Origin of the sequence: Pseudomonas borbori, from assembly GCF_900115555.1 — a bacterium.
GTDB classification, from domain to species: domain Bacteria; phylum Pseudomonadota; class Gammaproteobacteria; order Pseudomonadales; family Pseudomonadaceae; genus Aquipseudomonas; species Aquipseudomonas borbori.
The window spans coordinates 112,190-159,007 of sequence record NZ_FOWX01000013.1 but is presented as its reverse complement, the minus strand read 5'-3'; the positions used below and the strand labels follow the sequence as shown (position 1 = coordinate 159,007).

The 46,818-nt window shown below is 62.3% G+C and carries 41 protein-coding genes and 2 tRNA genes (1 of these 43 running past the window's edge); 14 read left to right on the top strand and 29 right to left on the bottom strand.

From position 1 onward, the window contains the following. The 20 genes from BM315_RS12130 to BM315_RS12040 all read right to left on the bottom strand — a co-directional run. The coding region (locus BM315_RS12130; RefSeq protein ID WP_141123941.1) for a helix-turn-helix domain-containing protein at nt 1–294 on the bottom strand (294 nt) is incomplete at its 3' end. Nucleotides 295–319: 25 nt separating this feature from the next. After that, a complete protein-coding gene (trfA, locus tag BM315_RS12125) occupies nt 320–1,051 on the bottom strand; it encodes a plasmid replication initiator TrfA (protein ID WP_244527291.1) in 732 nt (243 codons plus the stop codon). A 17-nt stretch (nt 1,052–1,068) separates the two neighbouring features. Further along, nucleotides 1,069–1,272, bottom strand: a complete 204-nt coding sequence (locus BM315_RS12120; protein WP_090501255.1) for a helix-turn-helix transcriptional regulator — start codon at nt 1,270–1,272, stop codon at nt 1,069–1,071. Between the two features lie 119 nt (nt 1,273–1,391). Next, nucleotides 1,392–2,135: a hypothetical protein gene (locus tag BM315_RS24300; RefSeq protein ID WP_141123940.1), complete on the bottom strand. Its 744-nt coding sequence runs from the start codon at nt 2,133–2,135 to the stop codon at nt 1,392–1,394. After that, complete coding sequence (locus BM315_RS12115) at nt 2,132–3,355, bottom strand: tyrosine-type recombinase/integrase (protein ID WP_090501252.1); 1,224 nt, start codon at nt 3,353–3,355, stop codon at nt 2,132–2,134. Before BM315_RS12115 ends, BM315_RS24300 begins: the two co-directional genes overlap by 4 nt. Before the next feature lie 168 nt (nt 3,356–3,523). Next, nucleotides 3,524–3,599, bottom strand: a tRNA-Thr gene (locus BM315_RS12110). A gap of 564 nt (nt 3,600–4,163) precedes the next feature. After that, nucleotides 4,164–5,381 carry a methyltransferase gene (locus tag BM315_RS12105; protein ID WP_090501250.1) on the bottom strand — a complete coding sequence of 406 codons (1,218 nt, stop codon included), beginning with the start codon at nt 5,379–5,381 and terminating at the stop codon, nt 4,164–4,166. Nucleotides 5,382–5,423: 42 nt separating this feature from the next. Beyond that, entirely contained in the window at nt 5,424–6,113 is a 690-nt protein-coding gene (locus tag BM315_RS12100) for an ABC transporter permease (protein ID WP_090501249.1), read from the bottom strand. Continuing rightward, complete coding sequence (locus tag BM315_RS12095; protein WP_090501247.1) at nt 6,110–6,805, bottom strand: ABC transporter permease; 696 nt, start codon at nt 6,803–6,805, stop codon at nt 6,110–6,112. Before BM315_RS12095 ends, BM315_RS12100 begins: the two co-directional genes overlap by 4 nt. A gap of 50 nt (nt 6,806–6,855) precedes the next feature. Next, entirely contained in the window at nt 6,856–7,608 is a 753-nt protein-coding gene (locus BM315_RS12090; protein WP_090501245.1) for an ABC transporter substrate-binding protein, read from the bottom strand. An 18-nt stretch (nt 7,609–7,626) separates the two neighbouring features. After that, entirely contained in the window at nt 7,627–8,400 is a 774-nt protein-coding gene (locus tag BM315_RS12085) for an ABC transporter ATP-binding protein (protein WP_090501243.1), read from the bottom strand. A 393-nt stretch (nt 8,401–8,793) separates the two neighbouring features. Continuing rightward, a complete protein-coding gene (locus BM315_RS12080) occupies nt 8,794–11,898 on the bottom strand; it encodes a type I restriction endonuclease subunit R (protein ID WP_090501240.1) in 3,105 nt (1,034 codons plus the stop codon). Between the two features lie 342 nt (nt 11,899–12,240). After that, nucleotides 12,241–13,167: a DUF5655 domain-containing protein gene (locus tag BM315_RS12075; RefSeq protein WP_090501238.1), complete on the bottom strand. Its 927-nt coding sequence runs from the start codon at nt 13,165–13,167 to the stop codon at nt 12,241–12,243. Beyond that, on the bottom strand, nt 13,164–14,492 hold the full coding sequence (locus BM315_RS12070; protein WP_090501237.1) for a restriction endonuclease subunit S: 1,329 nt from the start codon (nt 14,490–14,492) through the stop codon (nt 13,164–13,166). Before BM315_RS12070 ends, BM315_RS12075 begins: the two co-directional genes overlap by 4 nt. Continuing rightward, complete coding sequence (locus tag BM315_RS12065; RefSeq protein ID WP_090501235.1) at nt 14,489–16,324, bottom strand: type I restriction-modification system subunit M; 1,836 nt, start codon at nt 16,322–16,324, stop codon at nt 14,489–14,491. The genes BM315_RS12070 and BM315_RS12065 overlap by 4 nt, the downstream gene beginning before the upstream one ends. 237 nt (nt 16,325–16,561) lie before the next feature. Beyond that, nucleotides 16,562–16,637: transfer RNA gene (locus BM315_RS12060), tRNA-Phe, on the bottom strand. Between the two features lie 195 nt (nt 16,638–16,832). After that, on the bottom strand, nt 16,833–17,105 hold the full coding sequence (locus tag BM315_RS12055) for an oxidative damage protection protein (protein ID WP_090501233.1): 273 nt from the start codon (nt 17,103–17,105) through the stop codon (nt 16,833–16,835). Beyond that, nucleotides 17,102–18,181, bottom strand: a complete 1,080-nt coding sequence (gene mutY / locus BM315_RS12050) for an A/G-specific adenine glycosylase (RefSeq protein WP_090501230.1) — start codon at nt 18,179–18,181, stop codon at nt 17,102–17,104. The genes BM315_RS12055 and mutY overlap by 4 nt, the downstream gene beginning before the upstream one ends. Next, a complete protein-coding gene (locus BM315_RS12045) occupies nt 18,178–20,409 on the bottom strand; it encodes an AsmA family protein (protein ID WP_090501228.1) in 2,232 nt (743 codons plus the stop codon). The genes mutY and BM315_RS12045 overlap by 4 nt, the downstream gene beginning before the upstream one ends. Nucleotides 20,410–20,517: 108 nt before the next feature. After that, nucleotides 20,518–21,624, bottom strand: coding sequence for an NAD(P)/FAD-dependent oxidoreductase (locus BM315_RS12040; RefSeq protein ID WP_090501226.1), 1,107 nt, complete (start codon nt 21,622–21,624; stop codon nt 20,518–20,520). Between the two features lie 222 nt (nt 21,625–21,846). On the opposite strand from BM315_RS12040, the gene hisB reads away from it, so the two are divergent. The 7 genes from hisB to BM315_RS12005 all read left to right on the top strand — a co-directional run bounded on the left by hisB (nt 21,847) and on the right by BM315_RS12005 (nt 26,745). Then, on the top strand, nt 21,847–22,440 hold the full coding sequence (gene hisB / locus BM315_RS12035) for an imidazoleglycerol-phosphate dehydratase HisB (protein WP_090501224.1): 594 nt from the start codon (nt 21,847–21,849) through the stop codon (nt 22,438–22,440). Then, nucleotides 22,440–23,078, top strand: coding sequence for an imidazole glycerol phosphate synthase subunit HisH (gene hisH / locus BM315_RS12030; RefSeq protein ID WP_090501222.1), 639 nt, complete (start codon nt 22,440–22,442; stop codon nt 23,076–23,078). Before hisB ends, hisH begins: the two co-directional genes overlap by 1 nt. After that, nucleotides 23,079–23,339, top strand: a complete 261-nt coding sequence (locus BM315_RS12025) for a DUF2164 domain-containing protein (protein ID WP_090501220.1) — start codon at nt 23,079–23,081, stop codon at nt 23,337–23,339. Between the two features lie 40 nt (nt 23,340–23,379). After that, the gene (gene hisA, locus BM315_RS12020; protein ID WP_090501218.1) at nt 23,380–24,117 is read left to right on the top strand and encodes a 1-(5-phosphoribosyl)-5-[(5-phosphoribosylamino)methylideneamino]imidazole-4-carboxamide isomerase; all 738 of its coding nucleotides are present in this window, start codon (nt 23,380–23,382) and stop codon (nt 24,115–24,117) included. 69 nt (nt 24,118–24,186) lie between these two features. Then, nucleotides 24,187–24,957: an imidazole glycerol phosphate synthase subunit HisF gene (gene hisF, locus BM315_RS12015; protein WP_090501216.1), complete on the top strand. Its 771-nt coding sequence runs from the start codon at nt 24,187–24,189 to the stop codon at nt 24,955–24,957. Nucleotides 24,958–25,158: 201 nt separating this feature from the next. Further along, the gene (locus BM315_RS12010; RefSeq protein ID WP_090501262.1) at nt 25,159–25,914 is read left to right on the top strand and encodes a substrate-binding periplasmic protein; all 756 of its coding nucleotides are present in this window, start codon (nt 25,159–25,161) and stop codon (nt 25,912–25,914) included. Nucleotides 25,915–25,989: 75 nt separating this feature from the next. Next, on the top strand, nt 25,990–26,745 hold the full coding sequence (locus tag BM315_RS12005; protein WP_090501214.1) for a substrate-binding periplasmic protein: 756 nt from the start codon (nt 25,990–25,992) through the stop codon (nt 26,743–26,745). 188 nt (nt 26,746–26,933) lie between these two features. On the opposite strand, the gene BM315_RS12000 is transcribed toward BM315_RS12005, so the two are convergent. The 3 genes from BM315_RS12000 to gpmI form a co-directional block, all read right to left on the bottom strand. Continuing rightward, nucleotides 26,934–28,241: a S41 family peptidase gene (locus BM315_RS12000; RefSeq protein WP_090501212.1), complete on the bottom strand. Its 1,308-nt coding sequence runs from the start codon at nt 28,239–28,241 to the stop codon at nt 26,934–26,936. A gap of 34 nt (nt 28,242–28,275) precedes the next feature. Further along, nucleotides 28,276–29,526, bottom strand: a complete 1,251-nt coding sequence (locus BM315_RS11995; RefSeq protein ID WP_090501210.1) for a murein hydrolase activator EnvC family protein — start codon at nt 29,524–29,526, stop codon at nt 28,276–28,278. Nucleotides 29,527–29,937: 411 nt separating this feature from the next. After that, a complete protein-coding gene (gpmI, locus tag BM315_RS11990; RefSeq protein ID WP_090501209.1) occupies nt 29,938–31,473 on the bottom strand; it encodes a 2,3-bisphosphoglycerate-independent phosphoglycerate mutase in 1,536 nt (511 codons plus the stop codon). Nucleotides 31,474–31,613: 140 nt separating this feature from the next. Between gpmI and BM315_RS11985 the strand changes: the two genes are divergently transcribed. The 3 genes from BM315_RS11985 to secB are packed head-to-tail and all read left to right on the top strand — an operon-like array spanning nt 31,614 to nt 32,820. After that, nucleotides 31,614–32,027 carry a rhodanese-like domain-containing protein gene (locus BM315_RS11985; RefSeq protein WP_090501207.1) on the top strand — a complete coding sequence of 138 codons (414 nt, stop codon included), beginning with the start codon at nt 31,614–31,616 and terminating at the stop codon, nt 32,025–32,027. A 1-nt stretch (nt 32,028) separates the two neighbouring features. Then, nucleotides 32,029–32,283, top strand: a complete 255-nt coding sequence (gene grxC, locus BM315_RS11980; RefSeq protein WP_090501204.1) for a glutaredoxin 3 — start codon at nt 32,029–32,031, stop codon at nt 32,281–32,283. 45 nt (nt 32,284–32,328) lie between these two features. Further along, on the top strand, nt 32,329–32,820 hold the full coding sequence (gene secB / locus BM315_RS11975; RefSeq protein ID WP_090501203.1) for a protein-export chaperone SecB: 492 nt from the start codon (nt 32,329–32,331) through the stop codon (nt 32,818–32,820). Nucleotides 32,821–33,104: 284 nt separating this feature from the next. Here secB and trmL read toward each other — a convergent pair whose 3' ends face one another. Further along, on the bottom strand, nt 33,105–33,569 hold the full coding sequence (gene trmL, locus BM315_RS11970; RefSeq protein WP_090501201.1) for a tRNA (uridine(34)/cytosine(34)/5-carboxymethylaminomethyluridine(34)-2'-O)-methyltransferase TrmL: 465 nt from the start codon (nt 33,567–33,569) through the stop codon (nt 33,105–33,107). Between trmL and BM315_RS11965 the strand changes: the two genes are divergently transcribed. Further along, on the top strand, nt 33,568–34,008 hold the full coding sequence (locus BM315_RS11965; RefSeq protein ID WP_090501200.1) for a hypothetical protein: 441 nt from the start codon (nt 33,568–33,570) through the stop codon (nt 34,006–34,008). The two genes, trmL and BM315_RS11965, sit on opposite strands and share 2 nt — an antisense overlap. 606 nt (nt 34,009–34,614) lie before the next feature. Here BM315_RS11965 and ntrC read toward each other — a convergent pair. From ntrC to glnA, 5 genes are all read right to left on the bottom strand, one after another. Beyond that, a complete protein-coding gene (gene ntrC, locus BM315_RS11960) occupies nt 34,615–36,054 on the bottom strand; it encodes a nitrogen regulation protein NR(I) (RefSeq protein WP_090501199.1) in 1,440 nt (479 codons plus the stop codon). Then, nucleotides 36,051–37,136, bottom strand: coding sequence for a nitrogen regulation protein NR(II) (gene glnL, locus BM315_RS11955; protein ID WP_090501197.1), 1,086 nt, complete (start codon nt 37,134–37,136; stop codon nt 36,051–36,053). The genes ntrC and glnL overlap by 4 nt, the downstream gene beginning before the upstream one ends. A 276-nt stretch (nt 37,137–37,412) precedes the next feature. Next, nucleotides 37,413–38,027 (bottom strand): DUF4124 domain-containing protein, encoded by a 615-nt coding sequence (locus BM315_RS11950; RefSeq protein WP_090501195.1) that lies wholly within the window; start codon nt 38,025–38,027, stop codon nt 37,413–37,415. A gap of 2 nt (nt 38,028–38,029) precedes the next feature. Next, nucleotides 38,030–38,587, bottom strand: a complete 558-nt coding sequence (locus tag BM315_RS11945; RefSeq protein ID WP_090501193.1) for a DUF4124 domain-containing protein — start codon at nt 38,585–38,587, stop codon at nt 38,030–38,032. A gap of 172 nt (nt 38,588–38,759) precedes the next feature. Further along, nucleotides 38,760–40,166 carry a glutamate--ammonia ligase gene (gene glnA, locus BM315_RS11940; protein ID WP_090501191.1) on the bottom strand — a complete coding sequence of 469 codons (1,407 nt, stop codon included), beginning with the start codon at nt 40,164–40,166 and terminating at the stop codon, nt 38,760–38,762. Nucleotides 40,167–40,494: 328 nt separating this feature from the next. Here glnA and thiI point away from each other — a divergent pair, with 328 nt between their 5' ends. The 3 genes from thiI to BM315_RS11925 all read left to right on the top strand — a co-directional run. After that, a complete protein-coding gene (thiI, locus tag BM315_RS11935) occupies nt 40,495–41,949 on the top strand; it encodes a tRNA uracil 4-sulfurtransferase ThiI (RefSeq protein ID WP_090501189.1) in 1,455 nt (484 codons plus the stop codon). Between the two features lie 161 nt (nt 41,950–42,110). Continuing rightward, entirely contained in the window at nt 42,111–43,931 is a 1,821-nt protein-coding gene (gene typA, locus BM315_RS11930; protein WP_090501186.1) for a translational GTPase TypA, read from the top strand. Nucleotides 43,932–44,188: 257 nt separating this feature from the next. Further along, a protein-coding gene (locus BM315_RS11925; RefSeq protein ID WP_090501184.1) for a DUF2339 domain-containing protein crosses the window boundary here: on the top strand, nt 44,189–46,818 show its 5' portion. Its footprint extends 949 nt past the window's final position; 2,630 of the gene's 3,579 nt are visible here — the first part of the coding sequence; the start codon lies at nt 44,189–44,191; the stop codon falls past the right edge of the window.

Genomic DNA, 46,818 nt, shown 5'->3' with positions numbered 1-46,818 from the left:
TGCTTGTGCCCACTCAGAAAGCGTCGACAGATAGGCCGACAGCTTGCCTGGGGCACCCGAGCGGGGCGCATCAAACAGGCCCGAAAAGCCTTTGCTCAACCACTGTTGTCGACGTTCGTAGACGGTTTGGGTGCAGACCCCAAAAGCTTCGGCCACCGCCTTAGGCGAATCACCGCGCGCAAGTCGCAGCAGCGTTCCTGCCCGATCCCGGCTGCGCCAATCTGTGCCCTTGTGAACGATCTCTTCCAGCTTGAGGATCTCTTCTTCGGTCAACGGTAAGGGCTTGTGCTTCATGGATGGGGGGGGCCAATCATCGGGTCTACGGGGTCATTATTATGACCTTATTTATTGGTGACCGCTTAAAGTCAGCTAAACAGATAGCTCGGCTCCCACACAACTTATGCAAAGTTTCGACCTTTAGATCGAATGGCCTTGCGTGTGTTGCATAGAAGCCGTGCAGCCACTGTGCAAGAGGTTTCCCGCGAAGATTTCGACGAATGGTCCGATCCAAATCAGTGAACTGATCAGCAAGAAACAGAACGCGGAGATTCGGATTCAATCGAATTATATAATTACGAGTTGCATGATCACGATAGATCTCGTGAATCAAGCTGCCTTCGTATGAGTGCTCGCCTATCCGAACCTGCAATGCAGTAGCATTCATTCTGCTTAGTTGTTTTTCTAAGGTTGCTCTGTTTTTGCCAGTGTCGGTTTTATCGAGATACTTCAAAAGTCGGTAGCCGCTTATCTGGCACTCCGACCCTTGTATTAGTGTCAGGTGCAGTAGGGCTTCCCAGACTTCGAGGTCGTCTTGATCAAGTAAGGCTCCCGTGTAAATGATACTGATCCCACCTAGAGCGTTAATATTTGCTCGCTCAAAGTGCGGGCGGTGCCCCTTGCCGACAGCTGCAAACAACGCTGAACGAAGAGCAAAGTTAGGGATGCGCAAAGCTGAATCTGGCCAGTTCGACAATAAACTACGAGAAATCTCGATAATCTCTTGCGGCTTATCACGAGAGCGCTTTCGATTTTTTTCTAGCTTTGCAAGCATGCTATCAAGCGACATCGTTAACGAATGGATGCGTTAATTTTACCGGCAATCCAGGCGTGCACGTGTTCGGCAGGCCATGCAACAGAGTTCGCCCCAAGCGGGATGGCGGCGGGGAACTCGCCGGCCTTAATCAGCCGATAGATTTGAGATTTGCTCAGTCCGACTAGAGCGCAGAGAGCAGGAAGGCGTAGCAGTGCTGGCGAGATAGGTTGAGTAGCCATCTTGGTCGGGACTCCTTAGTACCTGATTGGATGGCTATGGATTCAATGGCATCTCAAGCGAGGAGTCATGGGAATTCCCGAATTCACATGAGGATTCCCAAGTTTTTTACCATGAGATTTCAATCGTTATCATTGGATTTGGGGCGCATATATCTTCTCAGTGTTTTTGGGTCGCAGCGCATTTCGACACCGGCATCCTTTGCTAGCAAAATAACGGTAGAGTACCGATCAAAATTAGTCCGCGGCGGATTGTTGAGGAGAGCGAGACCACGTTTAATTTCTCGGAGACGGTCTTTATCTTGTTTCGTGAGTGGCACCTCAGAGTGAGACTTATCAATCGCTTTAATTAAGTCAAACAATCCATTGGTGATTCTGCTAACGGTTGCTAGTTCATTCTCTTTGAGAGTCGGTTCTTCCTCATTTTTCTTGGCTCGCTTAGCTGAGCTTCCTTCTAGTATGTAGGTAGGGGGTTCAATGCCGGCATTCAAGGCCCACTCACCAAGTGCGATCCTAGACAGATATATAAGATTCACTGGAATGTTTTTAGCTGATGAGTCGCTTTCACAGTATGAGCGGATTGAATATTTTTCAACACTCGATAGTGGGTCGCTGAGAAGATCTAGATATTCAACGAGTCCTTCGAAAAAAAGCTTATAAGTCCTGATTGATTGTTGTGGTCCGTCCACCCGCCCGACCCAAAATATATGGCTGGGAAGAGCTACTTTTCCTTGGCGCACGCTGTACTCTAAAGATAACTCTTTAATCAGCTCGTGTAGAGTGTGTGCAGCTTCCTGATCATCTACTTCATAGTAACGAGCACACTCTTTCACTAGATCAGGTATTCGCATGACATCATCATTCATACAGCGTACTCCGGACTTTTGGCGGAAGAGGACGGTCCGGCACTGTCGCAAGGCAAAACATCCAAATGGTCGGCATACCACTGAAGCATTTCTCGCCGCCCCTCCAGATACTGAGCATGGTTATAGGTGCCGCGAATACTGTTCTTGTCCACATGTGCCAACTGGGTTTCGACCCATTCGCTGTGATAACCCTGTTCGTGCAGAGTGGTAGACATCGTGTGGCGGAATCCATGGCCTGTGGCTCGCCCGTCGTAGCCTGAGCGCTTCAGTAGTTGGTTGATGGCGGCCTCGCTCATCGGCTTTGCTGGATCTATACGACCGGGGAACGCGAGCGTGTAGCCACCAGTGATGCTTTCCAACTCACGCAGTGCTACCACGGCCTGCTTGGAGAGTGGGATCAGGTGAGCGCGGCGCATCTTCATACGCGCAGCAGGGATCAGCCAGAGCGCCTTATCGAGGTCAAACTCCGACCATGGAGCCCCTCTCAGCTCGGCCGTTCGCACTCCCGTTAGAATCAAAAGGCGGGTTGCGATCTTGACGGTGTCGTTACCTGGGCAGGCCTGGATGGAGCGCAACAGTTCCGGCAGTTCAGTAATGGGTAAGAACGGATAGTGTTTTGTGGTGGGCGTTTGTAGTGCGCCACCAATATCCGCTATGGGATTGTATTCGGCACGGCCAGTTGCGATTGCATATCGGTATACCTCCTGGCAGCGCTGACGAGTTTTGCGCAGTACTTCAAGTGCACCGCGTGCTTCGATCTTGCGGAATGCGTGCAGCCACTGCATGGGTTTTATGGTGGCAAGGGGCAGGCCTCCCATTTGGGGGAAGATGTCCCGCTCGAAGGCTTCCAAAACGTCGTTTGCGTATCCCGCCGACCATCGAGGTGCTTTGTGTTGATGCCATTCCAGCGCTAGCCCCTTGAAGGTATTCGCTCGGGCTATTGCTGCCTGAGCTTTTTTGGCCTCGCGCTCCAGCCCTGGATGCATGCCCTGCGCTACAAGTTGGCGTGCCTCAGATGCCAGCTGACGGGCTTGTGCCAGCGTCACCTTGTCGACAGTGCCTAGGGAGATATGGGACTGCTTACCATCCAGACGGAAGCGGAATCGCCAGGATTTTCCTCCTGCGGCACGAATCCACAGAAACAGTCCGCCGCCATCGGCAAGGCCGTAATCCTTGTCGCGTGGTGCGGCGTTCTTCACCTGAAGGACGGTCAATGGCATGAGTCGAGTACCCAGAGATTGTTGAACCAATCAAAGGTACTTGTGCGGGTACTCAAATGGCAAGCGCTTGGATGAAACTCGATGGCACTGCATGAAGCAGAAAGCCCGCGCTAGGCGGGCTTTCTGGGGCGTTCATGACACTGCTTGGCACTGCATGAAACGTTTAGATGGTGCCGGCACCAGGAGTCGAACCCGGGACCTACTGATTACAAGTCAGTTGCTCTACCAGCTGAGCTATACCGGCACTGAAGGGCCGCCATTATATCCATTCGTTTGGCCGAGTAAAGTCGTCTGCGCATTGTTTATTCTGATTCTGTACAAGCCCTGACCACCCTGACGTTGGCAAGGCGTGGGCGGCGTTCCGGGGGGGGGCTTCGGCAGAGGGGCGCGGGCGTTGCGAAAATGCGCTCGGCAATTTATCTGCCCTCCGTCCATGTGGTTCATGCTCCCCGCGGTGAAAGCAGGCAGCTGCCAAAAAGCAGTGTGCCGGGGTGATTTTCCAGCAAAAGCGAAGCGCTGCGTATGCCTGGGCGCCGACCTGATCGGTGTTGCTATTCGGGTGGTTTATTGCGGGACTGGCGATTAGCCGCGAAATCCTTATGCACAAGCTGGCGCCGTTTCGTGAGAGTGCAGGTGTTGTTTGTGAGGTATTTCTCGGTTTTTTATAAGTGTATGTTTTTATTGATCTTTGTTTGTTGTTCAAAAAACGAGCAGGCGTTGCGAGGGCCGATGCTAGAGGCATTGCGCGAGTCTGCTCAGAATCTATCAACACAGTTATCCACAGATAATGTGGGCAACTTGGCTGAGCTTAGCTGCGTTCGGCGAGCAGCAGCAGGTTGCGTGGGGTGAGCTGCTGCGGGCAGAAGCTGCCGAGGCGTACGCTGAAGCCCTGCTCTTGCAGGTAGAGGGCGCGGTCGAGCAGCAGCCAGAGTTCCAGGGGGCGGCGGAACAGGCCGCGCAGCAACTCCAGGTTGCGTACCTGGGCCAGGCGTTGCCAGCCTCGGGCCTGCAGCCGTTGCCAGTCTGTTGCAGCGGCTGGCGCGGGCAGTTGTTTCAGGGCGGCGAGGTCTGTGCAGTAGTCGGCGAAGTCTTTCGCCAGCCAGGCAGTCGGCAGGGAGGGCGTGGGCAGGTACTGGTCGATACCGCGCAAGTCGCGTTGCAGCAGGTCGAAGGCCAGGCGCCAGGCCATGGAGCGATCGCGCTGGCGGCACACACGGGCGCCGGCGGTGACGGTTTCGCTGAGCGGCAGGGCCAGGTCATCCAGCGAGAGTCGCAGGGCAGACGCTTGGGCGGCAGCGGAGAGCGCCTGGTAGTCGGGGCTGGCGATGCGGTTGTAGCAGCAGGGTGCTATGGCCAGTTGGCGGCAGCCGGCCGCGCTGGCGAGTTGCATCAGGCGTACATGCAGGTCGCCGCAGGCATGCAGGGCGACCGGGGTGTGTTCGCGCTCGAGCTGCGCGCCGGCATCGGCGCCGAGTACGTCCTGTTGCAGGTGCCTGGCGTTGAGGTGCAGGCGTTGGCTTAGCAGGTGGCCGCTGCGTACCAGTTCGGGGTTGTGTTCCAGGCAGGTCAGGGGGCGCCCGTCATGCGCCAGCATGCGGCCGAGGTGGCCTTTGCCGGCGCACCAGTCGAGCCAGTGGCGTGAGGGCTGTTGGAACTGCAGGCAGCCGGCGAAGGCCTGGATCTGTTGCCACTTGCGTCCCGGCACGTCGACCGAGAAGCGCGCCGGCAGGGGCGGCAAGGGCTGTGGCGCGAATGCGCCGACTTGGCTCAGGGTTTCTGCCTGCGCGGCGAGTCCGGCAAAGGGCGCGGGGGCATCGAGCAGGTGCGGCTGGTTGTGGCTGACCTCGGCCTGTTCCAGGCTGCGCGCTCTGAGCCAGCGGGCGAGTTGCGGGTGCTGGTTTTCCCACGGCAGTTGCCGCTGGGTGAATGGCCGCGGTCGCCAGAGCGCCTGGTGCTGCAGGACAAAGGCGTCCAGCGCTTGGAAGCGCTGGAGCAGGCGGTCGCCGCTGAGGGGGGAGTCGTTCATGCGCGTGTCGTCATGCCTGGGGGCCACGAGCGCCCCATCGCCTCAGCGGCCCTGGCAGGCGTCGACCCTGAGCCAGTGTTCCAGCAGCTTGAAGCCGCGCACCAGGATGAAGGCGATCAGCAGGTAGAACATGCCGGCGGCGAAGAAGATCTCCACCGGCAGGTAGGTGCGGGCGATGATGGTGCGGGCCATGCCGGTCAGTTCCAGCAGGGTGACGGTGCTGGCCAGGGAGCTGGCCTTGAGCATCAGGATCACTTCGTTGCTGTAGGCGGGCAGGCCGATGCGCGCGGCGCGCGGCAGGATGATATAGAACATGGTCTGGAAGCGGGACATGCCCAGGGCGCGTGCTGCTTCCACTTCACCCGAGGGTACGGCCTGAATCGCGCCACGCAGGATCTCGGCGATATAGGCCGCGGTGTGCAGGGTCATGGTCAGGATGGCGCACCAGTAGGGCGAGCGCAGGTAGGGCCAGAGCGGGCCCTCGCGCACCGCATCGAACTGGGCCAGGCCGTAGTAGACCAGGAACAGCTGAACCAGCAGCGGGGTGCCGCGGAAGAAGAAGATATAACCGTAGGGCAGGGCGCGTACGTACCAGTGCCGGGAGGCGCGGGCGATGCCCATGGGGATGGCCAGGATCAGACCGGCAACGACCGCAATGGCCACCAGTTCCAGGGTCAGCATGGCGCCTTCGGCCAGGCGTGGCAGCCATTTGATGATTACTTCCCAGTTCATCCCGCGCTCCTGATAAAGCCGCGGCTGGAGCGCTTCTCAAGGAAGTGCAGGCCGATCATGGCGACTATGGTGAGACCCAGGTAGATAAAGGCCGCCACCAGGAAAAAGGTAAAGGGTTCTTTGCTCGAGGTGACGGCGATCTGCGAGCGGCGCATGATTTCTTCCAGGCCGATCACCGACACCAAAGCGGTGTCCTTCATCAAAATCATGAATAGGTTGCCCAGGCCGGGCAGGGCGATGCGCCACATCTGCGGCAGGATCAGGCGCCAGAAGATCCGCGGCCTGGACAGGCCCAGGGCCTGACCGGCTTCGCGATGACCCTTGGGGATGGCGAGTATGGCCCCACGGAACACCTCGGTGGCGTAGGCGCCGAAACAGATGCCCAGGGCGATGGTGCCGGCGGCGAAAGCGCTCAGTTCGAGGCTCTCGATGCCCAGCAGGTCGGCCAGATTGCGCATCAGCTGCACGGTGCCGAAATAGATCAGCAGCACCCAGAGCAGTTCGGGGATGCCGCGCACGATGGTCGAATAGGTGCCGCCAAGCCACTGCAGCGGCTTGTACGGGGAAGTCTTGGCCAATGCACCGAGCAGACCGAGCACCAGACCCAGGGCCAGCGCGCTGAGCGCCAGCTTGATGGTCATCAGGGTGCCGGCGGCCAGGGCCGGGCCGAATCCGTAGAGGTCTAGGGTCATGGGGGCTCAGAAGCCGGCGTCGCCCGCTTGGGCGACGCGAGGCAGGCTGCTCAGTAGATGCTGAACGGGAAGTACTTGTCGTTGATCTTCTTGTAGGTGCCGTCTTCGATGATGGCCTGCAGCGCGGCATTAAGCTTCTCGCGCAGCGGATCGCCCTTGCGTACGGCGATACCGATCTTGTCGTTGTCGAATACCGGCTCGCCCTTGAACTCGAAGCCTTTGCCGGCATCGCTCTTGAGCCATTCCCAGTTGACGAAGGTGTCTGCCAGTACGCCGTCGAGGCGACCCGAGGAGAGGTCGAGGTAGGCGTTTTCCTGGGTGTCGTAGAGCTTGATGTCGACCACGCCGGCCAGGTTGTCCTCCAGCCAGGTGCCGGCGATGGTGGCACGCTGGGCGCCGATCACCTTGCCCTTGAGGCTGGCCTTGTCGGATTTGAAATCGCTGCCTTTCGGTGCGATGAACTGCAGCTTGTTGGTGTAGTAGGGCTCGGTGAAGTCGACGGCCGCCTGGCGCTCTTCGGTGATCGACATCGAAGCGATCAGGAAGTCGAACTTCTTGGCGTTGAGGGCCGGGATGATGCCGTCCCAGTCGGAGGTGACCACTTCACACTCGGCTTGCATCTTGGCGCACAGGGCCTGGCCGATTTCCACGTCGAAGCCGCCGACCTGGCCACTGGCGTCGATCAGGTTGAACGGCGGATAAGCGCCTTCGGTGCCCATCTTGAGTTTGTCGGCAGCGATGGCGCTGGTGCCGAAAGCCAGGGTGGCGGCTGCGGCCAGCAGGATCTTCTTGTATTTCAGCATGCGAGAGTTGCTCCGTGTTTAGCGATTGCTGGACATGAATTGTTTGCAGCGCGCCGAAGTCGGGTTGTCGAACACCTGCTCGGGCGAGCCTTGTTCTTCCACCAGGCCCTGATGCAGGAACACCACTTCACTGGAAACCTGACGGGCGAAGCCCATCTCGTGGGTCACCAGCAGCATGGTGCGACCTTCATCGGCCAACGCGCGGATCACATTAAGCACTTCTTGTACCATCTCCGGGTCGAGGGCCGAAGTCGGCTCGTCGAACAGGATCACTTTCGGCTGCATGGCCAGGGTGCGGGCGATGGCCGCACGCTGCTGCTGGCCGCCGGACAGCTGATTCGGGTAGACGTGGCGTTTCTCGCCGATGCCGACCTTGGCCAGCAGCGCCTCGGCCCGCTCGATCGCCTCGGCCTTGCTCAGGCCGAGTACCCGGCGTGGCGCTTCGATGATGTTATCGAGCACGCTCATGTGCGGCCACAGGTTGAAATTCTGAAAGACGAAGCCCAGTTCGCTGCGCAGGCGGTTGATCTGCTTGCCATCGGCGGCGACCAGGTCGCCGTTCTTGCCGGGCTTGAGCTTGAGTTCTTCACCGGCGACGATGATCTGCCCCTGGTTGGGGTTTTCCAGCAGGTTGATGCAGCGCAGGAAGGTCGACTTGCCGGAACCGGATGAGCCGAGAATGGAAATCACGTCGCCATCGCGCGCGGTGAGGGAGATGCCCTTGAGCACCTCGAGGTCGCCGAAACGTTTGTGCAGGTTGCGGATTTCCAGCGCTGGCGTGGCCTCGGCCATGGGGGGTCCTCTTATTGTTCGATTGCGCTCAGAACCTGCCTCGGGTCTGCTGCGCGTCGGCCAAACTGCGTTGAAAGCGGCTTCGGAATGCTCATTTACAGCTCGTAAACTCCGCTTCCTCAGCCACTTTCGCCTTGTTTGGCTCTAGCTCGCTAGAGCCGAGACAGGTTCTCGGCGTTGCGTGGCCTTCCTGGCGAGCATCAAGCTAGCATAGCGTTTCGCCAGCCGCCAAGCCGTTTGCTGTGCGTCCAGGGCCGGCCGTGTCATCTTGTCGCCTGGTTGCTGCTGACTGTCGCGCAGACGCAATTCATCTGCACTGCTGCCCATGAAGTGGAGATAACAAAGAACTGATCTTATGAGGCGGTGTTGGGGCATTTCTGTCCAATACTGAACTCAAGTATTAGCCTGCCCGCGTAACGCCTCATACAGCCGTGCCGGCCCCAGCAGCAGATTGATCACCTCGCGCTGGATCTGTTCCGAGTTCAGCGCCTGTAGGCTCAGATTGCTCTGTGCCGAATGGCTGTCGATCAACGCGTCGATAAACACTCGCGTCAGGTCGGGCGAGCTGGCGAACTGTTCCTTGGAGTTGTTCGCCGCCTGCTGCGTCAGTACCTCGGACTCCAGCAGCTTCTCGCGCTGGCTGTTGAGCCAGGACAGTTTGTCGCCATCGGTGGTGTCTGCGCCGAACAGCTCGTTGACCTTCTCGACAATCTGGCTGAGGTAGAGCTTTTCTTTTTCCTGTACCTGGCCGCTGCCAGTAGCGCTCATCGGTGGCAGTTTCGGGTATTCGCCGTTCACCAGCGGTAGGTCGCGGGTGCCTTTGTCCTTCAGCTTGTAACGCACCAGCTCCAGGCGCGACAGATCCACACCTTCTCGCTCCCGGCCGAACTCGATCAGTGGCAACAGGTGCTTGAAGAACAGCTGGCGCTTTTCGATATCGGTATTGCCGTAGTCGAAGATCTGCGAGAGGAAGGCATACAGGCGCTGGAAACTACCCATGTCGCGCTTGAATAGCACCAGCGCATCCATTTCATCCTTGGCCTCTTTCATTGCCTCGCCATCGCCGTTCGCCTCGGCCGCCCGCAACTCATCCTGCGCGATGCGATAACGCACCAGCAGGCGGTTGGCCACCGGCTCCAGGGCCGCACTCAGCTCGCTCTGACGTGCAGCTGGATTGAGCAGTACCGTTACCACCCGCTCGACCTCGAACTGGTCGTAGTGCCCGGCGCTGTCCAGCTTGGTGCGCAGGTCGTAGACCAGGTGTGGGTCGGTCACGTCTTCCAGCTCGGCGGTGCTGTAGTAAGCCTTGAAGGCCGTGAGGATTTCATCCGGCTCGTTGACGAAGTCCAGCACGTAGGTGGTGTCCTTCTTCGGATGGGCACGGTTTAGCCGCGACAGCGTTTGCACGGCCTGAATGCCGCCCAGCTTCTTGTCCACGTACATGCCGCAGAGCAGCGGCTGGTCGAAGCCGGTCTGAAACTTATTGGCGACCAGCAGGATCTGGTACTCATCACCGGAGAAGGCTTCGCGGATGTCGCGGCCACGCAGGTGCGGGTTCAGCGCCTGGCTGGTTTCAGTGAAGGGGTCGGGGCCAGACTCGGGGTCATTAACTTCACCGGAGAACGCCACCAGGGTGCCGATCGGATAGCCCTGGCGCTGCACATACTGGTCGATTGCCAACTGCCAGCGCACCGCCTCCTGGCGGCTGGAAACCACCACCATGGCTTTGGCTTTGCCCTCCAGCAGGGGTTGCACGTTCTCGCGGAAGTGCTCGATGACCACCTGCACTTTCTGCGCGATGTTGTAGGGGTGCAATTTCACCCAGCGCATGATGCCTTTCAGCGCCTGGCTGCGCTCCACCTCGGCTTCGCTCAGTTCCTCGCCGTTGTGTGCCAGCTTGAAGGCGGTCTTGTAGGCCGTGTAGTTGTGCAGCACGTCGAGGATAAAACCCTCTTCGATGGCCTGGCGCATGGAGTACACATGGAATGGGGCCGGCAGGTTGCTAATCGATTCGGGCAGCTCAGAGTTTGGCCGCCGACCGAACAGCTCCAGGGTCTTGGCCTTGGGCGTGGCGGTGAAGGCCACGTAGGTGATGCCGCTCTCGGCCGAGCGTGCACTCATCTGCGCCGCCAGGATGTCCTCGGTACTGGCTTCGCCGCCGTCGGCCAGTTCCTTCAGCTCCTCGGTGGACAGCACCTGCTTGAGCTTGGAGGCCGCTTCGCCGGTCTGCGAGGAGTGCGCCTCATCGGCGATCACCGCGAAGCGCTTGCCCTCGGTGGCGGCCAACTCCTGCACCGCCTTCAGGGCGAAGGGGAAGGTCTGGATGGTGCATACGACGATCTTCTTGCCACCGGCTAGGGCCTTGGCCAGTTCGCCGCTCTTGCTCGCCGACTCACCGGTGATGGTCGCCACCACGCCGGTGGTGCGCTCGAAGCTGAAAATCGCCTCCTGCAGCTGTGCATCCAACACCGTACGGTCGGACACCACCAGCACCGACTGGAACAGCTTGTGCTGCTCGGCGTCATGCAGGTCAGCGAGGAAGTGCGCGGTCCAGGCAATCGAGTTGGTCTTGCCGGAGCCGGCCGAATGCTGAATCAGGAACTTGCCGCCTGGGCCTTCCTCCAGCACCTTGGCCACCAGTTTGCGGGTGGCGTCGAGCTGGTGATAACGAGGGAAGATGATCGACTTGAGCTGCTGCTTCTTGTCCTTCTGCGCCACCAGGTAGCGGGCGATGATCTCCAGCCAACTTTCGCGCTGCCAGACCTGCTGCCAGAGGTAGGCGGTGGCGTGACCATCGGGGTTGAGCGGGTTACCTGCACCGCCATCGTTACCCAGGTTGAACGGCAGGAAGCGCGTCGCTGCGCCCTCCAGGCGGGTGGTCATCTGCACTTCACGGTTGCTCACGGCAAAGTGCACCAACGCGCCCATAGGGAAATTCAAGAGTGGTTCTACCCGGCCCTTGGGTTTCGGCTCGCGATCGAAGCGGTATTGGTCCACCGCATCCTGCACCGACTGGGTGAAATCGGTTTTCAGCTCGCAGGTCGCGACGGGGATGCCGTTGAGGAACAACACCAGATCGACGGAGTTCTCGCAGGCCAGCGAGTAGTGCACCTGGCGCACCACGCGCAGGCGATTGGCCGCGTACTTGGCGGTCAACGCCGGGTTCATGCTCAGCGCCGGCTTGAACTGCGCCAGTTGCAGCGGCTGACGCAGGCCCAGCAGCTCGATGCCGTGGCGAAGTACATCCAGGGTGCCGCGCTCGTCGAGGGATTTGCGCAAGCGGTCGAGCAACACCGCCTCGGCCGCCAAGCCGTGATTCTTGCTCAGCGCCTCCCAGGCCTTGGGCTGGGTGGTCTTGATCCAGTCGAGCAGATCGGCAGGGAACAGTGCCCGAGCACGGTCATAGGCCTGCGCGTCGCCTGCGGCATGCAGCCAGCCATTGGCGGCCAGGTACTCGCAGATTTCGTTCTCGAAGGACACTTCCTTATGCAGGCTCATGCTGTACCTATCCTTTGCCTAGGTTTGATTGGCCGTGAGCTAAACAGAGGATTCTTGCCATCCTGCTCAGCCAGTGGGCGGTGATGGGGCTCCGATTGAGCCCATCCATCAAATAACCATCAAATAAACTTCCCGCCTGGAGGGCCCTTGTTTGCTGGGCTCTGGTTCCGGTCGGGGTGGAAAACCGTCAATTCGTCAAATAGCGATCAAATAAACCCTTATGCCCACCAGGGTAGGTAGCGAGCGTTGCGATTGCCTTGATCTGGGTCGTAAGGCTTGATCTGTTGAGCCTCCAGCGCATCCCGAATTACGCATGTGCCGGTATGCACAGTGCAGCCTATCTTAGTTTTCCTGATAGCTACGTTCGATCAGCTGCTTGGCGCGCTCCAGGTCGGCCGGGGTGCGCAGGCTCAGTTCCAGGTCGCCGGTGCCCCAGTGGCCGATGTTGCGCACGTCACGGCTGAAGCCTTCGCTCGGTTCGACCGAGTCCGGGTTGAGCTTGAGGAACAGCAGCAGGCGCTTGGGTTGGATCACCAGGCTGGCGAAGTTCTTTAGCCGGCGGAAGGCCAGGTAGAGCTTGAGGGGCTTTTCCTGCACATCGTCGCCGAGGGAATGCAGGTAGCTGCTGGTCTGCTCGAACAGCGCGGCGATCTCCGCTGGCGCCAGCGCCAGTTGTTCCTGCCAGGTCTTGTCTTTGCTAGCGGCTGCCGGCTTGCCTGGCTCGGCCTCGGCCGTTGGGGCGGCAACCAAGGTGCTGGTCACGCTGACCGAATTGACCAGCTCCAGCAGCAACAGATCATCGCCGAACAGCTTGTAGCGGATCAGCTCGATATTGCGCTGGATCAGCTGCACCGCGTGCTGATCGTAGCGGGTGAAGTCGGCGGCGATACAGAGCAGGCGAGTGCCGCCCCACTCGATCTGCTCGGCGGCCTGCTTGCCCAGCTTCTCCATCACCAGCCAGCGGAACTCGGCCTGATGGTCGAGCAACCAGTCCAGATAGAACAGGCCCTGGTTGATCACGTTCTCGTTGCTATGGCGCTTGTACTCGATAATTACCGGACAGCCGTTCTCGTCCAGGCCCAGGGAGTCGATACGGCCCTTGTGGGTCTTGCCGGTGGCATACTCGCTGGCGAGAAAGCGCACCCCGAGAAAGTACTCCATCTGCGCTTCGTTCAGGCTTTGCAGCTGCTTTTCCACCGCTACCGCGCGGCCGGGCAGTTCGCAGGCGGAACCATTAGCGCCTAGGCGAAATAGCTGGATATCGCTCATGCGGCTTGCTCCTGTTCATCCTTGATTAGGCCGCGTACATCGATCTGGCCGGTGACGGCGGCGGAGATCAGGGCGGAGCGGCGTTCTTTGAGTAGGTCGATGGCGCTTTCAGTCGCCTTAATCAGGGCGTCAAATTGCGTTAGTTTACCCAACAGAAATGCTGCGATTTCCTCTTGTTCGTTTTTTGGCGGGAAAACACCCAATACCTTCAACAGGTTTTGTATGGATAGGCGCGGCAATCCAGCTCCTTTGACGAAGCTCTCAACCTGCGCGGTTACCAAAAAGGACTTGCAGAGAAAGTTTAGATAGTCAGCATCCAGTACGCTTGTGTCTGATCTGATAATGATCAAGGAAGAGGCAACAACAAATTCTCGTTCATCGCGAACAACTACTGTTCTCCCAATGGTGCCATCTTTGCTGAAAAGAACATCCCCCAGGAAAGGTCGGCATCCAGTCTTGAGTAAATATTCGTAGCTCGATTCGGAGGTTAGCAGTGCCCCCTCAAAGTCAATAGTGTCATCAGATAAGTCTTTAGTAGAAACAAAGTGGTAAACGCCAGCCTCGGTATCGGGTGAAATATGAGCGCCGTCAGTAATCTCAAGGCAAAAACGCTTGAGATGCGCGACTTCCCAGTGCTGTGGCACTTTCCCCAACCACTCAATCCCAGAATCTTTCATCGATACTACCGGATTAAGCCCCTTGGTCACTGCATGGGAAATCACCGTTTGGCGCTTTTCCTTAAGCAGTGCGATCAGTTTTTCCTGCTCGTCCATCAGCTCGTCAATCTTCGCAGTTTCCCGGTCAAGGAAAGCAGCAATCAGGCGCTGCTCTCGCTCATCGGGGAAAGGAATCTTAATGGCGCCGAGATCACCCTTGGTTACGTGGACCATCCCAATGATGCCATGTGCTTGATCTTCAACATGCGAAGTAACAGCTACCAGAGACCAAAAAAACCATTGAGAGTCCAAACCATCAAAAACGACCCTAAAGATATGCTGATTGAGCGCGTACCTTCCTTCTTTCGACCAGATGTAAGGTCCAAAAGACGTGCCACGATTTCCAGACCATCCGAAAAGCAATTCACCTGGTTCAACTATGTAGCGTGGGTCAAGGTCTCCTGAAAAATAGTTAAAATTTTCCCCGCCATTCAGGTTCTCGATGCGAATTATCGGAACCCCAGACTCAGCCCACTCTGATGGCTTAAACGCTGCACCATTGATGAAATCCGCTACCCTTTTCAAGGGTATTACTTCCCAGTCCCTCGGCACCTCCCCCAGCCACTCCACCCCAGAATCCTTGTACTGCGGATAACGCGGAAAACTCATGCCGACAGCCCTCCGATCATCGCCAGAATGCGGTCGGTGACACCTTTGAGTTCGGCATCGATCTCGGCCAGCGGCCGTGGCGGCTCGAAGATATAGAAGTGCCGGTTAAACGGAATCTCGTAGCCGACCTTGGTCTTGTCGTGATCGATCCAGGCATCCGGCGCGTGGGGCAGCACTTCGCGTTTGAAAAAGGCCTGCACGTCTTCGCCGAGCGGCACGTTTTCCGTGTCGCGCAGGCTGCTGTCGGGCTGCGGCTTGCCCTTCTGCTTGCCCTTCTGGCCGATAACGATGGCACCCTGTTCGTCGCGCAGCGGGCGTTCGACGGTGATGTTCTGGTAACCGAAGGCCTGGTTGGGCAGTAGGCGCGACAGTGGCGCGAGCTTGACCTTGCCGCCAGCCGGCGCGCTGGGTTCGGCTTCGCCGTTACGCAGGATCTGCCGGGCGACTTCCTTGCCGTCGACATCCAGCACTGTGGCCAGGCGCGCCTCGACGCACTGGCCGAACAGCTGGGTGATATCTTCGATGGCGCTGTCGGGCATTTCCTTGCGCTTGGAGCCGAGGCTTTTGCGCATCTTCTGCCAGAAGCTTGAGCCATCGATCAGTTGCACCAGGCCTTTGCGCTGGGCCGGCTTGCGGTTGGTCAGCACCCACACATAGGTGCTGATGCCGGTGTTGTAGAACATATCGGTGGGCAGGCCGATGATCGCCTCGACCAGATCGTTCTCCAGCACATAGCGGCGGATCTCGCTCTCGCCCGAACCTGCGCCACCAGTAAACAGCGGCGAGCCGTTGAGCACGATGGCGAAGCGGCTGCCGCCCTCGCTGACCGGGCGCATCTTGGCGATCAGGTGCATCAAAAACAGCAGCGAGCCATCGGAGACGCGCGGCAGGCCGGGGCCGAAGCGGCCGTTGAAGCCCTGTTGCTCATGCTCCTGGCGGATGGCCTTTTCGACTTTCTTCCACTCCACGCCGAACGGCGGGTTGGACAGCATGTAGTCGAAGCGCTTGCCGGCATGGCCATCGTCGCTGAGGGTGTTGCCGGCCTTGATATTGGCCACTTCCTGGCCCTTGATCAGCATGTCCGCCTTGCAGATGGCGTAGGACTCGTCGTTGAGCTCCTGGCCATGCAGGTTGAGGCGCGCCTGGGGGTTGTGCTCGACCAGGTATTCCTCGGCGATCGACAGCATGCCGCCGGTGCCTGCTGTTGGGTCATACAGGTTGCGCACCACGCCGGGGTTGGTCAGCACCTCGTCGTCTTCGATAAAGATCAGGTTGACCATCAGGCGGATCACTTCACGCGGGGTGAAGTGCTCTCCGGCGGTTTCGTTGGAGATTTCCGCAAACTTGCGGATCAGCTCCTCGAACACCAGGCCCATCTGCATGTTGTCCACGGCTTCGGGGTGCAGGTCGATCTGGGCGAAGCGTTCGGCCACCTGATAGAGCAGCCCGCATTTGTGCAGGCGGTCGATCTGGGTCAGGAAGTCGAAGCGCTCGAAGATGTCGCGCACCGGCAGGGAGAAGCCCTGGATATAGCTGTAGAGGTTGTCGCGGATATGGTCGGAGTCGCCCATCAGCTTGGCCATGTCCAGCGGCGAGATGTTGTAGAAGCTCTGCCCGGCCTTGCGCAGCAGAAAGGGCTCGGGGTTGGCCACCAGCTTGAGCTTTTCTTCCTGCTCGGCCAGCACCGCCGCCTTGGTTTTCTCCAGCACGCAGTCCAGGCGGCGCAGCACGGTGAAGGGCAGGATCACCTTGCCGTATTCGGACTGGCGGTAATCACCACGCAGCAGGTCGGCAACCGACCAGATAAAGGCGGACAGGGCTTGTTGGTTCATGGGGCGGCAAATCCTTGAGTGACAACTTCCTGGGTGCGGGAGTGGCACCGGGAAACAGATGGCAGGATTATGCCGGGCAAGTGCCTAGAGGCCTACCTTTGCTTTCGGCTTGGCGCTCGGGGTGGTGCAGCTAGCGGCCGGGTAGGCGAAGCTGGAATTGCAGGCAATAAAAAACCCGCACTAGGCGGGTTTTTTAGGTGTTTTCGGATGGTTTTGTCATCACCTGAAAACGATAGATGGTGCCCAGGGACGGAATCGAACCGCCGACACGGGGATTTTCAATCCCCTGCTCTACCGACTGAGCTACCTGGGCCAACGGGGCGCTATTAGACGGATTTGAAGGGTGGGTGTCAAGCGTGAGTTTGAAAAATATTTAATTATTACGGGCGCTTAGCTGCTGCATCGGTGCTTGGGGTGGTGAGTAGGGTGTGCCGTGCGCGCCTGGGCAGGTCGTGAGGCCTTGGTGCGCGCGGCGCACCCTACGGGGCAGTCCGCTGCTGCAGGTGAGTTATTCGCTGGGCGGCACGTAGCCTTCGGCCTGGGCGTATTCCTCGCCGGAGAAAAATTTGTCCATCTCGGTCTGGAGGAATTTGCGGTCTTCGGCGTTCATCATGTTCAGCCGACGCTCGTTGATCAGCAGGGTCTGGTGCTTCTGCCATTCGTCCCAGGCCTGCTTGGAGACGTTGTTGTAGATGTCTTCGCCCTTGGCGCCCGGGTAGGGTGGGCGGTCGAGGCCGGGCAGTTCTTGTTTGTGCTTGCGGCACATTACGGTGCGGGTCATGGCTGCTCTCCAGGGTTCGGTTCGGTCGCGAGTGCATCGGCCGCGCGCTTCAGCAGTTTCTTCACCGGGGCGGCGAGGCCCAGGCGCGGCGGGGTGGCGAGGTTATACCAGAGCCAGTCGGCCTCGGCCACGGTCGATGGCGCGGCTTCGACGCGGATCAGCCAGGGTTCGATGGCCAGCTGGAAGTGGCTGAAGGTGTGGCTCAGGCCGGCCAGTTGGCGGCGTTCGCCCAGTTGCAGGGCGTGGCGGTTGGCCAGCAGGTCGAGGCTGGTCAGTTCGTCCAGCTCCGGCAGGCTCCACAAGCCGCCCCAGAGGCCGCTGGAGGGCCGGCGGTAGAGCAGGACCTCACCGGTGTGGCTGGTCAGGATCGGCATCAGGGTGCGCTTCTGCGGCAGCGCCTTGCGCGGCTTGGCGATCGGGTAGCGGATCTCCAGGCCGAGCAGGTGGGCCTGGCAGCCGCTTTGCAGTGGGCAGAGCAGGCAGCTCGGTTTGCTGCGGGTGCAGAGGGTGGCGCCCAGGTCCATCATCGCCTGGGTGTAGTGGTTGACCCGCGTCTGTGGGGTCAGACGCTCGGCCACCGCCCACAGCTGTTTGGCCACTTTCGGCTCGCCCGGGTAGCCCTCCTGGGCCACGTAGCGGGCCAGCACGCGTTTGACGTTGCCGTCGAGGATCGGCGCACGCAGGTCCATGCTCAGGCTGGCGATGGCGCCAGCGGTGGAGCGGCCGATGCCGGGTAGCTCGGTGAGCGCGTCGACATGGCGGGGAAACTCGCCGCCGTGCTCGCTCATGACCAGTTGGGCGGTCTTCTGCAGGTTGCGCGCGCGGGTGTAGTAACCGAGGCCGGTCCACAGGTGCAGCACTTCGTCTTCTGGCGCTTCGGCCAGGTCTTTTACCGTCGGCAGGGCGGCCATGAAACGGTCGAAGTAGCCGAGCACGGTGCCGACCTGGGTCTGTTGCAGCATGATCTCCGAGACCCAGACCCGGTAAGGGTTGATGCCCTGTTGCCAGGGCAGGTCCTTGCGTCCGTGGCGGTCGTACCAGTCGAGCACCGCGGCGGAAAACTGCTCGGGGCTCATTGCTTGAACAGGCCCTTGAGGGCGTCTTTCAGTTCGGGGCTGACCTTGTCGCCGAGCTTTTCCTCGAGCTTCTGGTTGAGCTTGTCGCCGGCCAGTTTGGCGGCGACCTTGCCCATGCCGTCCTGGTCCAGACGGCAGGCCCTGCCGCCCATTTCCAGCGGGCCGCGGCAGCGGATCGGCCACTCGATGCCGACATAGCGCTCGTTGACCTGGCAGGCCGGGTCAGGCATTTCGCGTTGGTCGCCGATCAGGGCGATGCCGATGCGGTAGTCGAGGCCGAGTACGCGCAGGTCCAGGTCGCCATTGCCGCTGACGTTGAGGCCGGGGACGCGGGCCTTGAGGTCCGGGTTGTGGGCCACGCCGTTGAGGAAGCTCAGGTTGCCCTGCAGGGTCTCGAAGGGCGTGTCCTTGGCGCGCGGCTCGCTGGTCAGGGCCTTGCGGTTGAGGGCGGCAATGCCGCGGCAGAGTTGTTGCTCGAGATTGGCGCCGACCAGCACGCCGTCGCTGAGGGCGAAGCTGGCCGTGCCGTTGAGGCCGTCGACCCAGGCTTTCTGGCTGTTGCCGCTGGTGCTCAGGTCGGCCTTGAGGTCGAGCAGGCCCTTGACCGGCGAGGGCTGCTGCTCGCTCTTGAGGAAGGGCTCCACGCTGATCCGCTGCAGGCGATTCTGCAGGCTCAGCAGCGGGATGGCCGGGCGTACATCGACGCTTGCCTTGAGGTCGAAATTACCGCTGCCGAGGTCGCCGCGGATTTCTTCCAGGGTCAGCAGGCCGGCGCGGCTCTTGACCTTGAGGTTGAAGGCGCTGATGGCCTGCTTTTGGTAAGTCAGCTGGTCGAGACTCAGCGCCAGTTGCAGATCGAGGCTGCGCAGGCGCTCGATCGGCAGCACCGTGGTGGCGCTCCAGGCGTGCTGGGTCGGCGCTTTGGGCAGCGGCGTGCTGCCGCTCTGGCCGGCGCTGGCGACGCTTTGCTTGACCTCGGCCTGGCGCGCGGCGCCGGCGTCTTTGCTGTCCTGGGATTTCGCCGGCAGATAGCGGTCGAGATCCAGGCTGTCGCCCTTGAGTTGTACGCGCAGGGCCTGCTTGGCCAGGTCGGTGATGCCGATCTGGCCGCTGAAGTTGCTGTCGTCGAGCTTCAGCTTCAGCTCTTCCAAGGTCAGGCTGGTCGGGCTGCCGCTGAGGCGGCTGACCAGCTCGAACTGGCCGAGGGCCTTGTCGTCGCTCATCGGCGGCAGTTTCTGGCCGATGGTGGCGAGAAATTCGCGCAGGTTGACCGGTGCGATGGACAGGCCGCCAGTCAGTTTCGGCTTGGTGTCCAGGTCGCGGATTTTCACTTCGCCGAGGGCGCGCAGCTGGTTGGCCGAGAGTTTCAGGCCGTTCCATTCGGCGATCTGCGCGGCCAGATCGATCAGCAGTTGGCCTTGCAGGGAGTAAGTCAGGGTCTGTCCGGCGAAGGGCTCGCCGGAGGCTTCGCCGGAGATCCTGGCGTCTTCCAGTTGGTAGCGCTGGAGCGCGCGGTCGAAGCGCAGCTCGCCTTGCAGTTCGCTGCGGGCCCGCACGACCGGCTGGTTGGTGCCGAAGAAGGCGCTGAGTTTGACCGGAATGGCCGCGCCTTCGCGGATCGCGCCGGTGGTCAGCTGGATGCTTTCGGCGCTGAACTGCTGGCCTTTCTGCGCGTCGCGGTAGTCGATGCGCGCGCTGTTGACGATCAGGCTGTCGATATCCAGCTTGAGTGGCTGGGCGCCTGACGGCGTGCTTGCGGGCTGGTCGGCGGCGGCCTGTGCGGGCGCTGCGCTGGTGGTCGTGTCCGCGGTCGCGGCGGGTTGTGGCGGACGACCGACATCTTCCCAGTTGCCGCGGCCTTTTTCGTCACGCTGCAGGTTGAGGTTGAGGCCGTCGACACGGATGTCGCTCATCTGCACCTCGCGGCGCAGCAGCGGCAATACGCGCACCGACAGGCCGAGCAGGCGCAGGTCGGCAAAGGGCTGCTCGGGGGTGGTGGCGCTGGCCAGGGTGGCGTCGGTCAGCTCGAGGCCGAGCCAGGGGAACAGGCTCCAGCCGATGTCGCCCCTGAGGGTCAGTTCCAGGTTGGCCTTGTCGCGGGCCAGCTGGCGAATCTCGTCTTTGTAGTCGTTGGGATCGAACAGGTGGGTGAGGGCAAAACCCAGGGCCACCAGGATCAGCAACAGCCCGAGAAAAAACAGACCCAGGATTTTGCCGAGCGCTTTCATGGACGATTCCTTGTTTCGAATGACTTGAATTGAGTCGGCGAGTATAGCGCCGCCTGTCGTAATAGACCGCTGAAAGTCCGGGTTGCGCGGCGATTTTGCAAGCACCTGTTACAGCTCGCGGGCCACCCGTTCGGCAATCGCCAGGCTGGCGGTCAGGCCGGGCGACTCGATGCCGAACAGATTGACCAGCCCCGGCAGGCCGTGAGCGCTGGCGGTTTGGATAAGGAAGTCGGCGGGCGGTTCCCCTATGCCAGCGAGTTTCGGCCGGATGCCGCTGTAGCCGGGCACCAGCCGCGTACTGTCGAGCTGCGGGAAGTAGCGGCGGATCGCCTCGGCAAAGGGTCCGCGCAGCTGTTCGTCGACCCGGTAGTCGATCTGCTCGAGGTACTCGGTATCCGGGCCGAAGCGCACCTGGCCGCCGAGGTCGAGGGTGGCGTGGATGCCCAGACCCGAGGTGTTGGCCTCCGGCAGCGGGTAGATCAGGTGTCGGAAGGGCGCGCGGCCGCTGTAGCCGAAGTAGCGGCCGCGGCACAGGTGCAGCGGCGGAATCTGCGCGGTGGCCAGGCCGGCGGTGTGCCGCGCCAGTTGCTGGGCGAACAGGCCGCCGGCATTGATCACCCGCTGGGCCTTGAGCTGGAAGGCTTCGCCGGCGCTGCGGCCGCTGACGATCCAGCCGTCCGGGCCGGGTTCGAGGCGCTCGACGCGGGTCTGCAGGATCAGCTGGGCGCCCTGCTTCTCGGCGGCGGCGAGCAGCGATTGCAGGTAGGCATGGCTGTCGATGATCCCGGTGCTCGGCGACAGCAGCGCCGCGACGCCGCGCACGGCCGGTTCCAGTTCGGCGAGCCGGGCTTGCCCGACAGCCTGCAGGTCATGCACGCCGCAGGCTTCGGCGTTCTCGTGGAGCTGGTCGAGCCTGGTGATTTCCGCGGTTTCCACCGCCACCAGGAGTTTGCCCAGTTGCCGGTGCGCCACCTGATGCGTGCGGCACCAGGCATACAGGCGCTCGCGGCCTTCCAGGCACAGCTCGGCTTTCAGCGAGCCGGGGGCGTAGTAGAGGCCGGCGTGGATCACCTCGGAATTGCGGCTGGAGGTGTGGCTGCCGATCAGTTGTTCCGCCTCGACGATCAGGCAGCTCTGCTGTGGTCGGGCCAGGCGTGCGGCGCAGGCCAGGCCGAGGGCGCCGGCGCCGATGATCAGGGTGTCGATACTGTCCATGCTGGGTGCTTTGCCGGGGGGTGGTTGGGCTGGCCGCCGCTCTTCGCGCGAGTCGGCGTCGGGCTGTCGAGCATAGCAAGATCCGCGGGGCTGGCGAGGCGAGGGGCTAGTTGTCGCTCCCAGCGCCATTGGTCTGCCTGTGCGCGCGGCGCCGGTAGCCGCCCGGGCCATGGCCCGCCTATAATGACGGCCCTTTCGCACAACGATTCTGTGGAGCTGGTGATGGCCGAACGTACGGCATCCGTCGAGCGCAATACCCTGGAGACCCAGATCAAGGTCTCGATCAACCTGGATGGCACGGGCAAGGCCAAGTTCGCTATTGGCGTGCCGTTCCTCGAACACATGCTCGATCAGATTGCCCGTCACGGCCTGATCGACCTGGATATCCAGTGCCAGGGCGACCTGCATATCGACGACCACCACACCGTCGAAGACGTCGGCATCACCCTCGGCCAGGCCTTTACCCAGGCCATCGGCGACAAGAAGGGCATGACCCGCTACGGCCATTCCTATGTGCCGCTGGACGAGGCGCTCTCCAGGGTGGTGATCGACTTTTCCGGTCGCCCCGGTCTGCAGATGCACGTGCCCTTCACCCGGGCGGTGGTCGGCGGCTTCGATGTCGACCTGTTCCAGGAGTTCTTCCAGGGTTTCGTCAACCACGCCCTGGTCAGCCTGCACATCGACAACCTGCGCGGGACCAACACCCACCACCAGATCGAGACGGTGTTCAAGGCCTTCGGCCGCGCCCTGCGCATGGCCGTGGAGCTGGACCCGCGCATGGCCGGGCAGATGCCGTCGACCAAGGGTTGCCTCTGATGCAGACGGTCGCAGTTATCGATTACGGCATGGGCAATCTGCACTCGGTGGCCAAGGCCCTGGAGCACGTCGGTGCCGGCCGGGTGTTGGTGACCAGCGATGCCCGGGTGATCCGCGAAGCCGATCGCGTGGTGTTCCCCGGGGTTGGTGCGATCCGCGACTGCATGGCCGAGATCAAGCGTCTGGGTTTCGATGAGCTGGTCCGCGAGGTCAGTCAGGATCGGCCGTTTCTCGGTATCTGCGTCGGCATGCAGGCCTTGCTCGAACGCAGCGAAGAGAACGATGGGGTCGACTGCATCGGCCTGTTCCCCGGCCAGGTGCGCTTCTTCGGCAAGGGCATGGTCGAGGACGGCGAGCAGTTGAAGGTGCCGCACATGGGCTGGAACCAGGTGAGTCAGGCGGTCAAGCATCCGCTGTGGCACGATATTCCGGATCTGGCGCGCTTCTACTTCGTGCACAGCTACTACGTCGAGGCCGGCAATCCCAAGCAGGTGGTTGGTCGCGGCCATTACGGCAAGGATTTCGCCGCGGCGCTGGCCGATGGCTCGCGTTTCGCCGTGCAGTTCCACCCGGAGAAGAGCCATACCCACGGCCTGCAGCTGCTGCAGAATTTCGCCGCCTGGGATGGGCGCTGGTAGATGAGCCGCGGCAAGGGCAAGACGCCGATCCTGAATCTCGACGGAGCCCAGGAACAGGCGGCGGTGCAACTGATCAAGCGCTTCCTGGAGGAGCGCTTCGAGCTCGAGCTGGGCTCGTTCGAGGCGCAGGAAGTGCTGGATCTGTTCAGTCGCGAGATCGCCCCGCACTACTACAACAAGGCCATTTTCGATGTGCAGACGGTGCTCAAGGACCGTTTCGAGAGCATCGAAAGCGACCTCTGGGCGCTCGAGAAGAGCTGACCCACCACCGACTTCTACTGACTCGAACAGGTTCAATGCGATGCTGATTATCCCCGCAATCGATCTCAAGGACGGCGCCTGCGTGCGTCTGCGCCAGGGCCGCATGGAAGACTCCACGGTGTTTTCCGACGACCCGGTAAGCATGGCCGCCAAGTGGGTGGAGGGCGGTTGCCGGCGCCTGCACCTGGTCGACCTGAACGGCGCCTTCGAGGGCCAGCCGGTCAACGGCGAGGTGGTCACCGCGATCGCCAGGCGCTACCCGCAGCTGCCGATCCAGATCGGTGGCGGCATCCGCTCGCTGGAAACCATCGAGCACTACGTGCGTGCCGGCGTGAGCTACGTGATCATCGGCACCAAGGCGGTCAAGCAGCCGGAGTTCGTCGCCGAGGCGTGCAAGGCCTTCCCGGGCAAGGTCATCGTCGGCCTGGACGCCAAGGACGGCTTCGTCGCCACTGACGGCTGGGCCGAAGTGTCCAGCGTGCAGGCGGTCGATCTGGCCCGGCGTTTCGAGGCCGATGGCGTCGCGGCGATCGTCTATACCGACATAGCCAAGGACGGCATGATGCAGGGCTGCAACGTCGAGGCCACCGCCGCCCTGGCCGCCGCCAGCAAGATCCCGGTGATCGCCTCCGGCGGCATCCACAACCTCGGCGACATCGAGAAGCTGCTGCTGGCGCGTTCGCCCGGGATCATCGGCGCCATCACCGGCCGGGCGATCTATGAAGGCACCCTGGATGTGGCCGAGGCCCAGGCCTTCTGCGACAGTTTCAAGGGCTGAGGTGGGGTGCGCGGCGCGCACCCGTGACGGTTTTTGGTGCGCGCGGCGCACCCTACGAGAGAGATTGCCATGACCCTCGCCAAACGCATCATCCCCTGCCTCGACGTGGACAACGGCCGCGTGGTCAAGGGCGTCCAGTTCGAGAACATTCGCGACGCCGGCGATCCGGTGGAGATCGCCCGCCGTTACGACGAGCAGGGCGCCGACGAGATCACCTTTCTCGACATCACCGCCAGCGTCGACGGCCGCGACACCACCCTGCACACGGTCGAGCGCATGGCCAGTCAGGTGTTCATCCCGCTGACCGTGGGCGGCGGCGTGCGCAGCGTGCAGGACATTCGTAACCTGCTCAATGCCGGCGCGGACAAGGTCTCGATCAACACCGCGGCGGTGTTCACTCCGGAATTCGTCGGCGAGGCGGCTGCACGCTTCGGTTCGCAGTGCATCGTCGTCGCCATCGACGCGAAGAAAGTCTCCAAGCCCGGTGAACCCCCGCGCTGGGAAATCTTCACCCATGGCGGGCGCAAGCCCACTGGGCTGGATGCGGTACTCTGGGCGAAGAAGATGGAAGACTTCGGCGCCGGTGAGATCCTCCTGACCAGCATGGATCAGGACGGGGTCAAAAGCGGCTACGACCTGGGCGTCACCCGTGCCATCAGCGAACTGGTCGGCATCCCGGTGATCGCCTCCGGCGGCGTCGGCAACCTCGAGCACCTGGCCGCCGGTATCCTCGAGGGCAAGGCCGATGCGGTACTGGCGGCGAGCATCTTCCACTTCGGCGAATACACGGTGCCCGAGGCCAAGGCCTACCTGGCCAGTCGCGGCATAGTGGTGCGCTGACGGCCGAAGCTGAGAGCGAGTCGACAGCGCCCGTCGGCGCGCTGCGCTAGTGTGTCGGCTGGCGCAGGTAAATACATAAAAGCGTCATTCCAGGTCTTGCAGTGGACTGCAGGGCTGCATTCTCCGGGGTGCGACTGGGCGCAGATGGCCGGGCTGAGTATGCTGCGGCGTCCTGCCATTACCGGAATTAAGAGTATGCACATGCACAAACGCCTGCTGTTTGCGCTGGCCGGCGCCATATTCGGGCTGGCCGCCGGCGCTCACGCTGAACTGGCGCCGGACTACCGCGTGGTGTTGCTTACCGAGAACTTCCCGCCTTACAACATGGCGAGCAACGGCAAGAACTTCGCTCAGGAAGACAATCTTGACGGCATCGCCGTGGATATCGTACGCGAGATGTTCAAGCGTGCCGGGATCGACTACAGCATGACCCTGCGCTTCCCCTGGGAGCGCATCTACAAGCTGGCGCTGGAGAAGCCGGGGTACGGAGTGTTCGTCACCGCGCGGCTGCCCGAGCGTGAGGCGCTGTTCAAATGGGTCGGCCCGATCGGCCCGGATGACTGGGTGCTGCTGGGACGAGGCGACAGCAACATCAGCCTGACCAGCCTGGAGCAGGCCAAACAGTACAAGGTCGGCGCCTACAAGGGCGATGCCATCGCCGAGCACCTGGTCGAGCAGGGGCTGCAGCCGCTCACCGTATTGCGTGACCAGCAGAACGCCAAGAAGCTCATGGCCGGGCAGATCGATCTGTGGGCCACCGGCGACCCCGCCGGGCGTTACCTGGCGAAACAGGAAGGTGTCTCCGGGCTGAAAACCATCCTGCGTTTCGACAGCGCCGAGTTGTACCTGGCGCTCAACCAGGACGTGCCCGACGAGGTGGTACAGAAGCTGCAGGTTGAGCTGGAGCGGATGCGCAGCGAAGGCTTTGTCGATGACATCCTGAGCCGCTATCTGTAAAACGGGACTCAGCAGGCTGGCCACGAGCCGGGCTGTCGCTAGCCATAATCACCACCCATGCGAGCGGGAAGACTAATGTTGAAAATCATAAAAAGCAGTCTGTTGTTCGGCCTTCTGTTCAGTGCCTGCGCGGCCCATGCCGAGTTGCCCTATGGCTACAGGGTGGTGCTGCTGACCGAGAATTTCCCGCCGTTCAATATGTCGGTCGACGACAAGAACTTCGCCCGTGACGACGGTATCGACGGGATCAGCGCCGAGATCATCCGGGCCATGTTCAAGCGCGCCAATATCGATTACAGCCTGAGTCTGCGTTTTCCCTGGGATCGGCTGTACCGCCTGACCCTGGACAAGCCCAACTATGGCTTGTTCTCCACCACCTTCACCCCGGAGCGCCAGCCGCTGTTCAAGTGGGTGGGGCCGATTGCCAACACCGGCTGGGTGCTGCTGGCCGCGCCAGGCAACAACCTCAGTGTGGCGAGCCTGAAGGAGGCTGGGCAATACAAGGTCGGCGCCTACAAGAACGATGCGGTCAGCCAGCACCTGGAAAGCCAGGGGCTGCAGCCGATCAATGCGCTGCGTGACCAGCAGAACGTGCAGAAGCTGATCAAGGGGCAGATCGACCTGTGGGCCACCACCGATCCGGTCGGCCGCTATCTGGCCAAGCAGGAAGGCGTCAGCGGCCTGACCACAGTGTTGCGTTTCAACGAGGCCGAACTCTACCTGGCGCTGAACAAGGACACCCCGGACGAGGTGGTGCAGCGCCTGCAGAAGGCGCTGGACGAGCTGCGCAGCGAAGGCTTCGTCGAGGAGATGACCAACAGTTATCTGTAGTTCCAAGTGTTAAGAAAGCCCGGCCCTGAGTGATCAAGGCCGGGCTTTTGCTGGTTATATGTACGCTTGTTGGGCTGTGATGAGCCACCTGTAGGAGCGGGCCATGCCCGCGATGCGTTTCGCGGGCATGGAACTGGGCGTCCCCCCCCCCCCGCTCCTACAGAATCTGCTTAATGCAGCAGATGGACTCAATCGCCGCGGGTGACGCTCAGGCCCTTGAGCAGGTTGAGCGCCTGGCTCAGTTGGTAGTCGTCATCCTGTGGGCGGGCCGGCTGGCCGGTTTTGCTCTGGCTGGGCCTGTCCGCGCCGCCGTTGCCGTTGCCCAGGTGCCCCTGCAGGTCGGCTTCCTTGATATTTTCATCGTCCTGCTCGCGGGTCAGCTTGGCGCGCGCCACTTCGATGTCCGGCACTATGCCCTGAGCCTGGATCGAGCGGCCATTGGGCGTGTAGTACAGCGCGGTGGTGAGTTTCAGGGCGCGGTCGTTGTTCAGCGGCAGCACCGTCTGCACCGAGCCCTTGCCGAAGCTGTCGGTGCCCATCAGCACGGCGCGTTTATGATCCTGCAGGGCGCCGGCGACGATTTCCGAGGCCGAAGCGCTGCCGCCATTGATCAGGACCACCAGGGGCACGCCTTCGCTGGCATCCGCAGGGTCGGCTGAGAAGCGCAATTCGGAGTTGGCGATGCGCCCTTCGGTGTAGACGATCAGACCCTTCTTGAGGAAGTGGTCGGATACCTCGACCGCGGCCTGGAGGACACCACCGGGGTTGTTGCGCAGATCCAGTACCAGGCCGCGCAGCTTCTTGCCGTTGTCCTTGCGCAGCTTGTTCAAGGCCTTGCCGACTTCCTCGCCGCTGTTGACCTGGAACTGGGTGATGCGCACATAGCCGTAGCCGTCGTCGAGCAGCTGGCTCTTGACGCTCCTGACCTTGATCACCGCCCGGGTCAGCTCCACGTCGAAGGGTTTGCCGCCCTCGCGCACCAGGGTCAGGAGGATCTTGCTGCCGGCTGCGCCGCGCATCTTGTCCACTGCTTCGAGCATCGACAGGCCCTTGGTCGGCTGGCCGTCGATCTTGACGATCAGGTCGCCGGGCTGGATTCCGGCCTTCGAGGCCGGGGTGTCGTCGATCGGCGATACCACCTTGACGAAGCCATCCTCCATGCCGACTTCGATGCCCAGGCCGCCGAACTCGCCGCTGGTGCTCTCCTGCAGCTCACGGAAGGCTTCGGGGTCGAGGTAGGCGGAGTGCGGGTCGAGGTTGCTGAGCATGCCCTTGATCGCGTTTTCCAGCAGGGTCTTGTCGCTGACGGGTTCGACATAGGCCGCCTTGATGCGATCCATGACCTCGGCGAAGGTGCGCAGTTCGTCCAGCGGCAGCGGCGCCTTGTCATTCGCGACGGCCGTCGCTGGCGGCGCTTCGGCGGCCTGCAACAGAGGGGCGCCGCCGAGCAGGGCGATAGCCAGGGCCAGACAGGTGAGGCGAGACGGATGCGGCATGTCGAACTAACTCCTAGAGAGGTGAGCGCAGCGCTTATCCTTGCGTGCGACACCATTGTGCAGGGTCGCTGGGGCGGCCCTGCTGGCGAATCGCGAAATACAGCGCGGGAGTGTCTTGCCCGCCGCTGGTGCCGACTGTGGCGATGGGCTCGCCGGCATTGACCAGGTCGCCGGCGTCTCTGAGCAAGCTCTGGTTGTGTCCGTACAGGCTCAGGTAGCCATTGCCATGATCGAGAATGACCAGAAGCCCGGCGCCGCGCAACCAGTCGGCGAACACCACGCGGCCGCCATGCACGGCACGCACCTGGCTGCCGGCACTGGCGCCGATCAGTACGCCGTCCCACTTGGTCCGCGCGTCGGCGCCGCGCGGGGTGCCGTAGCGGGCGACCAGGCGGCCATCGACCGGCCAGGGCAACTTGCCGCGCGCCTGGGCGAAAGGCCCGCCATGGCCGCTGCCGGTGCTGACCAATGGGCCGCTGCCCGGGCTGCTGGCGGCTGCGGTATTGTTGCGCTGTTGCTCGCGCGCGGCGATCAAGGCCCGTTGTCGGGCCTGTTCGGCTTCCCGCGCCTGGCGGGCCAGGGTTGCCTCGATGGTCTTCAGCACCCGGGCCAGTTGCGCCTGCTCCTGCTGGCGGGCCTTGAGCTTGTGGTCGCGGGCGGAATATTCCTGGTTGAGTTTGCCCAGGGCCAGCTGGCGCTCCTTGCGCGCCTCGGCGAGTCGCTCGGTGCGAGCGTCCAGGCTGCTTTTCTGTTCCAGCAGTTGGTTCTGCTGCTTGACGATGTCCTGCTCGACGTTGGCCAACTGGCGCAAGGTTTCGTTGAACATGGCCAACTGCGCCATGCGCGCTTCGCTGAGGTAGTCGTAATAGGTCAGGGTGCGCGAGAATTTTTCCGGATTCTGTTGATTCAGCAGCAGCTTCAGGTACTCCTGGCGGCCGCTCTGGTAGGCGGCGCGGGCCTGAATGCCGATCAGTCGTTGTTGCTCGAGGCGTGCGTCATGGAGTTTTTTTTTCTCCTGGTCGAGGCGCCGGATTTCCTCTTCGCCGTCTTTCAGGCCTTTTTGCAGCTCCTTGACCTGCTTTTCCAGCTCGCCCATTTCGGTTTCGGTCTTGCGCAGGTCTTTCTGCACCCCGGATTTTTCCTGCTGCAACTGCTCCAGCAACTTCTTCAGCTCGGCCACATCGCTGCGGGCGGCTTCCAGCTGTTTCTGGGCGTCGGCTTTCTCGTCGGCAAAGGCCGGAGTCAGCAGGCAGGCGAGGAGCATCAGGGCTAGGAGGCGAAACATGGTACTGGCGACACCTGGGCGGGAGACGGGCTTAGTATGCCTAAAAATCCGGCGGCAAGCTGCAAGATGCGTTGACCGCTCGGCGCGGCTGTCAGTCCCGGGGTTGCAGGGTTGTTGGGCTTCGCAGGGCTCGGCCCAACCTATGCGGGCTAGTGTCGTGTCAATCCTGAAATGCCGGATCACTGTAGGGTGGGTGGGGCCGCCCAGGTTAGCGGCGCGGATCAGGCACCGCCATCGTGGCGCGCCGCGTAACCCACCAGGCGATATGCCTGCGTTGCGCTGATGGTGGGTTACGGCGCAACGGATCTTGCTGGTTCATTGCTATCGGCAGCGTGCGCCTAACCCACCCTACAGGGATCGCGGTACATGGATGAGACCGCGATTGACAGACATTTCAACGTTGTCGTGACACTACTTCAGCTGAATGATGCTGGTGCCAGTCATTTCCTGCGGGATCGGCAGGCCCATCAGGGTCAGCATGGTCGGTGCCACGTCGGCCAGCACGCCGCCTTCGCGCATGCTCAGCGGGCGCTTGCCGACGTAGATGAAGGGCACCGGTTCGCAGGTATGGGCGGTGTGCGCCTGGCCGGTGCAGACATCCTCCATCTGCTCGACGTTGCCGTGGTCGGCGGTGATCAGGGCTTCGCCGCCGACCTTGTCCAGCGCCGCGACTATGCGCCCGACGCAGCTGTCCAGGCATTCCACGGCCTTGACCGCAGCGGCGAACACGCCGGTGTGGCCGACCATGTCGCCGTTGGCGTAGTTGACCACGATCACGTCGTAACGCTGTTGCTCGATCGCCTCGACGATCCGGTCGGTGACCTGCGGAGCGTTCATCTCGGGCTGCAGGTCGTAGGTGGCGACGTTCGGCGACGGAATCAGGATGCGCTCCTCGCCCTCGAACGGCTCTTCGCGTCCGCCGGAGAAGAAGAAGGTGACGTGGGCGTACTTCTCGGTTTCGGCGATGCGCAGCTGGGTCTTGCCGTTCTTCGCCAGGTATTCGCCGAGCACGTTGGTCAGGCTGGCGGGGGCGAAGGCGCTGGGCGCCGGAATGTTCGCGGCGTACTGGGTGAGCATGACGAAGCCGGCCAGTTGCGGCAGGCGCGCGCGCGGGAATTCCTGGAAATCGGCTTCGACGAAGGCGCGGGTCAGTTCGCGGGCGCGGTCGGCGCGGAAGTTCATGAACACCACGGCGTCGCCGTCTTCCACCTTGACCGGCTGGCCGAGGGTGGTGGCCTTGACGAACTCGTCGTTCTCGCCGCGAGCGTAGGCGGCCTGCAGGCCTTCGAGCGCGTTGGGGGCGTTGAACTGGCCCTGGCCGTCGACGATCAGGTTGTAGGCCTGCTCGACGCGATCCCAGCGGTTGTCGCGGTCCATGGCGAAGTAGCGGCCGATCAGGCTGGCGATGCGGCCCTTGCCGAGCCGGGCGAAGGTGCTGTCGAGCAGTTCGATGGAGGCCTGGGCGCTTTTCGGCGGGGTGTCGCGGCCGTCGAGGAAGGCATGCAGGTAGATCTTCTCGGCGCCGCGCTGGGCGGCCAACTCGGCCATGGCGACCAGATGATCCTGGTGGCTGTGCACGCCGCCGTCGGACAGCAGGCCGAGGATGTGCACGGCCTTGCCGGCGCTCACCGCCCTATCCACCGCGCCGCTGATCGCCGGATTGTCGAAGAACTCGCCGTCGCGGATGGCCTTGGTCACCCGGGTGAAGTCCTGGTACACCACGCGGCCAGCGCCGAGGTTCATGTGGCCGACCTCGGAATTGCCCATCTGCCCGTCCGGCAGGCCGACGTCCATACCTGAGCCTGAGATCAGGCTGTGCGGCTGGGTGGCGCGCAACTGGTCGTAGACCGGAGTGCGGGCGGCATGGATGGCGTTGTATTCGGTGCTGTCACTGTGACCGAAACCGTCGAGAATGATCAGGACCAAAGGTTTGGGCGTGGCGCTCATTAATCTGGCTCGCTGTGCATGAAGGGCAAAAAGGCCGGGCATTTTAAGGCCTGGGGGTGGATCCGTCACGGCAGGGCGGGGTGTGGCCGACCTGTGGGGCTGTGTATACTGCCGGGATTTTACCGTCCCGGAACCACCACATGCTTGCCAATCTGATTGAATTTGCCACTACCCACTATGTATTGAGCGGATTGTTCGTTGTTCTGCTGGCGTTGCTGATCTTCACCGAGCTGCGCAAAGGCGGGCAAAGCCTGAGCAGCCGCGAGCTGACCGCCCTGATCAACAGCGAGCAGGGCCTGGTGCTGGATGTACGCGGGCAGAAGGACTTCTCCGCCGGCCATATCGTCGGTGCCCTGCACATCCCCTATGAAAAAGTCGCCAGCCGCATCGCCGAGCTGGAAAAGCACAAAGCCAAGACCCTGGTCGTGGTCGATGCCATGGGCCAGCACGCCGGAACGGTCAGCCGTGACCTGAAGAAAGCCGGTTTCAACGCGGCCAAGCTGTCTGGCGGGATTGCCAGCTGGCGTGGCGACAACCTGCCACTGGTGAAGTGATATGCCTGCCGTCGTCATTTATTCCAGCGATTGGTGCCCCTATTGCATGCGCGCCAAGCAGTTACTGGCCCATAAGGGCGTGAACTTCGATGAAATCAAGGTCGACGGCCAGCCCGAGCTGCGCGCGGAGATGACCCGCAAGGCGCAGCGGACCTCGGTGCCGCAGATCTGGATCGGTGGCAGCCATGTTGGTGGCTGCGACGATCTGTATGCCCTGGAGCGCGCGGGTAAGCTGGATGCGCTGCTCGAGGCTTAGTACTCTCCTTTTTCTACTCAGTACCCACGACAAGAAGGCTTTGCCATGACTGAACAAGCTAGCAACGGCGCCGCCGCCCAGGGCGAACAGAATCCGCAGTTTTCCCTGCAGCGCATCTATGTCCGCGACCTGTCCTTCGAGGCGCCGAAGAGCCCGGAAATTTTCCGCAAGGAATGGACGCCGAGCGTTGCCCTGGACCTGAACACCCGGCAGAAGTCGCTCGATGGCGACTTCCATGAAGTGGTGCTGACCCTCTCGGTCACCGTGAAGAATGGCGAGGAAACTGCCTTCATCGCCGAAGTCCAGCAAGCCGGGATCTTCCTGGTCAAGGGCCTGGACGCCGCTTCCATGAGCCACACCCTGGGCGCGTTCTGCCCGAACATCCTCTTCCCGTACGCGCGCGAAACCCTGGACAGCCTGGTGGTGCGTGGCTCCTTCCCGGCTCTGATGCTGGCGCCGGTGAACTTCGACGCGCTCTACGCGCAAGAGCTGCAGCGCATTCAGCAGCAGGCCGGCGAGCAGGCTCCGGCTCACTGAGGCAGCGCGGCTGTCTGGAAAACGCCCTACGGGGCGTTTTTTATTGGATCTGTCCCAATAGCGTGTTGCGTTCGGCTGTCGTCACTAAGTTTGAGATGGCCTAGGTCCGTAGGGTGCGCGGGGCCGTCTAGGCCGTGCGTACCAGTGATTCGTCGCCTGCGTTGGTGCGCACGGCGCACCCCACCCATTGCCGCCTCTGCGAGAAGGGTTCAGGTCTGAACCCCCCATGCAACACATCATTGGGACATGGCCTTTTATTGGCAGGACGGCATGGCGCCGTTGCCTCAGGCGGGCATGGCAAAGTCCTGCTGGCGCCAGGCCTCGTAGACCGCCACCGCCACGGTATTGGACAAATTCAGGCTGCGACAGCCTGCGCGCATCGGCAAGCGCAGGCACTGCTCGGCGGGCAGGCCATCACGGATGTCCTGGGGCAGGCCACGGCTTTCCGGGCCGAACAGGAAGGCGTCGCCGGGCTGGTAGCGCACCTGGTGATAGAGCTGGGCGCCTTTGGTGGTGAAGGCGAAGACACGCGGCTGGCCGAGACTCTCCAGGCAGCTGGGCAGATCCGCATGGCGCTGCAGGCTGGCGTACTCGTGGTAGTCGAGGCCGGCGCGGCGCAGGCGCTTGTCGTCCAGCTCGAAGCCCAGCGGCTCGATCAGGTGCAGGTGGCAGCCGCTGTTGGCGCAGAGCCTGATAATGTTGCCGGTATTCGGTGGAATTTCCGGTTGAAAGAGGATCACGTGAAACATGCTCGGCTCCAAGCCTGAAGACGCTCGGCATTCTACTCCTGATCCGGGTCCGCGGCCGCGTCCCTGGGTGCGGGTGATTGGCTCCCTGGCGCTGTTCGGTTTTCTGATCGGCCTGATGATCGGTCGCTTGCTGCAGCCCGACCCGCTGCGGCTGGCCAGTGTCGAGGTGGCGGAGCAGGGGTTGCAGCTGTGGTTCAACGTCGAGCCGAAGGTGCGTGCCGGTCATATCGAGGGGGCGTTTTTCCTGCGGGTCGAGAGCCTGGGCCGCGAGCAGCAGGGGCAATTGCGTCTGCAGGGCAAGGTGGTCAATTGGCGGCTGCGGCGCGAGGGGCGGGACTTGCTGTTGCGCGTGGTGGCGGTCCGCCCGCTGCGCGGCGAGTGGCACGCCGAGGAGCTGGACGGGCGCTGGCGGCTGAGGGTCAGCCTGGTCTACGAATAAAAGAGGGGAATCCCCGGCCTGCCTGTACCAAGGTCCCCGAAACTGGGATTGCTTAAGCATATGCAGACTGTGTGCCAGTTTTATTACGATGCTTGCAGGGCTTGAAAATACTGGGCTTCAGCCCTTTTGCCAGGCTACCCGATGAGCAGCTTGGTGAGTCTTGGCGGTGCAGGGCGCACGGATGGTGCATTGTCAGGGCGCAAATCCGCAGGCCATCAACCGCGCAAGCTGTGGCAGACCCTGCGTGGAAATGACCGTGGCTGCGTAGGAGATCCCCCCGTCGTTCAGACGCCGTGCTGTCGCGCAGCAAATTGGAGGCAATTGTGCCTAGCGGCTTGTGGGTACCTGTGGGAGGGGCCGGGCGGCGTTCCGCTTTAGCCGCGATGTTTTTTGTGGGGGCTCCGAAAGCTTTCGCGGCTAAAGCCCCTCCCACAAGGAATGTCGTACCCATAAAATCAATGACATACAGCTTGTTTGATGGGAGCGGCGGTAACCGCCGATTTCGCAGATAGGCCCGCTCACGCAGGAATGCCGATAGCCTTCTAACCGGGCACATGGCCAATGAAAAACGGGCCAGCGGCCCGTTCTTGCATATCCAGCTGGTGTTCAGCTGTCGTCGCTGTCGTCGTCGTCGTCGGCGCTGTCGACTTTCATGCCCAGTTCCTTGATCTTGCGGGTCAGGGTGTTGCGGCCCCAGCCCAGCAGCAGGGCGGCGTCGCGGCGGCGGCCGGCGGTGTGCTTGAGCGCGGTTTCGATCATGATCCGCTCGAAGGCCGGTACGGCGCTGTCGAGCAGGTCGGACTGGCCGCGGCCCAGGGCCTGGTCGGCCCATTGGCGCAGGGCTTGCTCCCAGTTGCTCACCGGGGCGCTGTCCTGCGGCTGGCTGAGCAGTTCCGGGGGCAGGTCGTCGATATGCACCTCGCGCCCTGAGGCCATCACGGTGATCCAGCGGCAGGTGTTTTCCAGCTGGCGCACGTTGCCCGGCCACGGCAGGTTGCGCAGATAGCCCTCGGTCTCGCTTTTCAGCAGCTTGGGCTCGACCGCCAGTTCCAGCGCGGCGCGGGCGAGGAAGTGGCGGGCCAGGGTCGGGATGTCTTCGCGGCGGTCGGCCAGGCGCGGGATGTGGATGCGGATCACGTTGAGGCGATGGAACAGATCCTCGCGGAACTTGCCGTCCTGCACCAGGGTTTCCAGATTCTGGTGGGTGGCGGCGATGATCCGCACGTCGACCTTGACCGGGGTGTGGCCGCCGACCCGGTAGAACTCGCCATCGGCCAGCACGCGCAGCAGGCGGGTCTGGGTGTCGGCCGGCATGTCGCCGATTTCGTCGAGGAACAGGGTGCCGCCGTCGGCCTGCTCGAAGCGCCCGCGACGCTGGTTGGCGGCGCCGGTGAAGGCGCCTTTTTCGTGGCCGAACAGCTCGGATTCCATCAGGTCTTTGGGGATCGCCGCCATGTTCAGTGCGATGAACGGCGAGGCGGCCCGCGGGCTGTGGCGGTGCAGGGCGTGGGCGACCAACTCCTTGCCGGTGCCGGATTCGCCGTTGATCAGCACGGTGATATTGGAGTGGGAGAGCCGGCCGATGGCGCGAAACACCTCCTGCATGGCCGGCGCCTCGCCGATGATTTCCGGGGTGCGCGGCTGCTCGACGGGCGTCTGCAGACCTTGCTGCTCCTGCGCGTGCTGATAGGCGCGCTTGACCAGGGAGACCGCTTCATCGACGTCGAACGGCTTGGGCAGGTACTCGAAGGCGCCGCCCTGATAGGACGCCACTGCGCTGTCCAGGTCGGAATGGGCGGTCATGATGATGACCGGCAGGCGCGGGTACAGCTCGCGGATCCGCGCCAGCAGTTCCAGGCCGCTGGAGCCGGGCATGCGGATGTCCGAGACGATCACGTCCGGCTGCTGGCGGCTGAGGTGGCCGAGGACGCCGTCGGCGCTGTCGAAGCTCTGGGTGGTCATGCCTTCCTGTTGCAGGGCTTTTTCCAGCACCCAGCGGATGGAGCGGTCGTCGTCGACGATCCATACGGTTTCACTGCGACTCATGACGGCGTTACTCCTTGTTCAAGCGGCAGGAAGATCGAGAACACGGTGTGACCAGGATGGCTCTCGCACTCGATCAGGCCCTGATGCTGACTAATGATGTTCTGGGTGATCGCCAGGCCCAGCCCGGTGCCGTCGGCACGCCCGCTGACCATGGGGTAGAAGATGGTGTCCTGCAGTTCGGCAGGGATGCCGGGGCCGTTGTCGATGATTTCCAGGCGGGCCACCAGGCGATGGCGGATATGGCCGATGGTGAATTGACGCAGGGTGCGGGTGCGCAGGGTGATGCGGCCCAGGCGCAGTTCGTTCTGCGAGCCGATGGCCTGCATGGCGTTGCGCACGATATTGAGCACGGCCTGGATCATCTGCTCGCGATCGATCAATACGTCGGGAATGCTCGGGTCGTAATCGCGCACCAAAATGATGCTGCCCTGGCTTTCCGCCTCGATCAGGCTGCCGACCCGCTCCAGCACCTCGTGCACGTTGGCCAGCGCCAGCGCCGGCAATTTGTTCGAACCGAGCATGCGGTCGACCAGGTTACGCAGGCGGTCGGCCTCTTCGATGATGACGTTGGTGTAGTCCTTGAGGTCCTCGTTCGGCAGTTCGCGGGCGAGCAACTGGGCGGCGCCGCGAATGCCGCCGAGCGGGTTCTTGATCTCGTGGGCCAGGCCGCGCACCAGCATCTTGGTGGTTTCCTGCTTGGACAGCTGCGCCTCTTCCTTGGTGATGCGCAGCAACCGGTCGCGTGGGTGCACCTCCAGCAGCAGCAGGGTTTCGCCGCGATTGAGGATCGGCGTCACCGCGTAATCGACGGTCAGGGTCTGGCCGGTGACGGCGGTCAGCACGGCCTCGCGTTTGTTGAACGGATGCGCCTCCTCGACCGCCTGGCGCAGGGCGCTCAGGGCCTCGCTCGATTCGGTGAACAGCTCGCTGATGAATTGTCCGTGGCTGCGCTGGCCGCTGACGGCCAGGAGCATTTCCGCCGCCGGATTCATGTACTCGAGGCGCAGGTCGGCGTTGAGCAGCAGGGTGGCGGTGGTCAGGTTGTCGAGCAGCAGGCGGTGCAGTGCGTCATTGATAGTCATATATGGGCTCAGCTGAGGTTGCGCCGTGAGCCGCGTTGCTGCGCCAAACGGACCACCGTCGCGGCCGTGACGAAATGTCAGCGGACCTTAAGGCTTCCGGCAATGCAGCAGGAAAATGCAAGAAGCAAACCAAAGCCCCGAAAAGGCCCGTGGAATAAGCCGGGGCGGCGACTTGGGGGCGTTTCGGTTCGGTGCTCGGGAGGCTGAGCGAACCAAAACAGGGAAAGCATAGTCCGTGATACGGCGTAGCGCACCAATATGGTGCGACAGCTTCGCCTAAATAAAGGGCACGAAGGGAATATCTTTCTTTTCCGCTGGTTTGTCCTTGAGTGGGCATTCCGCGCGCACGCCGTAATCGCCTTTCTTGCAGGGTTTGACCAGGCGTTTCTGCGCCAGGGAGATGCGCAGCATGTGCAGTGGCTGGCTCGGGGTGCGCTCCAGGATGCGGCCCTGGCTGTCGATGATTTCCACTGCCAGTTGATGGGTGCCGCGGTCGATATTCTCCAGCGAAAAAACCGGGCTGCGTCCGCTTGTGCCTGCCGCCTGGCCATCGAGCAGCAGGCGAAAGCTGTGTCCGCTGTGCAGTGCCGGCTCGCTGGTGGCGGTGACGATCAGGTTGCCGGCGCTGTCGCGGATGGTCACGTCGGGCTGCGGCAGCAGAATGCGCAGCATCTGGTAGGACGGTGCAGGTGTTCGGGGTTCTGCCACGGGCGCTGGGGTTGTGCTGGCGGGCAAACTCATGTTGTTGGTTGGAGGCAGTTCGATGCGTTCGGCATTGTCGCTGGCGGGGCGGTCGGTGAAAACGCGGTTGCCGTCCGCGTCGACGTAGGTATAGACCTGGGCGGCGGCCGGCAGGCCAGCCAGGAGCAGGCAGAGCAGCAGGCCGCGCATGGTCAGGGTGCCGGTTTTGGAGTTGGCGGCGGTGGCGGCGGGCGCAGTGCCGGGCTGCCGGTATTGACCCGCTGCACGGTGAAGCTGACGCTGGCGCTCTGTTGGATCGGCTGATCGCCGCTCAGTACCTCGACCGCCAGGCTGTGCTCGCCACGGTCGATATTGGTCAACTGCAGGCGCGGCACATTGCTCGGCTGGCCGTAGGGCTGGCCATCGAGCAGCAGGCGCAGGCGGTGGCCGGTCGCCAGGCGTGGCTGCAGTTCGACTCCGACGCTGAAGGTGCCGTCGTTCGCGCGCAGGGCTTCAGCGCTGGGCAGGTCGGTGAGTTGCAGGGTGCTATAGGGCGCTGTCTGCTCGTCCTCGTGGCTGCCGCTGGGCGGTACGCTCGGTGCGGACATCTCCACCGTGTTGGTGGTTGGCAGCTCGATGCTTTGTGCCGCCTGGCCTTCCGGTGGCTGGTCGGTAAACACCGTGTTGCCGTTGGCGTCGGTGTACTTGTAGATCTGTGCGCTGGCCGGCACGGCCAGGACCAACAGCAGGCAGGTGAGTATTCGGCGCATGGCCAGACTCCCGGTGGATGTAGGGCTAAGACTTGCATTGGCGGGGCGCGCTGGCAAGGGCGCTGGTGTGGCAATTAGGACTGGCGCAACAAATTGGCTGCTCGGCGCAAGCGTTCGCTGAGCGGCCACAAAAAAGGCCACCCGAAGGTGGCCTCTTGTCTTGCCTGCAGGCTTAGACGCTGTAGTACAGGTCGTATTCCAGCGGGTGAACGAAGGTGCGCACCTTGATTTCTTCTTCGCTCTTCAGCTCCAGGTAAGCGTCGATGAAGTCGTCGGAGAACACGCCGCCCTTGGTCAGGAAGGCGCGGCCCTTGTCCAGCTCTTCCAGGGCTTCTTTCAGGCTGCCGCAGACCTGCGGGATCAGCTTGCCTTCTTCCGGCGGCAGGTCGTACAGGTTCTTGTCGGCGGCATCGCCCGGGTGGATCTTGTTCTGGATGCCGTCCAGGCCGGCCATCAGCAGTGCTGCGAAGGCCAGGTACGGGTTGGCAGCCGGATCCGGGAAGCGTGCCTCGATGCGGCGGGCTTTCGGGCTGGACACGTACGGGATACGGATCGAGGCCGAACGGTTGCGTGCCGAGTAGGCCAGCATGACCGGCGCTTCGAAGCCCGGAACCAGACGCTTGTAGGAGTTGGTCGACGGGTTGGTGAAGCCGTTCAGGGCCTTGCCGTGCTTGATGATGCCGCCGATGAAGTACAGGGCGGTATCGGACAGGCCGGCATAGCCTTCGCCGGAGAAGGTGTTCTTGCCGTCTTTGCTGATCGACATGTGCACGTGCATACCCGAGCCGTTGTCGCCATACAGCGGCTTGGGCATGAAGGTAGCGGTCTTGCCGTAGGCGTCGGCGACGTTGTGTACGCAGTACTTCAGGGTCTGAACTTCGTCAGCCTTGGCCACCAGGGTGTTGAACTGCACGCCGATTTCGTTCTGACCGGCAGTCGCCACTTCGTGGTGGTGCACTTCGATGACCAGGCCCATTTCTTCCATGGCATTACACATGGCAGTACGGATTTCGTGGTCGTGGTCGAACGGCGGAACCGGGAAGTAGCCGCCTTTGACGCCTGGACGGTGGCCCTTGTTGCCGCCTTCGACGTCCTGGTCGGACATCCAGGAACCTTGTTCGGAGTAGATCTTGAACATCGAGCCGGAGATGTCCGACTTGAACTTCACTTCGTCGAAGATGAAGAACTCGGGCTCCGGGCCGACGAATACGGTGTCGCCGATACCGGTGGACTTGAGGTATTCCTCGGCGCGCTTGGCGATCGAGCGCGGGTCGCGGTCGTAGCCCTGCATGGTGCTCGGCTCGATGATGTCGCAGACCAGGATCAGGGTCGGTTCTTCGGTGAACGGGTCGAGTACGGCGGTTTCGTCGACCGGCAGCAGGATCATGTCGGAGGCTTCGATGCCTTTCCAGCCATGTATGGAAGAACCATCGAACATCTTGCCGATTTCGAAAAAGTCTTCGTCCAGGGCATCGCGTGCCGGCATGGTCACGTGGTGCTGTTTGCCCTTGGTGTCGGTGAAGCGCAGGTCAACCCACTTCACGTCGTGTTCTTTGATCAGTTGAATCGACTTCGACATGCTGTCCTCCAGGTGGATAAGGCTCTGAATGGTGAGCCCTCGATAATAGGGTGCGGCCGGGCGCGATAGTCCGCCAGGATAACCTGCCTCACAAGAGAGCAAATTGCATGCCAGTGCACAAGAATGGGTTAAGCGGCTGAAACTCAAGGGTGGCGAGGCCTGCGAATCACCGGGGCGATGTTTTGCGCACCAAAATGGACCTTATCGCATTATTGCTGCACTAATAAGGTGCATTTATCTGGGTGGCGGTATTTTTGGTCAAAGCTTGCACAATTTCCGCTATAATCCGCGCCCCTGTTTTTTAGCCGTCTCGGCATGCGCCGTTTTAATGAAACTGATCGTTAAAGTCTTTCCAGAAATCACCATCAAAAGCCGGCCGGTGCGTAAGCATTTTATCCGGCAATTGGCGAAGAACATCCGCTCGGTGCTGCGCGATCTCGATCCGCAGCTGCTGGTCAGCGGTGTGTGGGACAACCTGGAAGTCGAGACCCGGGTCAGCGAGGCGAAAACCCTGCAGGCGATGATCGAGCGGCTCAGCTGCACGCCGGGCATCACCCATTTCCTCCAGGTCGACGAATACCCGCTGGGCGACTTCGACGACGTGCTGGATAAATGCAAGCTGCACTTCGCCGACAAGCTGCCGGGCAAGATCTTCGCCGTGCGCTGCAAGCGTGCCGGCAAGCATGCGTTCAGCTCCATGGATGTCGAGCGCTATGTCGGCAGCCAGTTGCGCCAGCAATGCGGCGCCGCCGGAATCGACCTGAAGCAGCCCGAAGTCGAAGTGCGCATGGAGATCCGCGACCAGCGCCTGTTCGTCATCCATAACCAGCATCAGGGCCTGGGCGGTTACCCGCTGGGTTCGCTGGAGCAGACCCTGGTGCTGATGTCCGGCGGTTTCGATTCCACGGTCGCCGCCTATCAGATGATGCGCCGCGGTCTGGTCACCCATTTCTGCTTCTTCAACCTCGGCGGCCGTGCCCACGAGTTGGGCGTGATGGAAGTGGCCCATTACCTGTGGCAGAAGTTCGGCCGTTCCCAGCGCGTGCTGTTTATCAGCGTGCCCTTCGAGGAAGTGCTCGGCGAGATTCTCGGCAAGGTCGACAACAGCCAGATGGGCGTGATCCTCAAGCGCATGATGCTGCGCGCCTCCACCCATATGGCCGAGAAGCTGGAGATCAACGCCCTGGTCACCGGCGAGGCGATTTCCCAGGTCTCCAGCCAGACCCTGCCCAACCTCTCGGTGATCGATTCGGCCACCGACATGCTGGTGCTGCGCCCGCTGATCGCCAGTCACAAGCAGGACATCATCGACACCGCCAGCGCCATCGGCACCGCCGAGTTCGCCAGGCACATGCCGGAGTATTGCGGCGTGATCTCGGTGAACCCGACCACCCGGGCGAAGAAAGAACGCATCGAACATGAGGAGCGTCAGTTCGATATGGCGGTTCTCCAGCGTGCCCTCGAGCGCGCGACCTTGCTGCCGATCGACAAGGTGATCGACGAGCTGGGCAAGGACGTCAAGGTCGAGGAAGTCAGCGAGGCCCTGGCCAGTCATGTCATCATCGACATCCGTCACCCGGATAACGCCGAAGAGCAGCCGCTAGAGCTGCCCGGTATCGAAGTGCAAACGCTGCCGTTCTATGCCCTGAACAGCCGTTTCAAGGAACTGGATGCCAATCGCCAATACCTGCTGTATTGCGACAAGGGCGTCATGAGTCGTTTGCATGCCCACCACCTGCTTAGCGAGGGGTATGCCAATGTGCGCGTTTATCGTCCGGCATAAGACGCCCGGGTTGAATGGCGGCAGCATCCGCCATCGCCCTCCCGACCTGCAGGCGGGGTAAAAGCCGCTGCGCTTTTGCACCGTCTGGCCGAATTCGTATTTAGTTAATATCCGCCGCGTAGACTATGCGGCAAACCGAATCCTCTGATCGAGATACACCAGTGATCGAAAATCTACGCAACATCGCCATCATCGCCCACGTCGACCACGGTAAGACCACCCTGGTGGACAAGCTCCTGCGCCAGTCCGGCACCCTCGAGCGCAACGAGCTCAACGATGAGCGCGTGATGGACAGCAACGACCAGGAAAAAGAGCGCGGTATCACCATTCTGGCGAAGAACACCGCGATCAACTGGAACGGCTACCACATCAACATCGTCGACACCCCCGGCCACGCCGACTTCGGCGGTGAAGTCGAGCGCGTGATGTCGATGGTCGACTCGGTGCTGCTGCTGGTCGACGCCCAGGACGGCCCGATGCCGCAAACCCGCTTCGTGACCAAGAAGGCCTTCGAAGCCGGCCTGCGTCCGATCGTGGTGATCAACAAGGTCGACCGTCCGGGCGCGCGTCCGGACTGGGTGCTGGATCAGATCTTCGACCTGTTCGACAACCTCGGCGCCACCGAAGAACAGCTGGACTTCAAAGTCGTCTACGCCTCGGCCCTGAACGGCATCGCCGGTCTGGATCACACCGACATGGCCGAAGACATGACCCCGCTGTACCAGTCGATCGTCGACAACGTGCCGTCCCCTCAGGTCGATATCGACGGTCCGTTCCAGATGCAGATCTCGGCACTGGATTACAACAGCTTCCTCGGCATTATCGGTGTGGGCCGTATCGCCCGTGGCCGCGTCAAGCCGAACACCCCGGTGGTCGCCATCGACGCCGAAGGCAAGAAGCGCAACGGTCGCATCCTCAAGCTGATGGGTCACCACGGCCTGCACCGCATCGATGTTGAAGAAGCCACCGCCGGCGACATCGTCTGCGTCAGCGGCATGGACCAGCTGTTCATCTCCGACACCCTGTGCGACATCAACAACGTCGAGGCGATGAAGCCGCTGACCGTCGACGAGCCGACCGTATCCATGACCTTCCAGGTCAACGATTCGCCGTTCTGCGGCAAGGAAGGCAAGTTCGTCACCAGCCGCAACATCAAGGAGCGTCTGGACAAGGAGCTGCTGTACAACGTGGCCCTGCGTGTCGAAGAAGGCGACAGCGCCGACAAGTTCAAGGTCTCCGGCCGTGGTGAGCTGCACCTCTCGGTACTGATCGAAACCATGCGTCGCGAAGGCTTCGAAATGGGCGTTGGCCGTCCGGAAGTAATCATTCGTACGGTCAACGGCGTCAAGCAGGAACCCTTCGAGAACGTCACCATCGACACCCCGGAAGAATCCCAGGGCAAAGTCATGGAAGAGATGGGCCTGCGCAAGGGCGACCTGACCAACATGGTGCCGGATGGCAAGGGCCGTGTGCGTCTGGAATACAACATCCCGGCTCGCGGTCTGATCGGTTTCCGCAACCAGTTCCTGACCCTGACCAACGGTGCTGGCATCCTGACTTCGATCTTCGATCGTTACGACACCATGAAGTCCGGCGACATGTCCGGTCGTCAGAACGGCGTACTGGTCTCCATCGATACCGGCAAGGCCCTGACCTATTCCCTGGAAACCCTGCAGGCGCGCGGCAAGCTGTTCGTCGAGCACGGCCAGGAAATCTACAACGGTCAGATCGTCGGCCTGAACAGCCGCGACAACGACATGGGCGTCAACCCAACCAAGGGCAAGAAGCTCGACAACATGCGTGCTTCGGGTAAAGACGAAACCATCGCCCTGGTGCCGCCGGTTCGCTTCACCCTGGAACAGGCGCTGGAGTTCATCCAGGACGACGAGCTCTGTGAAGTGACGCCGAAGTCGATTCGTCTGCGCAAGAAGATCCTCGACGAAGGCGAGCGCAGCCGCGCCGCGAAGAAAGCCAAGGCCTGATCCTAAGGCCCGCTGACTGAAAAGCCCCCGCCAGCGTGAGTTGGCGGGGGCTTTTTTGTGACTGTCGCAGAGCCCCGGCGCTTGTTGTCGACGTCCGTCGGCTGGTCATTCCTTTCGCTGACTGAATATTTTCTGTGCCTGTGATGTGTCATGCAGGCGTCTCTCTGGGTAAGCATCGGACGGGCTTCTATACTGCCGCCACCTGGCATTGCCTGGACGCGCGGGATTGCTGGTTTATCTGATTGGGAACGCACTGCATGCAATGGATCTTCATGCTGGTCGGGCTGGTGCTGGGGGCTCTGGTTGCGGAGTCGCTGACGGGTGCGCTGTTGGCTGGCTTGGTCGGCCTGGCTGTGGCCCAGGCGCTCAAGCTCAGGGAACTGCAAGCACGCAACGCCGAGCTGGCGAAGCAGCTGAAAAGCCTTGGCGAGCGCTTCGAGCAGGGTACCCAGGCCATCCATGCGCGGCTGCTCAAGGTCGAGGCGCAGTCTGCGGCGGCGGATGAGACGCCAGCGGCCGGGGCGGCGGCGGCCGAGATGGCGCCCGTTGCCGCCGAGGCTGCAGCCGAGGCGGAACTGACCTGGGAGCTGCCGCCGGAGATTCTCGCGCAAGCCGAACCCGAGCCTGCGCCGGGCAGTCGCGACGCATGGACCCGGGCGGCGGAGCAACCAGGTGCCGCGCCCGCTCCGCGCAGGCAGGCAAAGCCACGCGAACCTTCGCTGCTCGAACGCGCCATCGCCCGGGCCCGCGCCTGGCTGTTCGGTGGCAATACGGTGCTGCGCGTCGGCGTGCTGCTGCTGTTTCTCGGCCTGGCCTTCCTCCTGCGCTACGCCACCGAAGGCATGGTGGTGCCGCTGCAACTGCGTTACGCCGGGGTTGCGGCCAGTGCCATCGCCTTGCTCGGCCTGGGCTGGTGGTTGCGCCTGCGCAACCCGAACTACGGCCTGATGTTGCAGGGTGCGGGCATTGCCGTGTTGTACTTGACGATCTTCGCCGCGATGCGCCTGCATCCGCTGCTCGCGCCGGCGCAGGCGTTCGCCCTGCTGTTGCTGGTGACCCTCTGCTCGGCGATTCTGGCGGTGACGCAGAACGCCCTGGGGCTGGCGGCCGCGGCTGCGCTCGGCGGCTTTGCCGCGCCTATCCTGACCTCGACCGGCAGCGGCAACCATGTCGCGCTGTTCAGCTATTTTGTCCTGCTCAACGGCGCCATCCTGGCCATCGCCTGGTTCAAGACCTGGCGCCTGCTCAACCTGATCGGCTTCGTCGGCACCTTCGGCATCGGTTTCGCCTGGGGCCTGCGTTCCTACACCCCGGAATTGCTGGGCAGCACCGAACCGTTCCTGTTGCTGTTCTTGCTGATGTACGTGGCCATCGGCTTGTTGTTCGCCCGGCGCAAGCTGGGCGAGGCCGGAGCGGCGCCCGAGGGTCGCGCTGAACGGCTGCGCTGGGCGGCGCGCCAGGGCGATTATGTCGATGCGACCACGTTGTTCGGTCCGCCGCTGGTGGGCTTCGGCCTGCAGTTCGCCCTGGTGCAGCACCTCGAGTTCGCCGCCGCCTTCAGCGCGCTGGCGCTGGGCTTGTTCTATATGGGCCTGGCGCTGCTGCTGGCCAGGCGTACGGAAGGCCGCGCCCTGCTGCTGGTGGAAACCTGCCTGGCACTGGGGGTGGTGTTCGCCAGCCTGACGATTCCCCTGGGCCTGGATGCGCGCTGGACCTCGGCCGCCTGGGCGGTGGAAGGGGCCGGTATCTTCTGGCTGGGGTTGCGTCAAGGGCGCCGCCTGGCCCGCGCCTTTGCCCTGTTGTTGCAGGCGGGCGCGGCGCTGGCCTTCCTCGGCGAGCTGCGCCCAGGGTCGGACAGCCTGCTGGCCGGCCCGGCGCTGGGTGCGCTGATGCTCGGCGCGGCCTTGCTGTTCAGTTTCTACAGGCTGCGCCAGGCGGGTGAAGAGCAGACCTCGGCCTGGGAGCGGCGCGGCTTGCCGGTGTTGGCCTGCGCCGGTTTGGCGTTTCTCTACCTGCTTGCGCCGTTGTGTTTCAACGCCGAGGCCACGGCGATCAGCTGGGCCCTGGCCGGGCTGGTCACCCTGTTCATCGGTCTGCGCCTGCAGTCGCGGACTTTCCTGTTCAGCGCCTTTGCCGTGCAGTTGCTCGGCGGTGCGCTGTTCCTGTTGCAGTTGGATGCGGCCTCGGGCATCGGCTCCGGGGCGTATGGCGCCGGTTGGCGAGGCTTGCTGAGCGCCTCGCTGATCGGCCTGGCGCTGATCGGCGGCATGTTGCTGGCGGCGTGCGATCGCCAGGTCAGCCGCGATAGGCGGCTGATGCGCGGGCTGTCGGCGGTCCTGCTGATCGGCCTGCTGTTCGTCAATCTGGCGGTGCTGTTCGTCCTGCCCTGGCAGAGTGCCAGCGCGGTCTGGGGCGCTAGCGGCTTGTTGATCGTCTGGCTCAGCCTGCAGTTGCAGCAGTGCGCCGGTTTCGTCTTCGGCCTGTTGCTGCAGGTGTTCGGCGGCCTGTCCTTCCTGGTCGCCAGTCCGCTGCTGTTCGCCCCGCTCGGCAGCGAAGGCCTGCGCCCGCTGGCCCATGCCGGGTTCTGGACCCCGGCGGTGCTGGCCATCGCCGCCCTGATCGGCGCCTGGTGCCTGCAGCGGGTGGCGCGTCGCGAGCAGGGCAGTGCGCTGCCAGCCTTGAGTCTGCAGCGCTTGTCGCAGCTGTTGCTGGTCTGGGGCGGTGGCTGGTGGGCGCTGAGCCTGGCCGGCGAAATCCTCCGCCTCGCCGCGCCCGCGCTGCAGGCGCCGCTGTTGCTGCTGGGCGCGGCCCTGAGTGTGGCGCTGTGGCTGCTGGTTGCCGTGCGGGTGCAGTGGCGGGCCATGGCGCTGTTGTGCACATTGTTGGT

Bases quoted from the DNA above. Each gene is read 5' to 3' on its own strand.
- BM315_RS11950 (WP_090501195.1), bottom strand. From the start codon at position 38,027: ATGCGCGGCCTGCTGCTCTGCCTGCTCCTGGCTGGCCTGCCGGCCGCC.
- trfA (WP_244527291.1), bottom strand. From the start codon at position 1,051: ATGCTTGCAAAGCTAGAAAAAAATCGAAAGCGCTCTCGTGATAAGCCG.
- BM315_RS11985 (WP_090501207.1), top strand. From the start codon at position 31,614: ATGCTTGCCAATCTGATTGAATTTGCCACTACCCACTATGTATTGAGC.
- BM315_RS12085 (WP_090501243.1), bottom strand. From the start codon at position 8,400: ATGGCCGAGGCCACGCCAGCGCTGGAAATCCGCAACCTGCACAAACGT.
- glnL (WP_090501197.1), bottom strand. From the start codon at position 37,136: ATGACTATCAATGACGCACTGCACCGCCTGCTGCTCGACAACCTGACC.
- BM315_RS11965 (WP_090501200.1), top strand. From the start codon at position 33,568: ATGCTCGGCTCCAAGCCTGAAGACGCTCGGCATTCTACTCCTGATCCG.
- BM315_RS12055 (WP_090501233.1), bottom strand. From the start codon at position 17,105: ATGACCCGCACCGTAATGTGCCGCAAGCACAAACAAGAACTGCCCGGC.
- hisF (WP_090501216.1), top strand. From the start codon at position 24,187: ATGACCCTCGCCAAACGCATCATCCCCTGCCTCGACGTGGACAACGGC.
- BM315_RS12105 (WP_090501250.1), bottom strand. From the start codon at position 5,381: ATGAACGACTCCCCCCTCAGCGGCGACCGCCTGCTCCAGCGCTTCCAA.
- thiI (WP_090501189.1), top strand. From the start codon at position 40,495: ATGAAACTGATCGTTAAAGTCTTTCCAGAAATCACCATCAAAAGCCGG.
- trmL (WP_090501201.1), bottom strand. From the start codon at position 33,569: ATGTTTCACGTGATCCTCTTTCAACCGGAAATTCCACCGAATACCGGC.
- hisA (WP_090501218.1), top strand. From the start codon at position 23,380: ATGCTGATTATCCCCGCAATCGATCTCAAGGACGGCGCCTGCGTGCGT.
- BM315_RS12025 (WP_090501220.1), top strand. From the start codon at position 23,079: ATGAGCCGCGGCAAGGGCAAGACGCCGATCCTGAATCTCGACGGAGCC.
- BM315_RS12095 (WP_090501247.1), bottom strand. From the start codon at position 6,805: ATGACCCTAGACCTCTACGGATTCGGCCCGGCCCTGGCCGCCGGCACC.
- BM315_RS11995 (WP_090501210.1), bottom strand. From the start codon at position 29,526: ATGTTTCGCCTCCTAGCCCTGATGCTCCTCGCCTGCCTGCTGACTCCG.
- BM315_RS12005 (WP_090501214.1), top strand. From the start codon at position 25,990: ATGTTGAAAATCATAAAAAGCAGTCTGTTGTTCGGCCTTCTGTTCAGT.
- BM315_RS12040 (WP_090501226.1), bottom strand. From the start codon at position 21,624: ATGGACAGTATCGACACCCTGATCATCGGCGCCGGCGCCCTCGGCCTG.
- BM315_RS12070 (WP_090501237.1), bottom strand. From the start codon at position 14,492: ATGAGTTTTCCGCGTTATCCGCAGTACAAGGATTCTGGGGTGGAGTGG.
- BM315_RS11945 (WP_090501193.1), bottom strand. From the start codon at position 38,587: ATGCGCCGAATACTCACCTGCCTGCTGTTGGTCCTGGCCGTGCCGGCC.
- BM315_RS12090 (WP_090501245.1), bottom strand. From the start codon at position 7,608: ATGCTGAAATACAAGAAGATCCTGCTGGCCGCAGCCGCCACCCTGGCT.
- hisH (WP_090501222.1), top strand. From the start codon at position 22,440: ATGCAGACGGTCGCAGTTATCGATTACGGCATGGGCAATCTGCACTCG.
- BM315_RS12100 (WP_090501249.1), bottom strand. From the start codon at position 6,113: ATGAACTGGGAAGTAATCATCAAATGGCTGCCACGCCTGGCCGAAGGC.
- BM315_RS12120 (WP_090501255.1), bottom strand. From the start codon at position 1,272: ATGGCTACTCAACCTATCTCGCCAGCACTGCTACGCCTTCCTGCTCTC.
- gpmI (WP_090501209.1), bottom strand. From the start codon at position 31,473: ATGAGCGCCACGCCCAAACCTTTGGTCCTGATCATTCTCGACGGTTTC.
- secB (WP_090501203.1), top strand. From the start codon at position 32,329: ATGACTGAACAAGCTAGCAACGGCGCCGCCGCCCAGGGCGAACAGAAT.
- glnA (WP_090501191.1), bottom strand. From the start codon at position 40,166: ATGTCGAAGTCGATTCAACTGATCAAAGAACACGACGTGAAGTGGGTT.
- BM315_RS12010 (WP_090501262.1), top strand. From the start codon at position 25,159: ATGCACAAACGCCTGCTGTTTGCGCTGGCCGGCGCCATATTCGGGCTG.
- BM315_RS12045 (WP_090501228.1), bottom strand. From the start codon at position 20,409: ATGAAAGCGCTCGGCAAAATCCTGGGTCTGTTTTTTCTCGGGCTGTTG.
- grxC (WP_090501204.1), top strand. From the start codon at position 32,029: ATGCCTGCCGTCGTCATTTATTCCAGCGATTGGTGCCCCTATTGCATG.
- BM315_RS12000 (WP_090501212.1), bottom strand. From the start codon at position 28,241: ATGCCGCATCCGTCTCGCCTCACCTGTCTGGCCCTGGCTATCGCCCTG.
- BM315_RS12065 (WP_090501235.1), bottom strand. From the start codon at position 16,324: ATGAACCAACAAGCCCTGTCCGCCTTTATCTGGTCGGTTGCCGACCTG.
- BM315_RS12115 (WP_090501252.1), bottom strand. From the start codon at position 3,355: ATGCCATTGACCGTCCTTCAGGTGAAGAACGCCGCACCACGCGACAAG.
- mutY (WP_090501230.1), bottom strand. From the start codon at position 18,181: ATGAGCCCCGAGCAGTTTTCCGCCGCGGTGCTCGACTGGTACGACCGC.
- hisB (WP_090501224.1), top strand. From the start codon at position 21,847: ATGGCCGAACGTACGGCATCCGTCGAGCGCAATACCCTGGAGACCCAG.
- BM315_RS12080 (WP_090501240.1), bottom strand. From the start codon at position 11,898: ATGAGCCTGCATAAGGAAGTGTCCTTCGAGAACGAAATCTGCGAGTAC.
- ntrC (WP_090501199.1), bottom strand. From the start codon at position 36,054: ATGAGTCGCAGTGAAACCGTATGGATCGTCGACGACGACCGCTCCATC.
- BM315_RS24300 (WP_141123940.1), bottom strand. From the start codon at position 2,135: ATGAATGATGATGTCATGCGAATACCTGATCTAGTGAAAGAGTGTGCT.
- BM315_RS12075 (WP_090501238.1), bottom strand. From the start codon at position 13,167: ATGAGCGATATCCAGCTATTTCGCCTAGGCGCTAATGGTTCCGCCTGC.